The 57671-nt window shown below is 69.4% G+C and carries 47 protein-coding genes and 1 pseudogene (1 of these 48 running past the window's edge); 22 read left to right on the top strand and 26 right to left on the bottom strand.

The window, feature by feature from the left end; genetic code table 11:
* Window positions 1-491 precede the first annotated feature (491 nt).
* Complete coding sequence (locus tag IT306_15095) at window positions 492-3176, top strand: GAF domain-containing protein (protein ID MCC7369752.1); 2685 nt, start codon at window positions 492-494, stop codon at window positions 3174-3176.
* A 134-nt stretch (window positions 3177-3310) separates the two neighbouring features.
* On the opposite strand, the gene IT306_15100 is transcribed toward IT306_15095, so the two are convergent.
* Window positions 3311-3823, bottom strand: a complete 513-nt coding sequence (locus IT306_15100; GenBank protein MCC7369753.1) for an Lrp/AsnC family transcriptional regulator — start codon at window positions 3821-3823, stop codon at window positions 3311-3313.
* Between the two features lie 171 nt (window positions 3824-3994).
* Here IT306_15100 and IT306_15105 point away from each other — a divergent pair, with 171 nt between their 5' ends.
* The gene (locus IT306_15105; protein MCC7369754.1) at window positions 3995-4936 is read left to right on the top strand and encodes an NAD(P)-dependent oxidoreductase; all 942 of its coding nucleotides are present in this window, start codon (window positions 3995-3997) and stop codon (window positions 4934-4936) included.
* A 208-nt stretch (window positions 4937-5144) separates the two neighbouring features.
* Here the strand turns inward: IT306_15105 and IT306_15110 are convergent, their stop codons facing one another.
* The 7 genes from IT306_15110 to IT306_15140 form a co-directional block, all read right to left on the bottom strand.
* A complete protein-coding gene (locus IT306_15110) occupies window positions 5145-6026 on the bottom strand; it encodes a metal ABC transporter permease (protein MCC7369755.1) in 882 nt (293 codons plus the stop codon).
* A 19-nt stretch (window positions 6027-6045) separates the two neighbouring features.
* Complete coding sequence (locus IT306_15115; GenBank protein MCC7369756.1) at window positions 6046-6891, bottom strand: metal ABC transporter ATP-binding protein; 846 nt, start codon at window positions 6889-6891, stop codon at window positions 6046-6048.
* Window positions 6892-6899: 8 nt separating this feature from the next.
* Window positions 6900-7838 carry a zinc ABC transporter substrate-binding protein gene (locus tag IT306_15120; GenBank protein ID MCC7369757.1) on the bottom strand — a complete coding sequence of 313 codons (939 nt, stop codon included), beginning with the start codon at window positions 7836-7838 and terminating at the stop codon, window positions 6900-6902.
* Between the two features lie 143 nt (window positions 7839-7981).
* Entirely contained in the window at window positions 7982-8962 is a 981-nt protein-coding gene (locus tag IT306_15125; protein MCC7369758.1) for a hypothetical protein, read from the bottom strand.
* 6 nt (window positions 8963-8968) lie between these two features.
* Window positions 8969-10081 (bottom strand): glycosyltransferase family 4 protein, encoded by a 1113-nt coding sequence (locus IT306_15130; GenBank protein ID MCC7369759.1) that lies wholly within the window; start codon window positions 10079-10081, stop codon window positions 8969-8971.
* Window positions 10082-10228: 147 nt separating this feature from the next.
* Window positions 10229-11035 (bottom strand): ABC transporter permease, encoded by an 807-nt coding sequence (locus IT306_15135; GenBank protein ID MCC7369760.1) that lies wholly within the window; start codon window positions 11033-11035, stop codon window positions 10229-10231.
* A gap of 50 nt (window positions 11036-11085) precedes the next feature.
* Window positions 11086-12057 carry an ATP-binding cassette domain-containing protein gene (locus tag IT306_15140; protein MCC7369761.1) on the bottom strand — a complete coding sequence of 324 codons (972 nt, stop codon included), beginning with the start codon at window positions 12055-12057 and terminating at the stop codon, window positions 11086-11088.
* Between the two features lie 112 nt (window positions 12058-12169).
* Here IT306_15140 and IT306_15145 point away from each other — a divergent pair, with 112 nt between their 5' ends.
* The 6 genes from IT306_15145 to IT306_15170 all read left to right on the top strand — a co-directional run bounded on the left by IT306_15145 (window position 12170) and on the right by IT306_15170 (window position 21495).
* Window positions 12170-12976 carry a TetR/AcrR family transcriptional regulator C-terminal domain-containing protein gene (locus IT306_15145; GenBank protein MCC7369762.1) on the top strand — a complete coding sequence of 269 codons (807 nt, stop codon included), beginning with the start codon at window positions 12170-12172 and terminating at the stop codon, window positions 12974-12976.
* A 263-nt stretch (window positions 12977-13239) separates the two neighbouring features.
* Window positions 13240-15663 (top strand): penicillin acylase family protein, encoded by a 2424-nt coding sequence (locus tag IT306_15150; protein ID MCC7369763.1) that lies wholly within the window; start codon window positions 13240-13242, stop codon window positions 15661-15663.
* A 217-nt stretch (window positions 15664-15880) separates the two neighbouring features.
* Window positions 15881-16816: a cyclase family protein gene (locus IT306_15155; protein ID MCC7369764.1), complete on the top strand. Its 936-nt coding sequence runs from the start codon at window positions 15881-15883 to the stop codon at window positions 16814-16816.
* Window positions 16817-17424: 608 nt separating this feature from the next.
* Window positions 17425-17841 carry a hypothetical protein gene (locus IT306_15160; protein MCC7369765.1) on the top strand — a complete coding sequence of 139 codons (417 nt, stop codon included), beginning with the start codon at window positions 17425-17427 and terminating at the stop codon, window positions 17839-17841.
* Between the two features lie 118 nt (window positions 17842-17959).
* On the top strand, window positions 17960-18820 hold the full coding sequence (locus tag IT306_15165; GenBank protein ID MCC7369766.1) for a PHP domain-containing protein: 861 nt from the start codon (window positions 17960-17962) through the stop codon (window positions 18818-18820).
* 56 nt (window positions 18821-18876) lie between these two features.
* On the top strand, window positions 18877-21495 hold the full coding sequence (locus IT306_15170; GenBank protein MCC7369767.1) for a response regulator: 2619 nt from the start codon (window positions 18877-18879) through the stop codon (window positions 21493-21495).
* Between the two features lie 249 nt (window positions 21496-21744).
* On the opposite strand, the gene IT306_15175 is transcribed toward IT306_15170, so the two are convergent.
* The 3 genes from IT306_15175 to IT306_15185 are packed head-to-tail and all read right to left on the bottom strand — an operon-like array spanning window position 21745 to window position 25512.
* Window positions 21745-23202, bottom strand: a complete 1458-nt coding sequence (locus IT306_15175; GenBank protein MCC7369768.1) for a sulfatase-like hydrolase/transferase — start codon at window positions 23200-23202, stop codon at window positions 21745-21747.
* A gap of 25 nt (window positions 23203-23227) precedes the next feature.
* The gene (locus IT306_15180) at window positions 23228-24355 is read right to left on the bottom strand and encodes an enoyl-CoA hydratase/isomerase family protein (protein MCC7369769.1); all 1128 of its coding nucleotides are present in this window, start codon (window positions 24353-24355) and stop codon (window positions 23228-23230) included.
* On the bottom strand, window positions 24352-25512 hold the full coding sequence (locus IT306_15185; protein MCC7369770.1) for an acyl-CoA dehydrogenase family protein: 1161 nt from the start codon (window positions 25510-25512) through the stop codon (window positions 24352-24354). The genes IT306_15180 and IT306_15185 overlap by 4 nt, the downstream gene beginning before the upstream one ends.
* Window positions 25513-25888: 376 nt before the next feature.
* On the opposite strand from IT306_15185, the gene IT306_15190 reads away from it, so the two are divergent.
* Window positions 25889-26773, top strand: a complete 885-nt coding sequence (locus IT306_15190) for an amidohydrolase family protein (protein ID MCC7369771.1) — start codon at window positions 25889-25891, stop codon at window positions 26771-26773.
* A gap of 30 nt (window positions 26774-26803) precedes the next feature.
* Here the strand turns inward: IT306_15190 and IT306_15195 are convergent, their stop codons facing one another.
* The 3 genes from IT306_15195 to IT306_15205 all read right to left on the bottom strand — a co-directional run bounded on the left by IT306_15195 (window position 26804) and on the right by IT306_15205 (window position 28663).
* A complete protein-coding gene (locus IT306_15195; protein ID MCC7369772.1) occupies window positions 26804-27103 on the bottom strand; it encodes a putative toxin-antitoxin system toxin component, PIN family in 300 nt (99 codons plus the stop codon).
* Window positions 27104-27229: 126 nt separating this feature from the next.
* The gene (locus IT306_15200) at window positions 27230-27583 is read right to left on the bottom strand and encodes a type II toxin-antitoxin system Phd/YefM family antitoxin (protein ID MCC7369773.1); all 354 of its coding nucleotides are present in this window, start codon (window positions 27581-27583) and stop codon (window positions 27230-27232) included.
* A 90-nt stretch (window positions 27584-27673) separates the two neighbouring features.
* On the bottom strand, window positions 27674-28663 hold the full coding sequence (locus IT306_15205) for an extracellular solute-binding protein (GenBank protein MCC7369774.1): 990 nt from the start codon (window positions 28661-28663) through the stop codon (window positions 27674-27676).
* A 156-nt stretch (window positions 28664-28819) separates the two neighbouring features.
* On the opposite strand from IT306_15205, the gene IT306_15210 reads away from it, so the two are divergent.
* A complete protein-coding gene (locus IT306_15210; protein MCC7369775.1) occupies window positions 28820-29866 on the top strand; it encodes an aldose 1-epimerase family protein in 1047 nt (348 codons plus the stop codon).
* A 33-nt stretch (window positions 29867-29899) separates the two neighbouring features.
* Window positions 29900-30250, top strand: a complete 351-nt coding sequence (locus IT306_15215) for an HNH endonuclease (protein ID MCC7369776.1) — start codon at window positions 29900-29902, stop codon at window positions 30248-30250.
* A gap of 24 nt (window positions 30251-30274) precedes the next feature.
* Here the strand turns inward: IT306_15215 and IT306_15220 are convergent, their stop codons facing one another.
* Complete coding sequence (locus IT306_15220) at window positions 30275-33142, bottom strand: response regulator (protein MCC7369777.1); 2868 nt, start codon at window positions 33140-33142, stop codon at window positions 30275-30277.
* Between the two features lie 199 nt (window positions 33143-33341).
* On the opposite strand from IT306_15220, the gene IT306_15225 reads away from it, so the two are divergent.
* Window positions 33342-34775 carry an amidohydrolase family protein gene (locus IT306_15225; protein MCC7369778.1) on the top strand — a complete coding sequence of 478 codons (1434 nt, stop codon included), beginning with the start codon at window positions 33342-33344 and terminating at the stop codon, window positions 34773-34775.
* Between the two features lie 116 nt (window positions 34776-34891).
* Here IT306_15225 and cydC read toward each other — a convergent pair whose 3' ends face one another.
* Window positions 34892-38584, bottom strand: coding sequence for a thiol reductant ABC exporter subunit CydC (gene cydC, locus IT306_15230; protein ID MCC7369779.1), 3693 nt, complete (start codon window positions 38582-38584; stop codon window positions 34892-34894).
* 252 nt (window positions 38585-38836) lie between these two features.
* Window positions 38837-39946 carry an ABC transporter substrate-binding protein gene (locus IT306_15235; GenBank protein MCC7369780.1) on the bottom strand — a complete coding sequence of 370 codons (1110 nt, stop codon included), beginning with the start codon at window positions 39944-39946 and terminating at the stop codon, window positions 38837-38839.
* Window positions 39947-40424: 478 nt separating this feature from the next.
* Between IT306_15235 and IT306_15240 the strand changes: the two genes are divergently transcribed.
* From IT306_15240 to IT306_15260, 5 genes are all read left to right on the top strand, one after another.
* Window positions 40425-41375: a LacI family DNA-binding transcriptional regulator gene (locus IT306_15240; GenBank protein ID MCC7369781.1), complete on the top strand. Its 951-nt coding sequence runs from the start codon at window positions 40425-40427 to the stop codon at window positions 41373-41375.
* A 125-nt stretch (window positions 41376-41500) separates the two neighbouring features.
* Window positions 41501-42958: a hypothetical protein gene (locus IT306_15245; protein ID MCC7369782.1), complete on the top strand. Its 1458-nt coding sequence runs from the start codon at window positions 41501-41503 to the stop codon at window positions 42956-42958.
* Entirely contained in the window at window positions 42955-43971 is a 1017-nt protein-coding gene (locus IT306_15250) for a MoxR family ATPase (protein ID MCC7369783.1), read from the top strand. The genes IT306_15245 and IT306_15250 overlap by 4 nt, the downstream gene beginning before the upstream one ends.
* A 49-nt stretch (window positions 43972-44020) precedes the next feature.
* The gene (locus IT306_15255; protein ID MCC7369784.1) at window positions 44021-45349 is read left to right on the top strand and encodes a DUF58 domain-containing protein; all 1329 of its coding nucleotides are present in this window, start codon (window positions 44021-44023) and stop codon (window positions 45347-45349) included.
* A gap of 148 nt (window positions 45350-45497) precedes the next feature.
* Window positions 45498-45824: a cupin domain-containing protein gene (locus IT306_15260; GenBank protein MCC7369785.1), complete on the top strand. Its 327-nt coding sequence runs from the start codon at window positions 45498-45500 to the stop codon at window positions 45822-45824.
* A 52-nt stretch (window positions 45825-45876) separates the two neighbouring features.
* Here the strand turns inward: IT306_15260 and IT306_15265 are convergent, their stop codons facing one another.
* From IT306_15265 to IT306_15275, 3 genes are all read right to left on the bottom strand, one after another.
* Window positions 45877-46368, bottom strand: coding sequence for a hypothetical protein (locus IT306_15265; protein MCC7369786.1), 492 nt, complete (start codon window positions 46366-46368; stop codon window positions 45877-45879).
* A 710-nt stretch (window positions 46369-47078) separates the two neighbouring features.
* The gene (locus tag IT306_15270; protein ID MCC7369787.1) at window positions 47079-47303 is read right to left on the bottom strand and encodes a hypothetical protein; all 225 of its coding nucleotides are present in this window, start codon (window positions 47301-47303) and stop codon (window positions 47079-47081) included.
* A gap of 39 nt (window positions 47304-47342) precedes the next feature.
* Window positions 47343-47999, bottom strand: a complete 657-nt coding sequence (locus tag IT306_15275) for a TenA family protein (GenBank protein ID MCC7369788.1) — start codon at window positions 47997-47999, stop codon at window positions 47343-47345.
* A gap of 122 nt (window positions 48000-48121) precedes the next feature.
* Between IT306_15275 and IT306_15280 the strand changes: the two genes are divergently transcribed.
* Window positions 48122-48532, top strand: a complete 411-nt coding sequence (locus IT306_15280; GenBank protein MCC7369789.1) for a hypothetical protein — start codon at window positions 48122-48124, stop codon at window positions 48530-48532.
* A gap of 349 nt (window positions 48533-48881) precedes the next feature.
* On the opposite strand, the gene IT306_15285 is transcribed toward IT306_15280, so the two are convergent.
* From IT306_15285 to IT306_15300, 4 genes and pseudogenes are all read right to left on the bottom strand, one after another.
* On the bottom strand, window positions 48882-50894 hold the full coding sequence (locus tag IT306_15285; protein ID MCC7369790.1) for a VanW family protein: 2013 nt from the start codon (window positions 50892-50894) through the stop codon (window positions 48882-48884).
* A 217-nt stretch (window positions 50895-51111) separates the two neighbouring features.
* The gene (locus tag IT306_15290) at window positions 51112-51603 is read right to left on the bottom strand and encodes a deoxyuridine 5'-triphosphate nucleotidohydrolase (GenBank protein ID MCC7369791.1); all 492 of its coding nucleotides are present in this window, start codon (window positions 51601-51603) and stop codon (window positions 51112-51114) included.
* A 54-nt stretch (window positions 51604-51657) separates the two neighbouring features.
* A pseudogene (folB, locus tag IT306_15295) lies at window positions 51658-52020 on the bottom strand (dihydroneopterin aldolase).
* Between the two features lie 172 nt (window positions 52021-52192).
* Window positions 52193-52651, bottom strand: coding sequence for a cupredoxin domain-containing protein (locus IT306_15300; protein MCC7369792.1), 459 nt, complete (start codon window positions 52649-52651; stop codon window positions 52193-52195).
* Between the two features lie 137 nt (window positions 52652-52788).
* Here IT306_15300 and IT306_15305 point away from each other — a divergent pair, with 137 nt between their 5' ends.
* Complete coding sequence (locus IT306_15305; protein ID MCC7369793.1) at window positions 52789-53634, top strand: hypothetical protein; 846 nt, start codon at window positions 52789-52791, stop codon at window positions 53632-53634.
* On the opposite strand, the gene IT306_15310 is transcribed toward IT306_15305, so the two are convergent.
* Both IT306_15310 and IT306_15315 read right to left on the bottom strand, forming a co-directional pair.
* Window positions 53631-54170 carry a hypothetical protein gene (locus IT306_15310; GenBank protein ID MCC7369794.1) on the bottom strand — a complete coding sequence of 180 codons (540 nt, stop codon included), beginning with the start codon at window positions 54168-54170 and terminating at the stop codon, window positions 53631-53633. The two genes, IT306_15305 and IT306_15310, sit on opposite strands and share 4 nt — an antisense overlap.
* On the bottom strand, window positions 54134-54583 hold the full coding sequence (locus IT306_15315) for a phage holin family protein (GenBank protein ID MCC7369795.1): 450 nt from the start codon (window positions 54581-54583) through the stop codon (window positions 54134-54136). Before IT306_15315 ends, IT306_15310 begins: the two co-directional genes overlap by 37 nt.
* A gap of 184 nt (window positions 54584-54767) precedes the next feature.
* Here IT306_15315 and lepA point away from each other — a divergent pair, with 184 nt between their 5' ends.
* The 3 genes from lepA to queG all read left to right on the top strand — a co-directional run.
* Window positions 54768-56705, top strand: a complete 1938-nt coding sequence (lepA, locus tag IT306_15320; protein ID MCC7369796.1) for an elongation factor 4 — start codon at window positions 54768-54770, stop codon at window positions 56703-56705.
* A gap of 182 nt (window positions 56706-56887) precedes the next feature.
* Window positions 56888-57400 (top strand): thiol peroxidase, encoded by a 513-nt coding sequence (gene tpx / locus IT306_15325; GenBank protein ID MCC7369797.1) that lies wholly within the window; start codon window positions 56888-56890, stop codon window positions 57398-57400.
* A gap of 240 nt (window positions 57401-57640) precedes the next feature.
* Window positions 57641-57671, top strand: the beginning of a protein-coding gene (gene queG / locus IT306_15330) for a tRNA epoxyqueuosine(34) reductase QueG (protein ID MCC7369798.1). 1220 nt of this gene lie beyond the right edge of the window; 31 of the gene's 1251 nt are visible here — the first part of the coding sequence; its start codon is at window positions 57641-57643; its stop codon lies off the right edge, out of view.

The following is a 57671-nucleotide window of genomic DNA, read 5'->3' on the forward strand; positions in this document are numbered from 1 at the left end:
GCGCGACGGCCGTCGGGAACGGCCGGCACTGGTGCGACTGGAGCGTCGCGCAGCGACTGCAGGATGGTAGGCGGGGCTTTCAAGCCCCGACGCGGCGGCACGACGACATCAACATGCAATCGCCCTGGTCCAGGGGGTGCATGATCCTCCCAAAATAGCCAGGGTGCGCTATGCTGGAAGGATCTCACATTGGCGGATATATGATAGGTTTGACGCGGATGCAGCAACGCCACAACGGCGGCGAACGTACAGCGAGCGCGATCGCGGCGTAGCAGGGGCGCCCGGCAGGTCGTACCGGCGCCTCTTGTCTCAGGGACGCGCGCGCTTGGCAGGTCACATCGCGACCCTTTTCCGCAGAGCGGGGCGTTGGGGTCATAGAGAAGACTATGCGCGACACAACTGGACACAATATTACGTCTCCGCGAATATCCACTGATGCGCCCCGACGCGAGCGGCCGGAGCGCAACGGTCGTACGCGCCTCAGCGCACAGATGGCCCTGACGCAGGTCGCCCGGGCCATTGTCGGCCGGAGCAGCGCTGCGGAGGTCGCGCAGATCGTCGTCGACGAGGTCCGCCAGCTCGCCCCGGCCGATTGGAGCGCCGTCGCGTTGTGGGACGCCGAGCCGGAGCGGCTCCAACTGCTGGCCGTGGCCGGCGAGTGCGCCGTGCCGGGCATGGTCCCAGGGGTGACGCTGCCGCTCGGCGACCCCACGATCCGGGCGGTGCTGGAGCGCGGACGCTCGTACCGTGAGGCGGACCTGGCGCCCCGGTCGTCGCTGGGAGGGCCGCCGGTAGACGGGCTGTTGCCGGGAGGGCCGTCGCTGGCTGCTGCCGGCCTGCATGCCCGGCTCGTCGTCCCGGTCCTCGTCGGGGATGCGCCGGTCGGCGTGCTGGTGGCGGCCTCCTGCCAGCGCGGGGTCTACACTGTGGCTCACGAGCGGCTGCTGGAGCACCTTGCCGTCCACCTGGCGGTCGGCGTCGAGCAGGCCCGCCTGCTGGCCGACGCGCGGCGGCAGCAGGCGCGGCTGCTCGGGTTGCAACGGGTTGCCCAGCGGCTGGCGGTCCACACCGGCGACGACGACGTCCTGGATATGGTGCTCGAGGAGGCGGTTCGCTCGGTTGGCGCTGAGCGGGGGACGCTCCTGGGGTGGGATCAGGCGCGCCAGGTGTTGACGCCGCTGTGCTCGACACCGGCCATGCCGCCTGGCTCCCCGACGGATCTGCACGGCTGGCGTGTCGCCGAGCGCGCCATCCGCGAGCAGCAGGTGGTGATCCTGCCGACTGGCGGGCTGCCCGGCTCGGCCGGGCCGACCATCGGTGCGCCGCTCGTCGCCGATGGCCGGTTACTGGGCGCGGTCACGGCCCACGCGCCCGATCCTTGTCACCGGTTTGACGCGGCAGACGCCCAGATCTTCGAGTTGTACGCCGGGCAGGCGGCTGGCATCGTCGCATCGGTCCGGCAGTTCGAGGCCGAGCGTCGTCAGCGGCGCGGCGCGGAAGAGGTCGCGCGGGCGGCGGCGGTGATCGTGGCCGAGGCCGATCGGCAGCGCCGCTTCGACCTGATCGTCGAGCGCGCCGTCACGATTGTGGGCGGGGTTGCCGGGGGGCTCTCCCTGCGCGATCCGACGTCGGGCATGCTGGTGGTGTTGGCAGCGCATGGGTACCCGATGGAGCTGCGTGGCCGGACGGTGCCCCAGGGGCGCGGGGTCAGCCACCGGGTGATTGCCGAGCGTGGCCCGGTCCTGCTCGGCGACTACGCAGCCGATGTGCCAGCGTTGGGCTACTTCGACCATCATGCTTTCGGCCCGACCATCGGCGTGCCGGTCTCGGCGCGGGGGCAGATCCTCGGGACGCTGGTGATCCAGGCGCCGGCCGGTGCGCCGGCCTTCGACGGGGCGGACGTGCTGCTGCTCCAGACGGTGGCCGACCTTGCCGCCGTGGCCGTGGAGCACGCGCGGGCGCTCGCCCGGGAGGAGGAGCGCAGCCGGCAGGTCGACGCCGTGCGAACCGTCACGACCGAGCTGACCCGCGAGCTGGATCTGCCCGCCCTGCTGGACCTGATCCTGACCCGCACCTGCGAGCTGATGCGCTGCGAGGCCGTCTCGGTGCTGCTCTGGGATGAGGCGTCAGAGGCCCTGGTGTCGTCCGCGTCGTGCGGCGTGCGGGTCTGGCCGGAGGCCATCCGTATCAAGCTGGGAGAGGGTGTATCCGGCCTGGCTGCTGCCCGTCGTGAAGGCATCGTTGTCGAGGCGTACCAGGAGTGGTCTGGACGGCTGCATCCGTTTCCCGACACGATCGTGCCGACGTCCGTCATGGCGACGCCGATGCTGGTGCAGGATCGCCTCGTTGGCGTCCTGACGGCGAATCGTCTCGAGGTGGCCGAGCCGTTCAACCAGCATGACCTGGAGCTGCTGGATGTGTTCGGGGCGCAGGCCGCCATCGCGCTCGACCACGCCCACCTCTTCGAGCAGGCGACGGCGGCCGAGGCGCTGCGCGAGCTGGCGCGGCTCAAGTCGGAGCTGCTGAACACGGTCTCACACGAGCTGCGCACCCCGCTCAGCCTGATCTACGGCTACGCCGAGCTGCTGGTCCACCGTGCGGCGCAGCTCTCGACGTCCGAGATCGCACAGATGAGCGGTGAGATCCACCAGAGTGCGCGGATCCTGGCGCGGCTGGTCGATGACCTGCTCGACTTCTCAGACCTTGACCACGGCCGGCTGACGCTGCACCGCGCCGCCGTGCCGCTCACCGACCTGCTCGAGGGGTCGGTGCGGTCGTTCCAGGCGCAGCCGGGCGGCGAGCGTATCGGGACCGAGCTTGCGCCCGGCCTGGTGGTGGACGCCGATCCGGCCCGGCTGCACCAGATCGTTGCCAACCTGCTCTCGAACGCGCTGGCGTACGCGCCAGACGGCCCGATCCTGGTGCGCGTCGCACGGAGCGGCGAGGCGGTCCGCATCGAGGTGGTGGACCGTGGCCCTGGCCTCGGCCCTGAGGAGATCGGGCGGGTCTGGGAGAGCTTCTACCGGGGCGCGCAGGCAGCGGTCGTCGCCCGGCGCGGGAGCGGGCTGGGCCTGAGTGTGGTCAAGCGCCTGGTGGATCTGCACGGGGGCGAGGTCGGCGTGGAGAGCGCGCAGGGCCAGGGCGCGACGTTCTGGTTCACGCTGCCGACGACCTGAGCGGCGACGGTGCTGGGCGCTGCGTCCGCCCCCTGAGCCGAATCGCACGGCGCGCCCTGGCAGACGGCACGCGCGCCCTGCCCGACGGCGCGTGCCCAGCCCGACGGCACGCGCGCCCAGCCCGACGGCGCGGGTCACTCGATGCGCTTGCGCTCGAACGTCGTCGAGAGGATCAGCATCGTGCGGGTGCTGGAGACGCCCTCGACGCAGCCGATCTCGCGCAGCAAGTCTTCCAACGAGCGGGCGTCGGCCACGCGCACCAGCAACACGTAGCTGTCGTCGCCGGTCACGCTGTAGCAGGCTTCCACGGCCGTCAGCCGGTGGAACGCCGACTCCAGCCGCTCCCAGTGGAACCCGGGCAGCTGCCGCACGGCCACCAGCGCGGCGATCCCATAGCCGAGCAGCTCGGGGCTGGTGGCGATGGTGTACTGCTGGATGACGCCCCGATCCTCCAGCTTCTTGACGCGCGCGTACACGGACGGCGCGCTCAGCCCGACAGCCTGGGCAAGCTCGGCGTACGAGCGGCGGCCGTCCTCGGAGAGCAGGGCCAGCAAGCGACGGTCGGTGGGGTCGAGCGCGACCGGGGCCGCCGGTCGGTCGTCGGCGGCCCCCGCCGTTGAGCTGCGCGGCGCTGGTTGACGTGGCACGGCTTCCCGCTTTCCGACTCCTCCAGGTATCGGTATGCAGGATACCCGAGTGGCGGATGTTTGCCTACCGACCGGCGGCTTGCCCTCGTGCCCGGCCCCGTGCGATCCTCCGCCCGCCCGACGCGACAGGCGTCCGGCTGGCGCCCCACCCCACGCTGGAGTGCACCCGTCATGGCAGGTCAGTCTGACCCGTCCTCGGACGCCACCGCCGACACGTCCGCGCCGCTGCCCCGTGTCGCCTTTCTCGGTCTCGGCGCGATGGGCCGCCCGATGGCCGCCAACCTGCTCGAGGCGGGCCATCCGCTGACCGTCTGGAACCGGACGGCGAGCCGGGCCGAGCCGCTCACCGCACGCGGCGCGACGCTGGCCGCCAGCCCCCAGGCTGCCGCCGCTGACGCCGACGTGGTCATCACGATGCTGACGGACGTAGCGGCCGTCGAGTCCGTCGCCTTCGGAAACGTGGGTCTGCTGGCCGGGCTGCGGGCCGGCGTGGCCTACGTCGACATGAGCACCGTCACCCCGGCGCTCAGCCTGCGCCTCGCCGAGGCGGCCCACGGGCGTGGCGCGCGCTTCCTCGAAGCGCCGGTGCTGGGAACCATCGGCCCGGCGGCCGATGGCACGCTGACGATCCTGGCCGGCGGCGACGCCGAGACGCTGGAGGCCCTGCGCCCGATCCTCAGCGTCATGGGCTCCACCATCATCCATGCCGGGCCGTCCGGACAGGGCGCCTGGCTCAAACTGCTCGCCAATGCGCTGATGGGCGTCACAATGCAGGCGTTCTTCGAGCTGCTGGCAGTCGGGCAGCGGGCTGGCTTCGACCGCGCCACCCTGGCCCAGACGTTTGGCGCGCTCCCGATGTCCTCGCCGGTCATGCAGCGCAAGACGCCGCCGATCCTGGCCGGCGACTTTGCCCCGCAGTTCACCCTCGACCTGTTCAACAAGGACTTGCGCCAGCTGCTGGAAGCGGCCGGCGCGCTCGGGGTGGACTCGCCGATGGTCGCGCTGGCGCACGGGCTGTTCTCGCAGGCTCGGATCAGGGATCGTGGCGGGCTCGACTACAGCGTGGCGGCGCTGGCGGCGGAGGAGCGGGCCGGCATCACGCGCCAGGGCTGACGCTCGGGGCCTGAGGCGACCGGTCAGGCATCTTTCACCAGATGCCCAGCCGCGCAACAGGCTTGTGCGGAAACTCCCGTTGTACCCTCCGTCTGGCGCCGCCTATGCTTTCTGGGGCGGCGCTGCGTCGCTCGACAGCCCTGCCTGCGGCGGGGAGTGGCGAGCGACGGTGTTGAGGGAGGGTCTGTGCGCTCTTAGGGCGGAGTGGTCAGTCGAAGAGGCCGGCGATGCTCTGGGCGCGGTTGGTGGCCGCCGTCTGGCGCGCCGACCGGCCGCTCAGCTGCCGCCGAATGCTGACGGCGCTGTAGACCGCCACGAACAGTGCCGCCGCCACCAGCACCACGGTGGCCCCCGAGGCGATGTCCAGGAAGTAGCTCAAGTAGATCCCCAGCAGCCCGCAGAGCGCCCCGACCAGCGTCGAGAGCCAGAGCATCGTGCTGAAGCTGTCGGTCAGCAGGCGCGCCACGATGGCCGGGATCACCAGCGCCGCCGCGATCAGCGTCACGCCCATCACCTGCATCGAGGCGATGATCGTGCCGGCCAGCATCACCGAGAACGCCGTCTCGATCCAGGCCGTCCGGATGCCGTAGATCGGCGCAACCTCCGGGTCAAACGTCGTGAACAGGAGCTGCTTGTACAGGAAGAAGATCAGCAGCAGCGTCACGACGGAGACCAGCGCCACCACCAGCAAATCCTGATTGGTGACGCCCAGGATGTTCCCGAACAGCGCGGCGTCGAAGTTGCGGGTGAAGCGCCGGTACTGGCTGATCAAGGCCACGCCGAACGCGAAGCTGGCGGTCGTGATGATCCCGATGGCCGCGTCCGCGCCGATGTAGTGGCGTCGCGAGAGGGCGTTGATCAGCAGGGCGGCGGCGAACCCCCAGATGCCCGCGCCGACGTAGAAGCTGACGCCCATCACGTAGCTGGCGACGGCCCCGCCAAAGACGGCGTGCGAGAGGCCGTGCCCGATGTAGCTCATCCGGCGCAGCACGACGTACACGCCGATGAGGCCGCACAGCGCCCCGACCAGCGTCGCGGCCAGCAGCCCCCGCACGAAGAACTCGTAGCGGAACGGCTCCAGCAGGATCACCGGCCACACTCCGGCAGGATCACGCGCCGCGCTCCAGCGGCTGCTCGTTGCCGGGGTGCAGGCCGGAGCGCGTCGCCGCCAGCCGGTCGGAGACCAGGATCAGGTCGCCCTGGCGCACCACCACCATCTCGGCGCCGTAGGTGCGGGTCAGGATCTCGGTGGTGAAGATGTCGTCTGGCGTGCCCTGGGCCACGATCCGCTGATTGAGGCAGATGACCCACGGGAGGTGCGCTGCCACCGAGTTGAGATCGTGCGTCGTCAGCAGGACGCCGATCCCCTCGCCGTTCAGCTCGTGGAGCAGGTGCAGCACCTCGTGGCGCGTCTTGATGTCCGCGCCGGAGGTCGGCTCGTCCAGCAGCAGCAATTCAGGGTTCCGGATCAGCGCGCGGGCCAGGAAGACCCGCTGCTGCTGCCCACCGGAGAGGTCGCGGATGTGGCGCTTCGCGCAGTGGGCGATGCCCAGCCGCTCCAGCAGCGCCATCATGCGCTGGCGGTCGGACTTCCTGGCCCAGGGGAAGTAGCCGGACTCGGCGGCCAGCCCCATCAGCACCACCTGCTCGACGGTGACCGGGAAGCTCCAGTCGATCGTCTCCAGTTGCGGCACGTAGCCGATGCGGGGGCGGCGGCCGTCCGTGGCCGGGAACCGGACGGCCCCATGGAAGATGTCGGCCCGGCCGAGGATCGCGCGGAGGACGGTCGTCTTGCCGGACCCGCTCGGCCCGACGATCCCCGCGAACTGGCCCGGTGCGATGCTCAGGGCGATCCGTTCGAGGACCGCGCGGCCATCGTAGCCACAGGCGAGGTCGTCAAGCTCGACGAGCGCACGGTCAGACCGTGCAGCGGCGGGTGCGTGTACGACAGGCATCCTTAGGACTATGGCTGATAGGTGTTCGTCGGGTCCAAATTGTTGAGCGGAGACGGATCACCGCCGAGCGCCTCGGCCATCAGCTGCACGTCGAACTTGAGCATGCCGATGTACGTGTTCTCCGGATCGCCCGGCGCGCCGGGCGGATCGTCGTCGCGCAGCGAGTCGTAGTAGCGGACGCCGGTCTCGCGGCCGATCTGCTCCAGCACCGGGCTGGGGAAAACCTCCGAGCCGAAGATCGACGGTACGCCGGTCTCGCGGATCTGGTCGATCAGCGCCGCCACCTCGCGGGGCGACGGCTCGGCGAAGTCGCTCGGCTGGATCGCGCCGATCACCTGGAACCCGTAGCGCGGCGCAAAGTAGGCGAACGAGTCGTGGTAGGTGAGCAGCTTGCGGTTCTGCTCGGGGATGGTGGCAACGGTCGCCTTGATGGCCGTGTCAAGCTCGGTGATGCGGGCGCGGAACAGCTCGACGTTCTGGCGGTAGTAGTCGGCATTGGCGGCGTCGCGCTCGGAGAGGGCATCGCGCACCAGCTCCGCGAAGCGCAGCGCGTAGAGCGGGTTCATCCAGACGTGCGGGTTCGGATCGCCGTGCTCCTCGGGGAAGCTGAAGTCGAAGACCCACTGCTCGCGGGTGATCGTCTGCGGCCCCAGCTCGACGATCTTCGCGCCGGACTTGAGGTTGGCCTGGGCCAGCTCGATGGTGGTCCCTTCGAGCGCCAGCCCGTTGACGAAGATCAAGTCGGCTGAGGCCAGCTTGCGCGCGTCTGACGGGGCTGGCTCGAACGTGTGCGAGTCCACACCTGGGGCGATGATGCCCTCAAGCTCGATGCGCGAGCCGCCGACGTTCTGCACGATGTTGGTGATCGGGGCAACGGTGGACACGACCTTCAGCTTCGACTGCGCGGCGGCCGGTCCCGGCGCTGGCAGCAGGACGGCTGAGAGCATCAGCAGCAGCGTGGTCAGTACGGCGAGTCGCTTCAAAGTGGCTCCTCCCCCATCGTCGGCCGGCGCGGCTGGTTGCGGCCAGCCCATCGTCCGACTGTAACGTGCATGGAAGCATGTTTGCCAGATGTTGCACATGCCAACACTTACAGCAGCGGGCCGTCACCGCGTGGCGTCTCGGCGCGCCGGGCCAGCACGTCGCGGTGCACCACCCGTGCCGTCAGCGTCCCATCCGCGAGCATCGCCCGCCGACACGCCTCCCAGGCGTCGAGTGTCGCGCGGTCTACGCGGCCGAGGTCGCGCGCCGCGTCAGACACGAATCGCAGCAGCCAGTCCAGCACCAGCCGGGCGTCCGGGCCGTCTGCGGCGGCCACGTTCCAGACGGACGCGCCCTCCCGCACGATCTCCAGGCCGGCCGCCCGCAGGGCTGGCGCGAGCCGCCGGCCGGAGGTCGCGCCGCCGTACGCTGGGGCAGCGGCGCGCGGGCGGTCCATGTGCTGATGGAAACCGTTGAGGATCCGCTGCTCGGCCTCGGCCAGGCCAGGCCGCTGAGCCTCCAAGGATGGCCCGAAGCAGGTTTGGCCGTCGTAGGCGAGTGCGAGGTGGATCAGCCCGCCCGGCCGTGCCAGCGCCGCCGCCCGCGCGGCCAGCCGGTCGAGCGGGAGCAGATCGGCCAGCGCGTGCCCAAGCACGAGGTCTGCCGTGCCGTCGGGCGGACCGCCCAGGCTGTCGAGCGGCTGCAGGAGATCGGCGACGATCCGCGTGGCGCGACACTCGTGCCCTGCCTGCCCTGCCTGCCCTGCCTGCCCTGCCAGGTGGGTGCTGGCCGGTTTGTGCTGGCCGGCCGACCATGCAGCGTTGGGCTCAGCGCCCCTGCCCGGCGGCGTCGCCAGGGCCAGGAGCGCGGCGTCACGGTCCACGGCGTAGGCCTCCAGCGGACGCGGGGCCAGCCATGCCCGTGCCCGCCGGAGGGCGGCGCCAGTCCCGCTGCCCAGGTCGACGACTATGGGCACATACCCCTCGGGCAGCGCGGCGGCCCAGTCGCGGATCGCGCGGATGGCCGCCGCATCCAGGGCGGCCTCGTCGTAGCGACGGCGCGCCGAGAGCCATGCCGGATCGAACCCCATCGCGGGTCAGCCTGCCTGCCGTGTGGCAGACGGCGCAGCGACGGCCTGCAGCAGCCGCTCGAACGCGAGGATACTGTCGCTCCAGGTCGGCAGCGAGGCTGCGCGCTCGCGGGCCAGGGCCGCGCGCCGGTGACGCTCGTCGGGCGAGCGGGCCAGCCGTTCGATGGCGCGGGCCAGCGCCCCGACGTCGCCGGGCTGCACCAGCTCGGCTTCCTGGCCGCCGCGGACCACCTCCGGCACCGCCCCGACCCGCGTCGCCACGATGGGCAGCCCGGCGGCCAGCGCCTCGGCCAGCACCATGCCGTACCCCTCGTGGCTGGAGGGCAGCAGCAGCGCGTCCGCCTCGGAGAAGCGCCGGCGTAGCATGCCGGCTGAGACGCGGCCATGCACCCGCACACGGTCCTTGAGATCGGGCGCGCGGAGGGCGGCCCAGACCCGGGCGGCGTAGGCTGGATCGCGGTCCTGCTCGCCCACCAGATCGAGGGTGACCCCGAGGCCGGTCCGCTGGAGCGCCGCGAGCGCGTCGAGGATGCCCTTGCGCGGCGTCCAATGCCCGACGAGCAGCAGGTTGACTTCACCGTCCGGGTTAGCCCGGCCGCTGAGGCCTTCGTGCGTGTCCCAGCCTGGCCGCACCACTGCCGTCTGTATGCCTCGGCGCGTCAGCGGACGCACCGTGCGGGCCGTCGTCTCGCTGGTGCAGACGACGAGGTCGGCGGTACGGACCACCAGCCCCTCGACCATCCGGGCCAGCGCTCGCCCATGCCACGGGCCAGGCTCCGAACAGCGCAGGTGGTGCACCAGCAGTATCAGCGGCGTCCCGCGCAGGGCTGGTCGGAGGCGTCCCGTCAGGTGCGCCGCTGCCAGGGCCGGGTGTGCCAGCTCGTCCACGACCACGCTGCTCCAGTGCGCGTGCCGCAGGCCGGCGGCCAGCCTTCGCCCGGCCGCGAGGTCGAGCGGCCAGCCGCCGGCGCGGATGTCGAGCACGCCGACCGGCCAGCCCCGCACCCGCAGCCCGTCCACGATCCGCGCGTCGTACAGGTAACCGCCGGTCAGTTGCTGCAGCGGCCCCGGCGTCACCCAGCCGAGCGGGCGGATCCCCTGCCCGCCCTCACCCACCATCGCCCGTCTCCCACATCGGGCGCAGGATACCCTGTCAGGCCCATCCCGTCCTGAATTTCAGGAACCGCGCCGTGGCGGAAGGCTGATGGCACGCAGGCCGCGACGGAGGTACGCAGACCGCGACGGAGGTACGCAGGCCGCGCTGGACTACACGTTCAGCCGCCGGTACCGCCGCACCGCCAGCGGCGCGAAGATCGCCAGGATCAGCAGCGGCCAGCCGAGAGCCAGCGGCAGCGCGTTCGCCGTGGCCCAGGAGACGGCCGCCCCGCCCGGGTTCCCGAACAGCGCGCGGGTGGCCGTGACGGTCGCGGAGATCGGGTTCCACTCGACGATGCCCCCCAGCACGGCCGGCATCGTCTCGGGCGGGGCGTAGACGCTCGACAGAAAGGCCAGCGGCCAGATCAGGATCTGGAACGTCATGATCGCTTCTGGCCGCTTGAGCACCAGCGCAAGGTAGATCCCCAGCCAGAGGAACGCGAAGCGCAGCAGGAGCAAGAGCCCGATAGCGAGCAGGGCGTTGCCGATCCCCTGCTGCCAGCGCCACCCGACCAGCAGCCCGCAGCCGAGCATCAGCGTCAGCCCGACGGTCGAGTTGAGCATGTCGGCGATGCCGCGGCCCAGCACGACGGCCCCCGAGGAGATCGGCAGCGAGCGGAAGCGGTCGGTCACGCCGCGCTGGGCATCCGTCGTGACGTGGGTGAACGTCTCCATCACCCCGAAGAGCATCGTCTGGGCGAAGATCCCCGGCATCAGGTAGGCGAAGTACTCGCCGCCGCCGGGCAGGGACATCGCCCCGCCGAAGACGTACCCCATCATCAGGGCGATGATGACGGGGAAGACCAGCCCCACCAGCAGGTTGAACGGCTGCCGCAGCCAGTGGCGAATGTCGCGCTCGGCGATGGTCCAGCCGTCGAGGAGCGCCCAGCCAGCCCGCGCGGCCCAGGTGCGCGGCATCGAGGGCGCGATGATGCGTGGCGTGCGCGTCTGCCGCGCTTCAAGCGCCGTCATGCGCCCTCCGAGGGTGCCGCGCCGGTGTGGTGGCCAGTCAGGTGCAGGAAGACCTCGTCCAGGGTCGGGCGGCGGAGTGCGAGGTCGTCGATCTCGATGGCGGCGGCGTCAAGCGCCCGGACCACCTCGACCATGCCGGCCATGCGGTCCGCGACCGGTGCGCTGATCTGCCGCGTGTCCTGGTCGATCTCAGGCGCTGCCCCGGCGATCCCCTCCACGATCCTTGCCGCCTCCGGGAGCCGGTCGGCCCGCCGCACGATCACGTCGATGCGGTCACCGCCCAGCTGCGATTTCAGCTCGGCGGGTGTGCCGTGTGCGATGACCCGCCCGGCGTCGATGACGCAGATGGTGTCGGCAAGCTGATCGGCCTCATCCAGGTACTGGGTGGTGAGCAGGACGGTCGTGCCGTCGCGTACCAGGGCGCGGACGGCCTCCCAGACCTCGTTGCGGCTGCGCGGATCGAGGCCGGTCGTCGGCTCGTCCAGGAAGAGGACCGGCGGGGCCAGGATCAGGCTGGCCGCGAGATCGAGTCGCCGCCGCATGCCGCCCGAATACTGGCTGACCGGGCGGTTGCCGGTCTCGGTCAGCCCGAACTCGGCCAGCAGCTCGTCGGCCCGCTGAGCCGCGACCGTCGCGCCGAGGTGGTACAACCGCCCGAACATGACGAGGTTCTCGCGACCGCTCAGGATCTCGTCGACGGCGGCGTTCTGGCCCACCAGCCCGATGCGGTAGCGGACCTCGGCGGCCTGCCGCACCACGTCGAAGCCGGCCACTTCGGCGCGCCCGCCGTCTGGCAGAAGCAGCGTCGAGAGGATGCGGACCGCCGTCGTCTTGCCGGCGCCGTTCGGCCCGAGCAACCCGCAGACCGAGCCTGGTGGCACTTCCAGCGTGAAGCTGTCCAGGGCCGGGGACCTGGCCTGGGGGTACTGCTTGCGGAGCCCGTCAGCAAGGACCGCGAGATCAGCCATGCGGGAAGACCTCCAGGCAGACAAGCAGCCCGACTGTAAGACATAATCGTACAATGTACGGTATTCTTGCTGCAACGGTCTTCTTTCCTGGAGCTTTCGGGCAGAATAGGCCATGGCGTCCACCGAGATCCCCCCTGACGAGTCCCTCCTCAGCGATCCCCAGCGCAGCATGGTGTTGCTCTGGCGGTCGGCGGCTCCCGCGCAGCGGCGCGGTCCGAAGCCCCGCTTCACGGTGGAGGCCATCGTGCAGGCGGCCGTCGCGCTGGCCGATGCGGAGGGGCTGGCGGCCCTCTCGATGCGGCGGGTGGCCGAGCGGCTGGGTGTCGGGGTGATGTCGCTCTACACCTACGTCCCGAGCAAGGCCGAGCTGCTGGACCTGATGATCGACACGGTCCACGCCGAGCTTGCCCGCGTGGACTCCGAGGCCGACGCGCCCCCGGCTTGCTGGCGGGATCGGCTGGCGCGGTCGGCCCGCGAGCACTGGATGCTGTACCAGCGGCATCCGTGGCTGCTCCAGGTGAACAAGGCGCGGCCGGTCCTCGGCCCGAACATCTTTGCCCAGTACGACGAGCAGTTGCAGGCCGTTGACGGCCTGGGCCTGTCCGACCTGGAGATGGACGCGGTGGTGGTGCTGCTGGCGGACTACGTGCATGGGGCGGCGCGCGGCGCGGTGGACGCCGCCCAGTCCGAGCAGCGCACGGGACAGTCTATCGAGGCGTGGTGGTCGTCGTACGGCCCGCTGCTCGAACAGCTTTTCGACCCGGACCGCTACCCGCTGGCGGCGCGGGTCGGGCAGGTGGCGGGCGAGACCCACCAGGCGGCCTACCACGCGGCGTTCGCGTTCACCTTCGGCCTGCAGCGCGTCCTCGACGGCATCGAGGCGCTGGTCCGCTCTCGCCGGCGAGCGGAACTCAGCTAACTTCCTCCATCTACCTGTACTTCCTAATGTGCCCGGTTCAGCATTGGCTAGCCACGGCCAGATTTTCGGGGTCGGCAATCCCTCCATCGAAGGGTGATATCGCATCTTGCGTCCGTCCTGCATCCGTGTTCTGTGCATGCTGCCCAAGCAGCGGCGCTCGTCAGGCTGGAGTGAGGTGGGAAGGCTGACCTGTGTAGAATGCCGGCGCGCTGCCGCCCCCTCCCCATCCTCGCCAGCCGGGCCGGCGCGCACGAGGAGGCACGATGCCGGCGAGCAACAAGCAGCGCGCGAACGGTGGCACAGTCGAGCGAGCAGTGCTGCTCGGCGTGCTGCGGGGGCAGACCACCCGCGAGGCCGCGGCCAGGGCGGCCGGCGTCACGACAGACCACCTGGACGCCGCTCGCGACGCCCTGCTGGCCGCCCAGCTGCCGCCCGCGAGCCTCACCCTCAAGAGCGCCGTCGAGCGGCCCGTCCGTATCGTCCGCGACGGCACCGGCACGCCCCATATCTACGCCGAGACTGCTCGCGACCTCTTCGTTGGGTACGGCTTCGCGCTGGCGCAGGATCGGCTCTGGCAGATCGACTACTACCGTCGCCGGGCGCTGGGGCGGCTGGCCGAGATCCTCGGGCCAAGCGCCGTCGCCTCCGACCGCCGCCACCGCCTGCTCGGCCTCGGGCGGCTGGCCGACGGGGAGATCCCGACCCTCTCCGAGGAGGCCGCCACCGCTCTCGACGGCTTCACGGCCGGCATCAACGCCTGGATGAGCCATCTGACGGCCATCGGCAGCCAGCTTCCCGTCGAGTTCGAGATCCTGGAGTACACGCCCGAGCCGTGGGCCGTGCGTGACTCCATCGCCCTGATGCGCGCCTTCTTCTGGCAGTTGACCGGCCGGCTAGAGAACATCGCCGCCGGCGAGGCCGCCAACCGCTTCCTCGGAGCGGATCTCGGCGCGGACTTCCTCACCACCGAGGCCGCCGACGAGACGATCCTGCCGTCGGGCGCCGGCCGGCTGGTGGGGGCGGGGACCGGCGGCGCGGACACGGCCGGCGGCTCCAACAACTGGGCCGTGTCGGCGTCGCGCTCGGCGTCCGGCAGCGCGATGCTCGCCTCGGACCCGCACCTGCCGTACATGCTGCCGGCCGGGCTGTATCAGGTCCACCTCTCGGGCGCCGGCTACGACGCGACGGGATCGGGCTACCCTGGCACGCCCGGTATCTGGTTCGGCCACAACGACCGCATCGCCTGGGGCATCACCAACCTCGTCGCCAGCCCGCGCGATCTCTACGTCGAGACGCTCAACCCTGACGACTCCACCCAGTACCGTGACGGCGATACCTGGACGGCCCTCGCGTCCCGCACCGAGACCATCTCGGTCAAGGACGCGGCCGAGGAGACTATCACCATCCGCGAGACCGTGCGCGGGCCGCTGGTCGACGAGATCGTGCCGCTCGCGCCCGAGGCCGGCCCGAACGGCGAGCCGACCGCCCTCAGCGTCCGCTGGACCGGCCAGGAGATCGTCGGCGATGTCCAGGCCCTGCTCGATATGAACCGCGCCTCGGACTGGGCGAGCTTTCGCGCGGCCCTGTCTGGCTGGCGGCTCCCGATCTTCAACCTCGTCTACGCCGACGTGGACGGGCACATCGGCTGGCAGGCGACCGGCAGCATCCCGATCCGTGGGACCGGTGACCTCTCGCGCGGCTACCGCCCGGCCAACGACCCGGCCCATGCCTGGACCGGCTACATCCCGTTCGACGATCTGCCGCGCCTGGAAGACCCCGCGCGCGGATGGGTCGGCACGGCCAACAATCGGCCCGTCGCCGTGGACGAGCAGACCGTCCCGCTCTACGGCTGGTGGGCGCCCGGCCACCGCGCCGCGCGGCTGCGCCAACTGCTGGACGATGGCCGCACCCTCTCGGCGGACGACATGCGGGCCATGCACGCCGATACCGGCAACGGCCGGGCCGCCGAGGTCTTGCCGAAGCTGCCCGCGCTGATCGGCGGCGGGGCGGCTGGTGCGCGCCTGCTCGGCCTGCTGGACGGCTGGAGCCGCCAGATGAGCGCTGACAGCGTCGCGGCCACCGTCTTCGAGGCGTTCTTCGAGGGGTGGCAGCGGCGGGTCATCGCGGCGCGGCTCCCGGCCGAGGTGCAGCCGTTCCTCGGCTCGCTGGGGGCAGGCTCCGGCCTCGCGATGCGCCTGTTGAGCCAGGGCACGCCCGCCGACTGGTTCGGCCAGAGCACGAGCATCGCCGCCGTGGCCGAGGAGACGGCCGCCCAGACCCTTGCCGATCTCGAAGCGCGCTTCGGGGCGGACACGGCCGGCTGGCGCTGGGGCGCGGTCCATCAAGTGTCGTTCGTGCACCCGCTGGACGGCCGGCCCGGCACGGACGGTCTGTTCAGCACCGCCCCCCGCGAGGTGGCCGGCACCGGCTACGTCCTCAACGCCAACAGCTTCTCGCACGACGAGCCGTTCGACGTGGTCTCCGGGCCAGAGTACCGCCTCGTCGTGGACCTGGGCGACCTGGACGCCACCACCGCCGTCCTGACGACCGGCCAGTCCGGCCTGCCCGGCTCGCCGCACTACGCCGACATGGTCGATCCGTGGGTGCGGTGCGAACCGTTGCCCCTGCCGTTCAGCCCGGCCGCCGTGGAGGCCGCGAAGGCCGGCGAGACCCGCCTGGAGCCGTAGCGAGGACAACACCCTCTCCCTCTGGGAGCGGGCTGGGGTGAGGGCTGTATCCTGCGAGTCCAGGTGAGGGCCGGCAGCCGTCCGGACTACAGTATGGTCAGCCGCACACGGACGTGCGCGGCCAGTCGTACGCAGACGTACGTCGTACGCAGACGTGCAGGGCGGGCGACGCTCGCCGACAGCGCCGCTGCCACGCCCGACCGATGGAGGGACCGCCATGACCGCACCCACCCGTGAACGCCTCGGCGTCAAGGAGTTTCAGCCGATCTTCGACCGGTGCAGCAACTGGGGCCGCTGGGGCGCGGACGACGAGCGTGGCGCGCTCAACCTGATCACGCCGGAGAAGCGCATCCAGGCGGCCGGCCTCGTGCGGGAGGGGACGACGGTCAGCCTCGCCCATCCGATCAACACCGTGGGCGACGCCGAGAACATCTCCCCGGCCGTCCATCTGATGGTCCGCGCCGGCGACGTGGTGGACGGCGTCACCGTCACCTCGATTGCCGACCATCTGGCGGTCTCGCCGCATGGGCAGGCCCACTCCCACCTGGACGCCCTCTGCCACTTCGCGTGGCAGGGCCAGATCTACAACGGCCGGCCCGTCACCGCCGTCACGTCGATGGGCGCGAAGGCGAACGCCATCACCATCGGCCAGGACGGCATCGTCTCGCGGGGCGTCCTGTTGGACATCCCCCGGCTCAAGGGCGTCGACTTCCTGGAGCCGAACCAGTCGATCTCGGTGGCGGACCTGGAGGCGGCCGAGGCGGCGGCCGGCCTGCGCGTCGAGCCGGGCGACATCCTGCTGGTCCGGACCGGCCGCCACGTCCGCCGCAAGGCCAAGGGGCCGTGGGACAGCCGCGTCACGCTGGCCGGGCTGCATCACGAGGTCGGGCCGTGGCTCAAGGACCGGGACATCGCGCTGCTCGGGTCGGACGGCGTCAGCGACTACCGCGAGCACCCGTTTGACTGCTGTTCCCACCCGATTCACGTCCTGACGCTGGTGGCGATGGGCGCACAACTGCTCGACAACCAGAACCTGGACGATATCGCCGTGGCCTGCGCCGAGCGCTCGCGGTGGGCATTCATGCTGGTCATCGCGCCGCTCAAGCTGGTGGGTGGCACCGCGTCGATGACGAACCCCATCGCGATCTTCTGAGGCGGCGCACGGCGCGTGTCAGGGCTTGGCCCCGTGGGTGGTCCGTTCCCTGGCATCCCTCCTGGTACACTGCGAGCGCGCGTCCTGAGGGTGTGGCGCGGCCCTGACCCCCGGCCCGGCAGACGGCCCCAGCGCCGGCGTGGCCGCGCGGACGAGGCCGCCGCGCTGCTCGGGGCGGTTGAGGGCGAGCTGGATGCGCTCGCAGGCCTCCTCGGCGAGCCGGATCTGCGCCTGACCGTCGCCTCGCAGAGCATCGCGCCATCCGCCTGAGGCTGTTCGCTTCCTAACAGGGCTGCACCCGACTCGCGTGCCGCCCGTTACGCACGTAGACAGAACCCAGGCTGCTGGCCGCCCGTCCCCCATCGCGTGGCGCGTCAGGCCTGGACCGAGCTGTCAGGCGTCCTCTTGCTGACAGGCTGGCCGTCTCCCCAGTGACAGCCAGCCATCGGCGTCGGCGCTACCCTGCTTGTAGGAGCCCGGCGCCATAGCGAAACCTCCATGGTGCATGCCCGCGGCAACCTCACCCCCTAGCCCGCTGCGCGGTGAGGTCTTGCCTGTTGGCACAAGCGGCTGCTGTGCGAGACACTCTTCCCCGGGAGTTGAGATCGATGTCGCGTGTACGCCTGCTGATGGCGGCCTTGTTCGCCCTGCTGCTCAGCGTTCAGACGATGGTCAGCGTGCCAGTCGCGCTCGGCCAGACCGAGACGGCGCAGAATCCCGATCTGTCAGTGTCGCTCGCGGTGCAGGAGCGCGCCGCGCAGGGTGAGACGGTCGCGGCGACCATCTCCATCGTCAACAATTCGGCGCGGCTCCAGACCATCGTCGTCAAGGGCGTCTGGCTCGACCCGACCGGCGACGCTGCCATCACCACGCGAAACGGCCTGCTGCTGCCCGGCCAGACCGTGACCCGGACCATCGACTACGTCGTGAACGAGAAGTGCGTGCCCGGCATCCACGAGCTGACGGTCAGCGTTGAGGGGCGGGGCGGCGCGTCGAGCGCCAAGGCGGCCGTCGAGATCCTCTGAGACGGCGTCTGCCGGGCCGCACGGTCGGTCGGCTCGGCTGCGCCGGGCGCTGACGGCATTGGAGCCGCTGCGCCGCGACCGGATACAGTTCCCGGAGCGCGAGCGTGTCGAGGTTTTGATGCCTGAGTCCACTGGCAAGATCGATCTGCACCTGCACACGAACAAGTCGGATGGCCGCCTGACGCCCACGGAGCTGGTGCGGCTCGTTCACCAGGGCGGCGTCCGGCGGATGGCCCTCACCGACCACGACACCACGGCCGGCGTGGACGAGGCGATGGCCGAGGGCCAGCGGCTCGGCGTCGAGGTCATCCCAGGCGTCGAGCTGGGGACCGACAGCCGCAGCGGCGACATGCACATGCTCGGGCTGTTCCTGGACTACCGAGACGCCGAGTTCCAGGAGACGATGGCCCGCTTCCGCGAGGGGCGCGTCGCCCGCGTCCACAAGATCGTCTCGAACCTGGCCGAGGTCGACGTCAACATCAGCGCAGCGCGGGTGTTCGAGATCGCCGGCGAGGCGTCGGTCGGGCGGCCACACGTGGCGCAGGCCCTGCTCGAAGCCGGCTACGTGAAGGCGATGCCCGAGGCGTTCGAGAAGTGGCTGGCCTATGGCGGCCCCGGCGATGTCCCCCGCGACAAGCTCTCGCCGGAGGACGCCATCGCGATGGTGCACCGCGTGGGCGGGCTGGCCATCGTGGCGCATCCCTACGAGGGCAAGAACATCCTGGAGCAGTTGCCCGGGCTGGCCGAGGCTGGCCTGGACGGCGTCGAGACCTACTACCAGGGGTACGGCCCGGAGAAGGTGCAGGCGCTGCTGGCGATCTGCGAGCGGCTGAACATCCTGCCGACGGGTGGCTCGGACTACCACGGGTTCCCGCTGGCCGGCCATGAAGCGGTCGTGAACTACCCCGGCTCGGTGGAGATCCCGCCATCGGTGCTGGATCGGCTGGCGGAGCGGCAGCGGGCGCAGCTTCGGAAGTAGCCTCTCGTCTGGCAAATGCTGGACTCCTGGCCAGCGCGGCGTAGAATGACTGCAGGATGATCGCGCCAGACGCTGAGCCAGAACCCGGTACGAGCCCGTCCAGCACGCCCCCATCCGACGCCGATGTCAACGGCGAGCCGGCCGGCGTCAACGGCGAGCCGGCCGATGTCAACGGCGAGCCGGCCGGCGTCAACGGCTATCGCGGCTGGCTCGATCACCTGGGTGGCATCTCCGATCCGCTCGGCACCCGCGAGGGCCAGCTCGACCGGCTGCTGACCGTGACCGGCGAGGTCGTCGGCGGCGAGCTTGAGCCGGAGATCGCGCTGCGCCGCCTCTCCGAGGCCGCCGAGCGGTTCATCGCGCACCACGGCGTCGATATCGGCTGGATCGAGGACGGCCAGTCGTACTGCAGCCTTCAGCAGATGGCCGGCCTGCCCGAATCCGAGCGCCCCGGCGAGATGGAGACCATCGACCGCTCGGGGCTGGCCGCCGTGATGCGAGACGGCCAGCCGCTGATCGTGGACGACCTCCAGGCGTCTCCCTGGAAGGAGCGCCTGAGCGCCAGAAAGCTGCGGCAGGCCGTACAGGCCGGCGCGCGCGCGGCGCTGATCGTGCCGATGCGGCTCGGGCGGCGCATCACCGGGATGCTGGAGTTCCACCACCACGAGGCCGGCGTCTACACCCAGGCCGACCTTGTCATGGCGGCGCGCATCGCCGAGCAGATCTCCCCCGTGGTCGAGGCGCTGCACCTCTACAAGCGCGAGGAGCTGGTCCGCCGGCAGCTTGAAACGATCTTCGAGACCAGCCAGGCGATCAGCGCATCGCTCGATCTGGAGCAGACGCTGCCGGTGGTGGGGCGGTCGCTGACGCGGGCGCTGACCCTGCCGACCTGCGCCATCTACCTGTACGACGAGTCGCGCCAGGCGCTGGTCCCCCGGGCCGCCTACAGTGGCGCTGATGACCAGGAGCTGAAGGAGGCCGCACGCGCAGACGCAGCCCTGGAGACCATTGAGCGGGCGTTCTACCAGTACAGCTTTCCGCTCAACGAGCCGCTCGGCGCCCTGATGAACGATCTGCGCCGGCCGCTGGTCATCGACAACCCGGCCCAGTTCCGCGGCATCCCGCCAGACTTCCTGGCCGCTGTGCCGTTCGCAGCGGTGATGCAGGTGCCGCTGGTGGTGCGGGATCGGCTGGTCGGGATGGCGGCGCTGCCCGTCTGGGAGGCCGGCCAGGGCTTCACCGAGCGGCAGTTGAAGCTGGCGATGGGTATCGCGCAGTCGGCGGCGGTGGCCATCGAGCACGCCCAGTTGTACGCTCGCGCCCGCGAGCTGGGCATGGCCGAGGAGCGCAACCGGCTGGCTCGCGAGGTGCACGATACGCTGGCCCAGGGGCTGACGGCGATCACGTTGCAGCTGGAGGCGGCCGAGCGGCTGATGCCGCCCGGTGCCGAGGCCAACCGGCTGGTTGGCGAGGCGCGCTCACTGGCGCGGCGCTCCCTGGCCGAGGCCCGGCGGGCCGTCTGGGGACTGGCGCCCTCGCCGCTCGACGGCCGCTCGCTGGCCGAAGCGCTGGCGGACGAGGTGGCCGGGTTCGGGCGGCGGACGGGGCTGACGGCGACATTCGCGGCGCGCGGCGAGCCGCCCAAGGTGCCCGGCGAGCAGGCGGCGGCGATCCTCCGCGTGGTGCAGGAAGCGTTGCACAACGTCGAGAAGCATGCCCAGGCCAGCAGGGTCCGCGTGGAGCTGGAGTACCTCCAGACGAGTGAGGCTCGGCACCTGCAGTTCCTGGTGGCGGATGACGGCGTCGGGTTCGACCCGACCGAAGCCCACGCCGGCGAGATCCGCGCCGACGGCGGCGGCTTCGGGCTGACCAGTATGCAGGAGCGGATGCGGCTGATCGGCGGGCGGCTGGATGTCGAGAGCGCGCCAGGCTGGGGGGCGCGCATCCGTGGACAGGCGGCCCTCTCCGACGAGCGGCGGCCCGATGCGCCCGGGTACGTCGGCCCGGCGTCCACCGAGGCGGTGCGGGTGCTGCTGGTGGACGATCACCCGCTGGCCCGCGAGGGCATCCGCCGGCTGCTCGACGGCCGCCCCGACGTGGCCGTAATGGGCGAGGCCGAGGATGGCGTCGAGGGCGTCGAGCGGGCGCTGGCGCTGCGGCCAGACGTCGTGTTGATGGACCTGCAAATGCCCAGGCTGTCCGGCGTCGGCGCGATCCAGGCCCTGCGCGAGCAGTGGCCCGAGGCGCGCGTTTTGATCCTGACGACCTTTGCCCAGGACGAGCACCTGTTCGAGGCGTTGCGGGCTGGCGCGCGCGGCTATCTGCTGAAGGACGCCGGCCCCGACGAGCTGGCAGCGGCGATCAAGACCGTCCACCAGGGCGGCTCGCTGGTGCAGCCGGTGATGGCCTCACGCCTGCTGGACCGGTTCGGGGAGCTGGCGACGCGCGAGCGGCTGCCGGAGCTGCTGACCGAGCGCGAGATCGAGGTGCTGCGGCTGGCGGCATCCGGCGCGCGCAACCGCGAGATCGCCGAGCGGCTGACCGTCACCGAGAAGACGATCAAGTACCACCTCGGGCAGGCCTACGCGAAGCTCGGCGTGACCGGACGCACGGAGGCCGTGGCGCGGGCCCGCGAGCTGGGGGTGATCCCGCTGGACGCGCACGCGCTCGCCTGACGCCGCCATCCCTGCGCTCGAACGCCGCCAGGGCGATTGCATGTTCATTGGTGTCCCCGAAGCATCATGGAACGGGCGGTCGGGGACTGAAGTCCCCGCCTACAGTCACGCTGTCGCTGCGCGACGGCCGTTGGGAACGGCCGGCACTGGTGCGACTGGCGCGTCGCGCAGCGACTGCAGGATGGTAGGCGGGGCTTTCAAGCCCCGACGCGGCGGCACGACGACATCAACATGCCATCGCCCTGCTGCCTACGTGTCGCCGATGGCCGGGTTGTTCGGGTTGTCGTAGACTTTCAGCCCGGACGAGTCTGTCACCGCAAACGCGTTCTCGCCGACCATCCGCGCGGCGTGTTTGCGCTCCCACTCGGCTTCGATGCCGGCCCGCCAGCGGTCGGCAGCGGCCCGCATCTCGGCCACCAGGGCCGGCTGCTCGGCGGCGAGGTTGGTGCGTTCGCCCAGGTCGTCTTTCAGGTTGGAGAGGTGGACCGGCTCGCGCTGGGGCAGATCGTCGATCAGCAACCCGTTGAGCACCAGTTTCCAGTCGCCCCGCCGGACGGCCGTCTGCACGCCGATCTCCCAGAACACGTCCTCGTCCTGGTGCGGCGAGCCGGCTTCCTGGGCCACCATCGGCAGCAAGTCCTGGCCGTCGAGCGTGTACCGGGCCGTGTCGCCGCCGGCCGCCCGCAGGAGCGTCGGGAAGATGTCGATCCCGAGCGCCAGCCCGTCTACCACCTGCCCGCCGGGGATCTGGGCCGGCCAGGAGATGATGCCCGGCACCCGGATCCCGCCCTCGAACAGGCTGAACTTGTGGCCGGTCAACTGCCCCGAGGAGCCGCCGTAGTACCAGTCCAGGCTGCCGTCCAACCAGTTTCGGGACTGCCGCGAAGGGCCGTTGTCGCTCATGAACATGACGATGGTATTCTCGCGGACGCCCTGGCGCTCCAGCTCGTCCATGACGAAGCCGATCTGGTCGTCCATCGCGCTGATCATGGCGGCCATGATCTGGCGGTCAGCCTTCAAGTGCGGGAAGCGGTCCTTGTACTTCTGGGGCGCGTGCATCGGGTGGTGGGGCGCGTTGAAGGCGAGGTAGAGGAAGAACGGCTCGTCGCGCTGGGCCGCCGAGCGCACGAACTGGACGGCGCGCTCCCCGAACATCTCGGTGGCGTACTCGCCGTCGCGCCAGACCTCCTCACCGTTCTCCCAGAGATCGTGCACCAGGAAGCCGATACCCTTCTTGCCGTTTCGGACCACCTCGCGGTTGGCAGCGCCCCAGATCAGGTGAGAGTAGAAGTCGAACGCGCCGCCCAGGTGCCCGAACGACTCTGCAAAGCCGCGCTCGGCCGGCCGCGCGCCGTCTGCCGCGCCCAGGTGCCACTTCCCGACGAGGCCCGTGTGGTAGCCCTGGTCGCGCAACGCCTCGGCCAGCGTCGGCACGTCCGGCGCGAGGCCGGGCGTGTCGCGGTGGGCCATCAGGATGTTGCGGACGCCAGCGTAGCCGGGGTAACGCCCGGTCAGCAGGCTGGCGCGGGACGGCGAGCAGACCGGCGAGTTGACGCAGAACTCGGCGAGGCGCGCACCGGAACGGGCAAGCTCGTCGAGGCGGGGCGTACGGAAGTCCGTCGCACCCATGCAGGAGAGGTCACCGTACCCCTGGTCGTCGCTGACGATCAGGATGACGTTCGGTCGAGAGTCGGTCGGTCGGTTCACGCGCACTCCCAGCAGTGAATGTCGGTCAGAGGAGGTCGACGAGCGGGTGCGGGCCGGCGAATCGGGGGGCCAGGTGATCGGCGATCCAGGCCAGGGTGACCTCGTCCAGCGTTGCCGGCTGCCACCGAGGCTGCCGGTCCTTGTCGATCAGCAGCGCGCGCACGCCCTCCGCGAAATCGTGGTGGGCGCTGCACCCGACGGCTGCCTGATACTCCAGACGGAAGACCTCGGCCAGCGAGCGGTGGCGCGCCCACCGTTGCAGCTCGAACGCGAGTGCCGCCGAGGTCGGTGAGCCTTTCATGAACGCCTGACTCGCACGGGACAGCCAGGGATCGGCATCGTCTGCGAGGGCGGCAAGGCGCGGGGCGAGATCCTGCAGCCGGTCGTGCCCGATGACCGTGTCGATACGGTCAAGGTGGGCCAGGAGCGTCGAGGCCGGCACGTCCTGCGTCGCGAAGCAGGCCAGCAACCCGCTCAGGCGCGCGCCGTCGGCGTCCGGCTGACCCGCCCAGCGCTCTCCGCCCAGGGCGTCGAGCACGCTGGACAGGCGCTCGTGCGGCAGGACGAAGTCCGCGAGGCCAGCGAATCTCGCGTCCGGCGCGTTCAACGGCGCGCCGGTCAGCGCCAGGAACAGCCCGATCCTGCCCGGCATGCGCGAGAGGAACCACGTCCCGGCCACGTCGGGGAACAGGCCGATGCCGATCTCCGGCATCGCGAGGCGGGTCGTCGGCGTCACCACGCGGTGGGAGGCCCCCGCCAGCAGCCCGATGCCGCCGCCCATCACGAAGCCGTTGCCCCAGCACAGGAGCGGCTTCGGGAAGGTGTGGATGCGGTAGTCCAGCCGATACTCGCGCTCGAAGAAGTCCAGGCAGATCGGCGGGACCACGCCGGGCGCGCCTGCGCGGATCGCGTGGCTGAGCGCCACGACGTCGCCGCCGGCGCAGAACGCACGGTCACCCACGGCGTCGAGCACGACGCCCGCAATGTCCGGATCCTCGGCCCAGGCGACGAGTCGCGGATCGAGCAGGTCGATCATCGGCAGCGTCAGCGCGTTGAGGACGGCCGGGTTGTTGAGGGTCGCCCGGCCGAAACGGTGGCCCGAGGCCGTGCTGATGGTGTCGAACAGGATGCCCGGCTCCGCTGACGCACTCATCGGACCGTCTCCGTCGCGTGCTCCTGGAGCATCCGGCGCGCCACGATCACCCGCATGATCTCATTGGTCCCTTCGAGGATCTGATGCACGCGAGTATCACGGACGTACCGCTCCAGCGGATAGTCGCGCAGGTAGCCGTAGCCACCGTGAAGCTGAAGGGCCTGATTGCAAACCGCGAAGCCGACGTCCGTGGCAAAGCGCTTGGCCATCGCGCAGTAGACGGTGGCGTCCGGGTGCCCGTGATCCAGCCGTGAGGCGGCGAGGTAGACCATCTGGCGGGCCGCGATCAGCTCAGTCGCCATGTCGGCCAGCCGGAACTGCAATGCCTGGAACTCGGCCAGCGGCCTGCCAAACTGCTGGCGCTCGTGGAGGTAGCGTTGCGCCAGCGTCAGCGCCCCCTGGGCCGCGCCCACCGAGCAGGCCGCGATGTTGATGCGCCCGCCATCCAGGCCGCGCATCGCGATCTTGAAGCCCGCGCCTTCCGCGCCAAGCCGATTGGCGGCCGGCACGCGGACCTCGTCGAAGAACACGGCGCGGGTCGGCTGGCTGTTCCAGCCCATCTTGTGCTCGTTCTTGCCGTAGCGGATGCCCACACTGCGGGCGTCTACCAGCAGCGCCGAGATCCCAGAGGGTCCGGGGCCGCCGGTGCGCGCCATCACCACCAGCACGTCGGTGGCGCCGGCCCCCGAGATGAACGCCTTGCTGCCGCTCAGGACGTACCAGTCACCGTCACGGACGGCACGGGCCTGCAATGAAGCCGCATCCGACCCAGAGCCCGGCTCGGTGAGGCAATACGAGCCGAGCAGTTGGCCGCTCGCCAGTTGCGGTCCCCAGTACTCGGCTGCATCCGGCTGCCCAAACGCCGTGACCATCCAGGTGACCATGTTGTGGATGGTGATGAAGGCGGTGGTGGACGTGCAGGCAGCGGCCAGCTCCTCGAAGACCAGGGCGGCATCGAGGCGAGGCAGCCCCAGGCCGCCATACTGCTCGCCGGTGTAGAGGCCGCAGAAGCCGAGGTCGCCGGCCCGCGCGATGGTCTGGCGGGGGAACACGGCCTCGGCGTCCCACTGCGCGGCGTACGGCAGGAGTTCGCGGGCGGCGAACTCGCGCGCCGCACGCTGGAACGCGCGCTGCTCGTCCGACAGCTCGAAGTCCATGGCGGGCCTCCCGCCGGGTGACGGTAGCCGACGCTGGCCGCTGGAAGCCACACGATGCGAGCTGACTGGTCCAGCAGCGCACCCGTCTGACGCCAGCGGAGAACGGCAAACGACCCGGAAAGCTTGCGCCCTCCGGGTCGTCGGTCACTGAGCGAACGGGGCGCTGACCGTCACCCCACCTGCGTCCGCATCGGCGATTCGCTTGCGCGTCGGTCTGCCGTTGCGTCTGACTGCCTCTCGCGAGTCAGTCATCTCTGACACCCGAAGCATAGCACCGCCTACATGGCGGTGGAGTACCCCGGCGTCACAGGGCAGTCACAGCCCGTTTCTCGCGCGGCGGCTGCTACCATGCCTTTGCACGGTGAGGTACACACGCATGGCCGCGTCTGTCATTCAAGCTGGCCGACTCATCCGGTCGCACCATGCCCGCCTCGCCGTCGTGCTGACGGTGGCGGTGCTGCTGCTGCCGCTCTGGCCGGCCCCGGCCAGCGCCAGCCCGGCCGCGCAGGACGCCGACTTCCCGATCTTCGACACCCACCTCCACTACAGCCAGGACGCCTGGGGCTTGTTCTCACCGCAGGACATCATCGCGCTGATGGATCAGGCTGGCGTGTACCGCGCCCTGATGTCGAGCACGCCCGACGACGGCACTCTGCACCTGGTCCAGTTCGCGCCGGGGCGGATCGTGCCGGTCCTGCGGCCGTACCGCACTCGCGCCGACATGACGACCTGGACGGGCGACGGCAGCGCGATCGCCTATGTCGAGGAACGGCTCGCGAAGGGCGGCTACCGGGGCATCGGCGAGTTCCACATAGAGGCCGGCGACACGCCGAACCGGGCGCCGCGCCGCTTCGCCGATCTCGCCGCCGAGTACGACATCGTCCTGCACGCCCACACCGACGCAGCGGGGGTTGTCGCGCTGGCAGGCGTGCGTTCGGACGCGAAGATCCTCTGGGCGCACGCCGGCATGAGCGCCTCGCCGGCCACCATTGACGACGTGCTGACCCGCTGCGCCAACGTCTGGGTTGAGACGGCCCTCCGCACGGACATCGCCAGTGGCGGCCAGATCGATCCGGCCTGGGCGGCCCTCTTCACGAAGTACCCGGACCGCTTCATGATCGGCACGGACACCTGGATCCCCTCGCGCTGGCCGCAGCTCCCGAGGCTGATGGCCGACGTGCGGGCGTGGCTACGCCAGTTGCCTCGGGAGCTCGCCGAGCGGATCGCATCTGGCAATGCCGAGGCCCTCTTCGGCCGATAGGGTCATTCCCATGCCCTCGCACTCGACGGGCTACAGGCCGGGCAGCATCGCCAGGTAGTCACGCGGGCTCACAATGACCGTCCCGCGAAACTCGCCAAGACGCAGCAGGTCGTGATCCCCGGTCACGAGGAAGTCCGCACGAGCGCTGGCTGCCGTGGCCAGCACGAGGTCGTCTTCTGGGTGGGTGGCGACGCCGACCACCGTCTCGGTGATCTCGACAAAGGTTGCTTCAGCCTTGAGCATCTGGAGGAGCGCCAGCAGACGGGCTGGCGAGACCCGTGCTCGGAAGTACGGCTTCGCCAGCGTCCGCTCAACCTCCGCGAAGAAGATGGTCTGACAGGATCAGTTCGTATCGCCCGCGCTGCCACTCACGGATCAATCGTCCAGGCGTGCTTGATTGGATGAGGAGTCCCACGGCACCAGATGCCAGCGTGTTGGTATCAAGGGCCGTACGCCTCATAGGCGCGTGGCGGCCGGCTCACGCGTCGCCTGTTCCTGCGCACGACGCTCACGATTCTCAGCACGGACTTCGGCGATGGCCTTCGCAACCTCGCGCTCGATCTCTTCTGCTGGGATATCCTTGAAGGGTTCTGCCAGGGCTTCAATTGCCTTGAAGCGTTCGTCGCGGCGCGCCTTCATGTGCAGGAACAGCTCGTACTCGCGGTACGGGATGATGGCCGCCACCGGGATGCCGCTCTTCTCGACGACGACGCGGGCCTCTTTGCGGAAGACGCGGCTGAGCAGCCCACTCCAGTTGCGCCGCGCCTCGGTGACGTTGATGGTCTCGGTAGGTGGATCTTGTGACGGCATAGGTCAGACTCCCACTCCTGTACAGATCTGTACGTCTCTGTACAGCCTACCACACGGCGGCAGCCTTTCTCCGTCTGACCGGCACCACCGCTACGGTGCGTACCGTCCTCGGACCAGCCCCCGCAGCGACTCCGGCACGGCGGCTTCGTCGCCGCCCACCAGCGTCTCGGACGGTGCGAAGCCGCGCTTTGCCAGCGCCTGCTGCCCGGCCTCGGTCACCAGATAGCGCACAAACGCCGCCGCCCCCTCAGGATTGCGGGCGTTCGTCGGGATCGTCACGCCGTAGACGAGCGGCGTCCCCCGGAAGGTCTGCCCCTGGGGATTGGTGTAGGCCGCCGTCGAGTAGAACCGCGCGAGGGCCGGGTCGCTCTGATCTACTTCCTTCGGCAGCTCCAGGTACGGCACATCGTTCTCGACGGCGTTCGTCAGATAGGTGATGTAGGCGTCGATGGAGCCATCCTTCAGGCCGGCGTAGGCGCCCGTCGCGATCTGCTCCTCGTTGTCGTCGCCCGCCAGGACGGCGTTCTTGAGGCCAGGGATGCCGTAGTACGACTCGGCCAGCGCCAGCGTGAAGACCCCGCGATAGCCGCCTGGATCGATGCGCGGATCAGAGCGCTTGAGCACCAGCCCGGGCTGCTGGAGCGCCTCGTACCAGGGCTTCTGGCCGGCGCGCACGGCCTCGAAGTCGGCGGCAAAGCGACCCTGCGGGCTGTACGCTACCACCATCTTCTGCCGGCACATGATGAAGTACCAGCGGACAAGGTCGCCGTTCGGCGGCCCCATCAGGACCTGATCGTTGACCTCGGCGTCGGCGCTCATGAAGACGTCGGTCTGGATCTGGCCGGATTTGATCTGGTTCGCCAGCCCGACCGACGGCCCGCCGGTGTTCTTGAACGGGAAGCCGGTGGCTGCTGTGAAGCCCGGGCCGATGTCGTTGTTCATCACGCCGTTGAGCGAGCCGGCGTGGTGTGCGACAACTTCTGGCTGGGCCTGCGCCTGTGCCTGCATGGGGAGCGCCCCTCCGCCGACGGCCAGCAGGCCGCACAGCGCCAGAACGATGACTCGGATGGCTGACCGCATAGGACTGCATCCTCCGAGGATTGTGCGTCTCGTCGCCGAGCGTAGACCAGCGCCATCTCGATGTCCAGATGCTCTCTGACAAATAGGTTGTCCAACCGATCGTGGTCGGCGCGCTATCCTCTCACCATCAGCAGCATTGCTGGCGGGAGGGGACGAATGGTGCAGCTCTACGGGAGAGCCTGGACCCGCGCCGAGCTGTCGCGGTACGTGGCGGACATGGGCCAGTTGGCCGGGATTCGGCCGGTGGCGTACACGGACGGCCCCGAGGCTGGCGTGCGCGCGCTGGAGTTTCGGACGGGCGCCGGCCTGAGCTTCACGGTCCTGGCAGACCGCGCGATGGACGTGGGGCTGGCCGAGATCGACGGCGTGCCGCTCTCGTTCATGACGGGTGTCGGCTACGCCCATCCCGCCTACTACTCGGCGCACGAGTCCGACTGGCTGCGGACGTTCCCGGGCGGCCTCTTTGTGACGGGCGGCCTGGACACCTACGGCCAGCCGGCCGAGGATGGCGGCGAGCGCTTCGGGCTGCACGGCCGGGCGAGCGCCCTGGCAGCGCGTGGCCTCGCCTGGGACACCGACTGGGATGGCGACGAGTACGTGCTGCGGGCGCGCGGGAAGATGCGCCAGATCTCGTTCCACGGCGAGCACTTGCAGCTCACGCGCGAGATCACGGCCCGGCTGGGCGAGAACCGCTTCACGCTGCACGACATGGTCGAGAACCTCGGCACCCGCCCCGAAGCCCACATGATCCTCTACCACTTCAACGTCGGCTTCCCGCTGCTGGACGAGGGCGCGCGCCTGGAGGTGGACGTCGCGCGGACGGACGGCATCGACGCCGAGTCGCAGAAGATCGTGGACGTCGCCCGAGAGGTGCAGGGGCCGGCCTACGGCTACCAGGAGCGGGTGGTCGTCCACGACGTGAACCCGGGCGCTGACGGCTGGGCCTCGGCGCGCATGCTGAACCCCGGCTTCGGGGGTGGGCGCGGCCTCTCGCTGACGATCCGCTACCGCAAGGAGCAACTGCCGTTCCTCTGGCAGTGGCGGAACTTCAAGGAGCGCGCCTACGTGATGGGTATCGAGCCGGGCAACGCGGACATGCGCGGCCGGGCCTACAACCGCGACCGGGGCACGCTGCCGATCCTGGAGGTTGGCGAGCGCCGTGAGTACAACCTGGAAGTCTCGGCAGCGCTCGGAGACGCCTGAGCCGCCTCGCCCGGCCCCGGTGAGCACCTGTCGATGACCCGCCAGACGAAGGCGACGCTCCTCAAGGTCCAGGTGGCCGAGAGTGACTGTCGCTTCGTCTTCGAGCGGGGGCGGTGGGTAGGGCCGTGCCTCTTCTGCGGCGGCCGGCTGGCGCTCGACCCTTTGACCGGTGAGGGCGCGACGCTGGAGCACATCCGTCCGCGTACGGACGGCGGCACGAACGATCTGGCGAACCTGGGGCTGGCGCACAGCCGCTGCAACCATGAGAAGGGCCGCCGCACCGACCCGAAGAAGAAGCGGCAGGCCGACCCGGAGCGCTACGAACGGATCGTGCAGATGCTGCTGGCCCGCCGCGCCGCCGGCCTGCGTCCCGTTTCTGGGTGAGGTCCAGGCTGCTCCAGCCTCGCGCTAGACGGCGACCGGCGGCAGCCAGCGGTCCAGCGTGCGGCTCAGGTCGTCGCCCCGACAGGGCTTGGTCAGGAAATCGTCCATGCCCGAGGCGTGACAGTGCTGACGGTCCTCTGCCGTGACGCTGGCGGTGAGCGCGATGATCGGGACATGCCGTGGCGGGCGGCCGGGCTGGGCTGCTTCCCAGGCGCGGAACGCTGCCGCCGCCGCGAAGCCATCCATCTCGGGCATGTAGCAGTCCATGAGGACCAGGTCGAAGCGTGAACGGGTCAGAGCCTCGACGGCCTCCTGCCCGTTCTCCACGCAGTGGACCGTGCAGCCGAGCCGCTCGAGGAGCCGGGACGTCACCTTGCGATTCATGAGGCCATCGTCCGCGAGGAGGATCTGGCGGCCGGCGTACTGCTGCCGTAGGCCACCGACCGGCGAGGCGACGTCCGGAGCATCGACTGGCGTCGTCGCGCGGGGCAAGCAGACCGTCACGGAGAACGTGCTGCCCTGGCCGCTCGTGCTCTCGACGGCGATCGTGCCGCCCATCAGCTCCGCCAACTGGCGCGAGATCGAGAGGCCCAGGCCGGTGCCCCCAAACCGACGCGTGGTCGAGGAGTCCGCCTGGCTGAACGGCTTGAACAGGAGCGGCAGCGTCTCCTCCGAGATCCCGATGCCGGTGTCCGCGACGACAAGGCGCAGACGGCAGCCATTGGCATCCTCGCCGTCCACGGTGATGCGGACGGTGATCGAGCCCTCCTGCGTGAACTTGAGCGCGTTGCCCACGAGGTTGAGCAGGATCTGCCGAAGACGGACCGGATCGCCCAGCACCGCGGGCGGCACGTCCGGCGCGATGACGCTCGACAGGGTGACGTTGGCCTCATCTGCGCGTTTCTGGAGCAGCGTCAGCACGTCGCCGACCAGCAGCCGGAGGTCGCAGGGCGTCGATTCGAGCCGCAACTGCCCGGCCTCGATCTTGGAGAAGTCCAGGATGTCGTCGATGACGTGGAGCAGCGCGTCGCCGCTGACCTGGATCATGCGGACGTGCTCGCGCTGCTCGGACGTCAGGTCCGTGCCAAGGAGGAGCTCGGTCATGCCGACGACGCCGTTCATCGGGGTGCGGATCTCGTGCGACATCGTGGCGACGAACCGAGACTTGGCTGCGTTGGCCAGCTCCGCGGCCACGGCCATCGCGTTCGCGTGCTGCACGGAGACTTCGAGCGCCGCGTTTGCCTCGTGCAGGGATCGGTAGAGGGCGGCGCTCTGGAGCGCCGTCGCGGCCTGGGTCGTGAACAGGTCGAGCAGGCGTTCGTCGTAGGCGTCCAGGTTGAACGGCTCGCGGCCGTTGATCGAGAGCACGCCGACCATCTCGCCCTCGTAGCTGACGGGCACGTTGAGTGAGGAGCGCAGCCCCCGCTTGCGCCAGCCGTCGAGGTCCAGCGAGCGGCCATCGGCAAAGACGTCGTCGATGACCAGTCGCTGGCGATGCTCGGCCACCCAGCCAGCCGCGCCCTCGCCATACGGCGCTTGCAGCTGAGGGGCTGGTATTCCGTCCCCGCTCTCCGAGTTTGCCCGCAGGTTCAACGTGCGTGTGCGGTCGTTTGTCGTCCAGAAGGAGACGAACGGGGCATCCAGGAGGGCGGCGGAGGCGCTGATGACCTCGGCGATCACCGCGTCAACGCCGTCTGATGAGCGCACGCGTTGATCGAGGCTGATGAGCATCTCCAGGTGGGAGACCTGCCGCTTGAGCGCCGCCTCGGCCAACTGCTGATCCTCCGCATGCTGCCGCAAGCGGGCCTGCATGCGGTCGAATGCAGCAGCCAGCCGCCTGACCTCGGCGATGGGGGTGGCTGGTATCTGATCGGCCAACAGGGCATCGTCGTCGGTCGCGACGCGTTCGGCGGTGGCCGTCAGCCGGACGAGCGGCTGAGCAACCCGTCGCGCGATCACCACGCCGAGCGCCGTTGCCAGCAGCCCGGTCAGGACGGCCGCCCCGAGGAGGATGCCGAGACGCCACAGGCGTGTCGCGTCAAGATCGGCATGTGGCAGATGGACGCTGACCAGCCAACCCGTCGATTCGATCTGGACCGGCTCGGACGAGATGCACTCGGCGCCGCTCGCGTCCCAGGAGCAGCGCGTGCGGTTGCCGGTGGCCTCTGTTGGAAGGATATCGCGCGTGAGGATGCGACGAACGTCGGGGTGTGCGATGTAGTGCCCGTCACTGCTCTGCACGGTGACGTAGCCTGTCCCGTTGACACGAATCGCCGCGAGATCGGCCTCGAATCGCTGGAGCAGCACGGTGGCCTGGAGCACACCGATGGTCCGACCGTCTGTGCTGACAACGGGCACGCCCAGCGGCACGACGGGGAGGGCGTCCGCGGTGACGACATTGTTGGAGAGGCGTGGCGCGCCAACACTGGCGCGTTGCTGGGTGAGCGCGGTCACCACATGCGGCTGCGTCGAGAAGTCGGAGCCGAGCGGGGACTTGTCGATGACGCTGTTGGCGACGACGCGGCCAGCAGTATCGATGACGGCGACCCGCCCGAAGGCCGGATTCACCGGACCGATGCGCTCAAGATGGGAGTTCAGCGCGTCAAAGCGCCGGCCGTCCAGCTCGTCGATGAGGGATGGATCGGCGGCGACCATCCGCAGCGCGTTGGTCTGCTCCTCAACCTGTGCAGACACGAGCGTGGCTGTGGCGTGTGCAGCGCCGTTGACCAGCGTGACAAGGTGCTGGCGTTCAAGGCCATGCTCGTAGGCCGCGAACATGGCGCTCAGCGTGAGGGTGTACAGGGCGATGATGCCCAGCAGCAGCAGCGAGAGCGCAGTGCGAATCGATGGTTGACCCGCGAGTGGCCAGCCGAACGAGAAGAACGCGCGCATCAGGAGGTCCGCCTGCTCTCCAGGAGATGATCGCGGCCGCCAGCCCCGCCTCTGTGAGAACGGCCGGCTGTGGGACGCAGGGACGGGACTCCGGTCAATGCGTGGTTGGTCAGAGGGCTCGCGCTGCTTCCCCGCTCCGGCTATCCTGAGTCCGACCAACCTCCTGGCCGAGGTTGGGGAAGTCGCCGGAGGTGCAGCCATGCTCGATCTGGTGGTTCGGAGTGACAGGGTCGTCACACCGCACGGCGTCGGGGGGTACGACGTGGCGATCCAGGGCGACCGCATCGTCGCGGTGGCGGCGCCCGGCTCGCTGACCGACGACGTCGGGCGGACCATCGACGCCACCGGCAAGATCGTGGTCCCCGGCGGCGTCGATCCGCACATCCACGCGAAGTGGCCGGTCCCCTTCCCGGGCACGTCCGGCGCCCTGAGCGCCGGCCCCGAGCAAGTCAGCCGGGCCGCCCTCTTCGGCGGCACCACCACGCTGATCGACTTCGCGGCCTGGGAGCCGGGCGAGACGCTTCAGCAGACCGTCGAGCGGCGAGACCGCGACTGGGCCGGCCAGTGCTGCACCGACTACGCCTTTCACCCGCTGCTGACGGGAGCGCCGCCGCCCGAGGTGCTGGCGCAGATCGGGGAGACGGTCCAGGCTGGCTTCCCCAGCTTCAAGCTGTTCACGACCGACATCACCCCCAGCCGGCGCGGACGGCGGGTGCTGTTCGGGCACATCTGGGAAGTGCTCCAGGCGCTGGCGAAGGCCGGTGGGCTGGCCGCGATCCACTCCGAAGACGACGACATCGTCATGTACCTGTACGAGAAGCTGACGCGGGAGGGGCGGACGGGCTTCGAGCACCTTGCGGAGGTCCACAACACCCTCTCGGAAGACCTCTCGTTCAGGCGCATCATCCGGCTGGCCGAGCTGGTCGGCTCTGCGCTCTACATGGTCCACGTCAGCGCGGCGAGCGGCGTGCAGGCCGTCGCGGAGGCCCGCAGCCGGGGCGTCCCGATCTACGGCGAGACGCTCCACCAGTACGCCAACTACACCAGCGCGGACTATCGCCGTCCGAACGGCCAGATGTACCACACCTACCCGTCGCTCAAAGGCGAGGAGGACAACCGCGCCCTCTGGGCCGGCATGGCGAACGGCACGATCTCGACGGTCGCCACGGACGAAGTCTGCACCACGCTCGCCGTCAAGATCCAGGGCACCAGGATCGACGATACGACGGGCGGCAACACGGGTGTCGAGCCGCGCATGAGCATCGTGTACACCGAGGGCGTCGTGCGGCGCGGCTTCTCGCTGGAGCGGTTCGTCAACCTGACGTCGGCGAACGCCGCCAGGATCCTCGGGCTGTACCCGCAGAAGGGGGCCATCGCGCCGGGCAGCGACGCCGACCTCGCCATCATCGACCCGACCGTGTCCCGCGCCATCGACCAGGCCGACCTGCACGAGTCGGACTACAGCCCTTGGGAAGGCTGGCAGATCGACGGCTGGCCGACCACGACGATCCAGCACGGCGTCGTGGTGGTCGAGAACGGGACGCTGACAGCCACGCCCGCCGGTGGCCGCCTGCTCAAACGGAAGATCGCCGAGGCGGTGCTGCGCGGCCCGGTGGGGAACGTCCCCTGCTGAGCTGAACGAAGTCAGCAGGTTCTGACAATCCCCCCGGATCGGCCGGCCCCATCCCCGATGGTGAAACAGCCTGATCAAGCTGAACAAGCGCTTCGGCCACGCGGTCGGCCTGGGGATCAGGGTATCGATCCACCAGCACCGACACCGGCCGCGTGGGCGCCGCTAGCGCTTCCAGGGTCGCCCAGACTGCGCCCGTTCGTGGCCCCCGTCGCCGGGCCAGCCGCAGTCATGCCGCCGAGCTGCGAGGAGACCAGGCGTGCGTACACCCCGCCACGGGCCAGGAGCTCGTCGTGCGTGCCTTGCTCGGCTATCCGCCCAGCGTCCAGCACGACGATCTTGTCGGCGTTCCTGATGGTCGAGAGCCGGTGCGCGATCACCAGCGTCGTTCGCCCGCACATCAGCCGGTCGAGTGCGCCGCGCACCTGGAGCTCACTGGCGGCATCCAGGTGCGAGGTCGCCTCGTCCAGCACCAGGATCGGCGCGTCCTTGAGCAGCGCCCGAGCTATGGCGATCCGCTGCCGTTGGCCGCCTGACAGGTGCGCGCCGCGCTCGCCGACGCGGGTCTCGTAGCCATCCGGCAGCTGCGCCACGAAGCCATCCGCGTTGGCGAGGGCGGTCGTCCGGTCCAGGTCGGCATCCGAGGCGTCAGGACGGGCCAGCTTCAAATTATGGCCCAGGCTGCTGTTGAACAGGTAGGTGTCCTGCGCCACCAGCCCCACCTGCTGCCGCAGCGCGTCGAGTCGGAGCTCGCGCACGTCCAGGCCGCCCACCGTGATTCGACCCGCCGTGGCGTCCCAGAAGCGCAGGATCAGGTGTGCGGCGGTGGTCTTGCCGGAGCCGGACCGGCCGACCAGCGCAACCGTCTGGCCGGCCTCGATGGAGAACGTCACATCCTGGAGGGCCGGCGTCTCGCCGGTCCCGTAGGAGAATGTCACACCCTCGAAGGTGACGGAAGGCGCGGTCCGGACGGCCGCTGGCAACTGCCGGACCGGGCCATCATGGAGGAGGACCGGCTCGTCGTGGACGGCGAACACGCGCCGAGAGGCCGCCAGGGTCTCCGCAAGCTGCTTCGCCACCTTCGCGATGTCCGTGACCGGCCCGAACGAGGAGAGCGCCAGCAACGTTGCCAGCGGCACCAGCGTCGGCGCAAGCTGGCCGCTCTGCGCGAGGTAGCCGCCTACCACCATGACGGCCAGGCCACCGAGCGCCGTCACGATCTCGATGACGCCGCTCTGAATCGCCTGCAGGTGCAAGAAATGCAACTGGGCTTCGCTGAGCGAGCGGCCGTTGGTGGTGATCTCGGCCAATCGGCCGGGGCCGTACCCGAACGCCGCGACCGTCCTGAGCCCCTGGACGCCGTCCACGATGTGGGCGTTGACGAGGCCGAGTCGTTGGCGGGCCAGCGTCGCCGCGCCCACGGACGCCTTCTGCCCGATCACCGGGCTCAGGCCGACCGCCACCAGAAACGGCAGCAGGGCGAGCGCCAGCGGCCAGCCCATCACGCCAAGCGCCGCCAGCACGCCGGCGGGCACCAGCACCGCCACGAACGCCGGCGCGATGGTGTGCGCGAAGAAGTACTCGACGGCCTCCACGTCCGACGTGACGGTGCTGACCAGGTCGCCGGTCCGCCGGCGCAGCACGTAGCCCGGGGCCAGCGGATCGAGCGCCCGGTACATGTCGATGCGCATCTCGGCCAGCAGCCGATACGCGAGATCGTGGGCCAGCCACGACTCGGACCACCGAAGGAAGCCGGTCAGCACCACCACGACTCCGAGCGACCACAGCCAAGACGTCAAGTCTGCACCGGCCGCCGCCACGCGGACCAGGAGTGCGCTGACAACTGTCAGCCCGACGACTGCCGCCGCGTGTGCCAACCCCAGCAGGAACACGGCGATCTGGGTACCCGTCCACGGCTTCACGAGCGCCAGCAGTCGCGCCCAGAGGCCGAGCAGTGGGATCGAGCGGGCGGGCGCGGCGGGCCGGGCCGGGGCCGACACGTGCCCATTGGTGCCAGCGACGGAAGCGGCGACGGGGGGCCGCTCAGCGTCCAGATCGTCAGCATTGATGACGACATCGGACGTGGACTCGGCGCGCTGAGCGGCCATGAGGGAGGCGTAGACGCCGCCGGCCGCCAGCAGCTCGGTGTGGCGGCCTAGCTCGGCCACCTTGCCGTCCTGGAGTACCAGGATCTGGTCCGCGTTGGTGACGCTCGACAGCCGATGGGCGATCACCAGCGTCGTGCGACCGCGCTGGAGCCGTTCGAGCGCCTGTTGGATGGCCGCCTCGTTCTCGGCGTCCACGCTGGAGAGCGCCTCGTCCAGGACCAGGATCGGGGCGTCCTTGAGGATCGCACGGGCGATGGCGAGCCGTTGGCGCTGCCCACCGGAGAGCCGGGCGCCGCGCTCCCCGACGACCGTATCGTACCCTTTCGGAAGCTCGCTGATGAAGCCGTGGGCGTTGGCGGATCGCGCAGCCTCCTCGATCTCGGCCTGCGTCGCATTCGGCTTCGCGATCCGCAGGTTCTCGGCTACTGTGCCGTAGAAGAGGTACGTATCCTGGGTCACCACCGCCACGGTCTCGCGTAGCTGGGCCAGCGGAATCTCGCGGAGGTCGCGGCCTCCCACGAGGATTCGGCCGCTGCTCGGATCGTAGAAGCGCAGCATCAGCCAGACCAGCGTGGACTTGCCAGCCCCGCTCGGCCCGACCACCCCGAGCATCTTGCCCGCGTCGAGCGTGAACGAGAGGCCTGCGAGCGCCTCCGAACGGCGGGTGTCGTACGTGAAGCGGACGTTCTCGAACGTCACGGTGAGGGCGAGGCGAGCGACGCCAGACGCCGATGGGGCCGGATCGACCACCTCGGGCTTCGTGTCCAGCACCGCGAAGATGGCGACCGACGCGGACATGGCGACCATCCCGCGATGGTAGAGCGCCGCCAGCTCGCGCAGCGGCCGGAAGACCTCGACCCCGAGCATCAGCACGATCAGCAGCACGTGCAAATCGAGCGTGCCCTGCTGGACCCGCAGCGCTCCCCACCCGAGCGCCACCGCCGCGCCCGCCGAGATGCCGAGCACGGTGAGGCCGCCAGTCATGCTGTTGGCGGCCAGCACATGCATGGTGCTGCGGTAGAGGTGGCGAGAGCGGGCCGCCAGGAGATCTCCGTGCGCGTGGCTCTGACCGAACGCTTTGAGCGTCGGCAGGCCCTGGACGCTGTCCACGAAGTCGCTGCCGAACGCCGCATAGGAGATTCGGCGGCGCATCGAGCTGGCGCTGTTCAGCTTGTGGAACAGCGACGGGACGAGCAGGGTGAAGATCGCGAATCCCAGAAAGACCAGGGCGGTCGGTACGTCCAGCCAGACCATGAACAGGAAGACAATGACCGGGGTCAGCGCCGCCACCAGCAACTGCGGCAGATATTGACCGAAGAACGTCTCCAGCATCTCGACGCTGTCCACCAGGCTGAGGGCGACGCCTCCCGACCGCTGCTGATCGATGCAGCCTGGCCCGAGCGACAGCACGTGGCGGTACAGCTTCTCGCGGAGACGGACCTTCATCTCCGCGCTCGTCCGGTTGGCGACGTCTTCCTTCCACAGCTGGACCAGCCCACGCCCGACGATCAGCAACGCGATCACGCCAACCATCGGCAGCACCTCGACCATGGGCCGGCCGCGCATGATCTCGGCCAGCACCACGCCCGACAGCGCCAGCCTCCCCAGGTTGAGCGGCATCCCGAGCAAGCCGATCAGCGCGGCGGCCAGTATCCGCCCTCGAAGGCCCCGGGTCAGCGCATAGAGCCGCCAATCGAAGTACATGGATGGACCTCCCGGGCTCGTAGAGCAGCACCCGCCGCAGAGCGTGCCGACAGCCCGACCACCTCGACCACGACCGAGCGAGGCAGGGATCGCGCAGGAAGTTATATCGATGTTACCTATCGACCCGCAAGCACGAGCTTCGTCGGTTTGTGTGGCAGCACGGCGGTCGGGCCGGCAGCGTCCGCTGCTGGGCGCTCGTCGTCGGCGGCAGGCGAGCGCCCAGTAGCGGGCAGGATACGAGACGACCCGCGATCAGTTCGTCAACGTCGCGAAGAACACGCCGCTGAGCGGGAACGGCATGAAGCGCTCGTGGTACTCCCGCAGCGTTTGCTCCGGGTCGATGTCCGCGAGCTGCTCCGGGTACTGCCACTTCGCCATCGCCTCGAGCGCCGCGAAGTGGAACGGGTTGTTGAAGAAGCCGAGCCACATGCCGTGGAAGCGCTGACCCTTCACCGCACGCAGACCAGCCCAACCGGGCGCGGTCGTGAGCTTCCGTAGCTGCTCCTGCACGGTAGCCGGATCGGCATCGTAGCCCATGCTCAAGTACGCCCCGAGATTCGGCGTCTTGCTCCAATCTGAGCCGGTAGCGATGATGACCTCGGGGTCGATAGAGAGCACGCCCTCCGGGCTCAGACTGCCGGTCGCGCCCGGGATGCGGCCGATGGCGGCGTTGTTGCCACCGGCCCGCTCGATCAGGTCGCCCAGGTTCGAGCGGCCGAACGTCGAGCAGCAGTCGCCGTAGCCGGCCGAGCGGATCAGGAAGGTGGTTGGACGGTCGCCCTTGAGCATCTCGACACGGCCGAACACCCGCTGGACGTGCCTGAGGTAGAAATCAGCGATCTCCTGGGCGCGGGCCTCCTTCCCGAAGAGCCGCCCCAGCAGCAGGATGCTCGGGACCGTGTTCTCAAGCTGGCGCTCGCGCCAGTCGATGAAGACGCTCGGGATGCCGGCCCGCTGCAGGGTGTCGATGAGGCCGGAGTCGCGCGTTGCCGCAAGCTGGTGGATTCCGAACACGACCAGATCCGCGCGCAACGCGATGGCCTGCTCGGCGCTGAACGCGCCGTTTTGGGCGAGGCCGAACGTCGGCAGTTCGGTCAGCTTCGGCGAGGCCTGCTGATAGCGAACCCAGGCGTCGTACTCGTTTGCATCGAGCTGATTCTCCCAGCCGACGAGGCGCTGGCCCGGATCCTCGCTGTCGAGCGAGGCGATGAGGTGGAGCTGGCGGCCATCCGCCAGGATCACCCGTTGGACCGGCGCCGTCACCGTGCGGCCGGCGACGTCCGTCACGACCAGCGCGCCCTCGGCTACGGCCGGTGGCGTCAGCACGTGGAGAAGCGCCAGCGAGACGATGAGCAGCGTCACGAGGGGCAACCGAAGCCGGCGATATGCTGACTGGTACGCTGGCCGGCGCTGACCGATCACACGCCCACCGGCTGAGCGATCCGGGCTAGTGGAAGCGATCACCATAGGTTCCTCTTCTCTGTCGATCTCGGGTGGAAGGCGCGGATTCACCCCAACGGTGTGGGAACCGTCACGGCATCTGGCCACCCGGCAGCGTCCGAACGGGTCGGTAGGTACGGGCGAGATAATATCGATGTTACCTCACTATTAGCAAGGACTAATCTCATCGGTTCGTGTACCGTCACACGAGCCGGCGGCGGGACTGCGTCCGGTGGGAACGGCTGGGCTACGTCGCCCCACGCGTACAATCCGGGGTGAGCCGAGCTTGCGCCGGTGCGGCGGATGTCGGCGTTGCAGGGATGGGGCGGTGAACAACGAACCAGGGACTGTGAAATCGGGGCGTCGCCCGACGATCTACGATCTCGCCGCCCGAGCTGGGGTGTCACCACTCACCGCCTCGCGCGTCCTGAACGGCAAGACGGCAGGCAAGGTTTCGGCGCGTACCCGCGACCACGTCCTGGCGACTGCTAAGGCGATCGGCTACCGGCGGAACCTCGCCGCGGCCGGGCTCCGACTGGGCCGGATGCACGTCATTGGCTACTTCACGACCAGCAGCACGCCGACGCCCTGGCAGGGGCATCAACTGGTCGGAGCGCAACAGGCCGCGCGCGAAGCCGGCTACAACCTGATGTTGCTCGGGACGGCGCCAGGTACGGACTGGCGCGAGACGGTCTCTGAGGCGATCGGTTCCGGACAGGTCGACATCCTGATTCTCCAGATCGACCCGCCGCCAACCGTGGACGACCTCCGTCCGTTCGAGGGACGGGTTGTGCTGCTCAACGATGCTGTGCCCGGTGTGCCGTCGGTGATGGAGGCCATCCGCGACGGCGTGCGCGAGATGATGCGGCACCTGATCTCGCTCGGCCACCGGCGGATCGCGTACCTCGCGGCGCCGGCCCACAGCGGCGGCCGGGTCCGCGCCTACCAGGGAGCACTCCACGAGGCCGGGCTCGAACCTGAGCCGCGCTACCTGGCCCAGGCCGACTGGGCGCTGACGGCCAGCGCAGCGGCGACCCAGCGGCTGCTCGGACTCGATGCGCCGCCCACGGCCATCGTCTGCGCCGACGATATCCTGGCGGCCGGCGTTTACCAGGCGGCCCGTGACACCGGCCTGGCGATCCCGCACGATCTCTCAGTCGCCTCGTGCTACGCGCTGAGCGTCGCCGAGATCCTGGTTCCAAGGCTGACGGCGCTCACGTCGTCGGCCGCGTTGGCCGGGACGACGGCGGTACAACTGGGACTGGCACTGGCCAACGGAGGTCCGGCACCGGCCAGCAAGAGTCTGCCGATGCCACTGGTGGTCCGAGAATCGACCGCGTCGCCGCGCTGACCTCGAGGGCGACAGGCAGCGGATCCCCGCGTCGGTGGGCCACCGATCCGCACATCGGCGACGGCCACAGGAGCGCTCCCCCTGACGGTTTCTGCTAGGCTCTCCCAGCATTGCGGGGGAGGATCATGCCGACGAACGTGACGGGCCGGCAGCTTGGCGTGGTGATGACGCCGGCCGAAGTGCAGGACGAGGGGCTGGACCGCGTCCTCGACACCATCGTGCGGGCGGGAGCCACAGCCATCTCGCCTACGCTCGGGGTGTACGCGCCCGCCCCGACCGGCGAAGGCTCCCGCGAGCCGCCCATCGACGTCAGCGGCGGCGTGCGCCTGCTCGACCGACCGCTCTGGGGCAAGCGCGAGCTGTGGATGCGCGGCTACACGCCGCACCAGCCCGACGCCGCCCGCTGGTCCGCGCTGCCGTACAACGCGCCGCCGCTCGCGCCACCCGAGCTGCGGGTGGACGTCGTGCGGCAGATCGTCGAGGGGGCCAGGGCGCGGAGCCTCGCCGTCGAGATTCAGATCAGCCCGTACACCCTGCCAGGAGCGCCCGGCGGCCAGTCTGTGGGCAGTGGCGACAGCATCGGCACCATCACCGACCGCCCCGTGCGGATCGACGGCACGATTGCCGAGCGCGTGGTGGCCGGCCACGGCTGCCTCAACAACCCGAACGTCCGCGCGCTCGGGCGGGCGCGCATGCTCGACGCGCTGGCCCACTACGCCGACGTGGACGGCATCTTCGTCGATTGGCCCGAGTACACCTGCTACTTCCTGGAGGATGTGTTCGTCTGCTTCTGCGACCATTGCCAGGAAGCAGCGGCCCGCCGAGGGTTCGATTGGGGCCTGATCCGGCGGGACGCGCGGGCGCTCTGGGACCGGCTGCACGCGCTCCGGCCAGCAAACCTCGCGCGGGCCACTGACGCCGCCGACCTGACGTTCCTGGTGGCCGATGGGCTGGTCGCGTATCCAGGCTTCGGGGAGTTGCTGCGGTTCAAGGCGTCGTCCGTCCGCGAGGCCATCGCCGATCTGCGGCAGACCATGAACGCGGCCGGCGCCTCTGGCGTGGCGCTCGGACTGAACGGGTTCGCGCCGCCGTGGTCCCGCCTGACCGGCATGGACTACCGCACCGTCCACGGCCCGGACGTGGCCCAGGCGACGCGCTGCAAGCTGTTCACCTTCCACTGGCCGATGATCGTTCGCTGGTGGTCGGAGTCCCTGCTCGCCTGGAACCCCGGGCTGGACGAGCGCGCCGTGCCGCGGGCCGTCCAGGCGGCGCTCGACCTGCCAACGCCGCCCGACGAGCATCGGCAGACCCTGGCCGAGTACGACATGCCCCGACCGGATGAGCCGCACCCGATCACCCCCGAAGCGCTGACCCGGAAGGTCAACCAGGCTATCGGGCTGGCAGCGGCCGGCGGCCACGGCGCCGACTGCCTGGCCTACGTCCACAGCTACCGCCCGCCCGAGGAGTTCCGCCGGGTGCTGCAGGCCGTCCTCGCCAGCGAAGCGCGCGGCTGCTGGGTGCAGCGGTACGGCTACCTCAGCGACGAGAAGCTGGCGATCATGCGGGAGGTCTGGCCGGCATGACCGTCGATCCTTCGGGCCATCCAGGCCAGCCCGCCAACCCCCCGAGCCAGCCACCCGATCCGCTGGCCCGGCTGGCCCAGGCGTACGCCGTCGCCCGGGCCGAGACCGCCCGGGCCATCGTCGGGCAGGAGGCCACGTTCGAGCTGCTGTTCGCCGCCCTGCTGGCCGGCGGGCACGTGCTGCTGGAGGGCGTGCCGGGCACCGCCAAGACGCTCCTGGCTCAGACGCTGGCTGCCCTGGTCGCCGGCACGTTTCGGCGGGTCCAGTTCACGCCAGACCTGATGCCATCGGATGTCGTCGGCACGACGGTCTTCGATCCGCGCGCCGTCGAGTTCCATTTCCGGAGCGGGCCGGTCTTCTGCCATGTCCTGCTGGCCGACGAGATCAACCGCGCGCCGGCCAAGACTCAGGCCGCCCTGCTGGAGGCGATGGAGGAGCGGCGCGTCACGGTGGACGGCGTCGGACACCCGCTCCCCGAGCCGTTCATGGTGATTGCCACCCAGAACCCGGTCGAGTATGAGGGCACCTACCCGCTCCCCGAGGCGCAGCTTGACCGCTTCATGTTCAAGCTGCGCGTCGATCACGGCTCGGCGGAGGTCGAGCAGGAGGTGGTGCGCCGGCACCTCGCCGGCTTCGAGCGCAACCACCTGGAGGCGGCCGGCCTGCGGGCGGTCCTCGGACCGGCCGACCTGCTGGCCTGCCGCGCCGACCTGGGCCGCGTGGCGGTCGAGCCGGACGTGCTGGCCTACATCGTCGAGATCGGCCGGGCCACGCGCCGCAACAACGATCTGCAACTCGGCAGCAGCGTGCGCGGTCCCCTGGCGCTGGCGCTCGGGGCGCGGGCGCTGGCCGCCTTGCGCGGCCGGCCGTACGTCACCCCGGACGACGTGAAGGAGCTGGTCGGGCCGACGCTTCGACACCGGATCATCCTCAAGCCGGATGCGGAGATCGAGGGGCTGACGGCAGACGATGTGCTGAACCGGACCCTGGCGGGCGTGCCAGTCCCGCGGTGAGCGGCGACTACCCCCGCGTGGGCACGGCCGGCCACGAGCGGATCCGGACATGACGTTGCTCCGCTCGCTGATCCCGCGCTGGCGGCTGCTCTGGCTGGCGCTGGCCGCCCTGGCGCCGCTGGCCTTTGGCGATCTGCTGCCGGGCCTCCAGTGGCTTTCCCTGCCGCTGCTCGTCGGCGTACTGGGGCTGGTGGCCGTCGATGTCCGCATGACGGCCAGCCCCGACCGCCTGACGGTCCGCCGGCAGGTGGCGGACCGGCTCTCGTTGGGGGCTGAGAACGCCGTCACACTGATGCTGGAGAATCGCGGGCCGCGCCCGCTCGCCTTCCGCCTGCGCGACGAGCACCCGTTCGAGTTCCGCGCCAACCAGACCTTCCACGAGGGCACGGTTCCCGTTGGCGACTCGCTGGCCGTGCGCTACATCCTGGTCCCGCCCCGCCGTGGCGACTATCGCTTCGGGCGGGTGGTCGTGCGCTACCGGAGCGCCCTCGGATTGGTGGACCGCCAGCACGCCTACCCGCTGGATCGCGATGTGCGCGTCTACCCGAACCTGCTCGATCTCCGCCGCTACGACCTGCTGGTGCGGCGTGGCCTGGAGATGGAGGCCGGCACCCGGGTGGCGCGCCGCTTCGGGGCTGGCACCGAGCTGGAGCGCCTGCGCGAGTACGTCCCCGACGACGAGCTTCGGCGCATCAACTGGAAGGCGACGGCCCGGCGGGGCATCGCCATCAGCAACGAGTACGAGACCGAGCGCAGCCAGAACGTGGTGGTGCTGCTGGATGCCGGCCGGCTGATGGGCGCGGTGGCGGACGGACTGACCAAGCTCGACCACGCCCTGAACGCCGGCCTGCTGCTGACCTACGCGGCCGGTCGGCGCGGCGACCGCGTCTCCCTGCTGGCCTACGCCGACACGGTCAAGGCGTTTCTCCCGCCCCAGAAGGGCCGGCGGGCGTTCCTCTCGATTCTGGAGACGCTCTACCGGCTGGAACCCGAGCTGACCGAGAGCGACCACGCCCGCGCGTTCACCTACCTGCACAGTCGCGGGCTGCGCCGCTCGCTGCTGGTGCTGTTCACGGACCTCTCGGACCCGGAGCCGTCGCGGGCGCTGGTGGCGCACCTGGCGCGAGCGGCCCGCCAGCATCTCGTGGCCGTGGTGACGGTGGCCGACCCGTCGCTGACCGGCCCGGCCGCCCGCGAGCCGCGCGACGCCCAACAGCTCTACGAGCAGGTCGTGGCGCAGCGCCTGCTCGACGAGCGGCGGCATGTCCTGGCGAGCCTGAGCGGCCAGGGCGTCATCACGCTGGACCTGCCGGCCGACCGGCTGTCAGCCCAGGTGGTCGCCACCTACCTGGAGCTGAAGGCGCGCGGCCGCCTGTAGGGACCGTGCCAGCAGCGCGCACGATATTCCAGCGGCCTGCCTACACCTTGGCGCGCTGCTGCACCACGAAGTCGCCACCCTCCAGGACGGTCACAGGGTCGGAACCATCTGGCGGGTAGTCGAGGATGACTCAGATCGGATTCCTACCATGACATCTGGTTCATTTCGGACACGAGCAGACGCCGAGATCGTTAGCCGCACAGACGGTGTGAGCATCCGTCGCTTGATTGATGAGGGTGGCGTCTCACTGGCCGAATACACCGTACCACGCGGGTTCTCTACCGGCCCTTCGGACCACGAGATGAACGACAAGGTTGGCTACATCGTGAGCGGCGTCGTGGAGATTCGAACTGCCAGTAGCAAGGTGACACTTGGTGCCGGCAGTGCCTACCACCTTCCACGCGGCGCGGCCCACGAGTTCACCGTCGTAGAGGATGCCGTGATCGTGCAGGTGCGAACGCCCTCTGAGGCATGAGACTCTGCCTCCACGCAATGCACAAGCACCTCTGACGTGGCGCACAAACGGGTCAGGCGACCTGGACGAACCGCAGGTGCCGCGCGAGCGGCTCGGAGTAAAAAGCATCCACGTCCACGTTCGGCACCAGCGCCCGCATCTCCACCATGAAGCTGCGGAGATCGTCGACCTGCCGGGCACGCCGCTCGCGCTCGGAGAGGTCTGGGAACGTCTCCTTGTAGGCGCGGCAATCGTGATGCGAGATGCCGATGATCCGCTGGAAGCCATGCGAGTTGTCGAGCAGCGCGATCATGTCGCGGATGACCGGCGCGTAGGGCGTCACCGACAGGACGGCTTGCGGCCCCCCGGGGACGATCAGCGGATCGTAGCGGCGCAGGCCGTAGCGGGCCGCGATGAACTCGCCGCGCGCCTCGCGGAAGCGCGGATCGGGACAGGCCACCACCAGCACATGCTCGTTGTCCTGGTGCCAGAGCGCCCGGCTGACGTAGACCTGCTCCTCGGCCAGCCGCGTCCGCGGGCCGCCGCCACTCCTGATGTCCAGCATTCCGTGTCACCCCACCCGTGTCATGGTGTGGGCGCCCAGCAGCCTCGACGGACGGCCCTCGCCCTGTAGTGTCGGGGAGCGACGCTCGTTGTCGCCAATTTCGTCAGGCAGGGGCCAGGGTGATTGCATGTTGATGTCGTCGTGCCGCCTCGTCGGGGCTTGAAAGCCCCGACCGCCCGTTCCATGATGCTTCGGGGACACCAATGAACATGCCATCGCCCTGATGCTGCTACCAGTGCAATCGCATGTTGATGTCGTCGTGCCGCCGCGTCGGGGCTTGAAAGCCCCGCCTACGATCCTGCAGTCGCTGCGCGACGCTGTAGTCTCATCAGTCCCTGTCCGTGCCCTGCGTCCGTCGCGCAGCGACGGCGTGACTGTAGGCGGGGACTTCAACCCCCGACCGCCCGTTCCATGATGCTTCGGGGACACCAATGAACATGCCATCGCCCTGATGCTGCTACCAGTGCAATCGTATGTTGAGCGCGTCGTGCCGCCGCGTCGGGGCTTGAAAGCCCCGCCTACCATCCTGCAGTCGCTGCGCGACGCGCCAGTCGCACCAGTGCCTGCCGTTCCCTGCGTCCGTCGCGCAGCGACTGAATGACGGTAGGCGGGGACTTCAGTCCCCGACCACCCGTTCCATGGTGCTTCAGGGACACCAACGAACATGCAATCGCCCTGGCCACAGGCAGCCTGTTGGCAACGGGTAGCGTTCAGGCCGCGAACGCGGCGCGCACGACCACCAGCAAGATGATGCCGTACCAGACCGAGGCCGTCGCCGCCAGCGTCAGGAAGACGACGGCCGGCCACTCTCGGTCTACAAGGTAGTTGAGCGCGGCCGTCAACGCACCAGCGGCGAGCATGGCCGTCAACAGGACGACCAGTCCTTCGCAGAGCCCTTGCAGCGGCATCGACTGATAATACGAGACGAGGGACATGGCAGCGAGTTGACCGTCCGAGTCGGAGTGTGGGTCAGGTCAGATCGGCCAGGTCTCGCGACGATACGCCATGTCCCAGAACATCCACTCGTAGCGCATGCTCTGGTGGAACACCCGCCGCATCGCCGCGCGGGTGCGCGGTCCGCCCTCGGCAACCTCGTCGTCCACCAGCTCGCGCCAGGAGCGGCAGCTGTCGGCCAGCAGGCCCTCGGAGTAGAACCGCGCCCACTCGCCGTACACCGGGTGATCGACACCAACCACGACATCCCCGAGGGCGTGATAGGTCCACGGGCAGGGCAGCAGCGCCGCCGCGATCTCCCCGAGGTTTCCGCGCGCTGCCGTCGCCAGCATATGATTTTGATAGGCCAGGTTAGTGGGCGAGATCGGCGCGGCGGCAGCCTGCTCGTGGGTGACACCGGCCATCGCGAACAGCCGCTCGTGGAGCGGTCGCTCGATGGGGGTCATCACGCGACGGGCGATGCGCGCCAGGAGCTCGGCGCTCGGGGCCTTGGCCAGCGCCGTGGCGACCGCCCGGCCGAAGCCCTCCAGGTAGTGATAGTCCTGGGTGACGTAGTACTGAAACGTCTCCAATGGTAGGACACCGGCCTGCAGCTCCGCGAGAAACGGATGGGTCTGGATCGCCTGCCAGACCGGCGCCGCCTCGCGCCACAACTCGTCGGTGAATCGCTCGCTCACGCCCTCTCCCGGCGCGCCGCTCGCCAGCATCGCGGCAAACGGAGCGCTTTCCTCGTCTCGCAGGCTCATTGTACAATCGGCCCCGCTTCCGGACCGGAGCCAGAAGCCGACTTGGATGGTCCGTGTTTCAGGTGGATCTGCGCTGCGAACAGTTCATGAAGCTCTGGCGCGTGACCGGCGACCGAGTGGATGCCACGGCAGCAGTCGTGCGGCGTGGAGACGTCTTCACCGCGACCGTCCACTACAAGTACGCCGATGGTCGCTCGCGCACCTGGACCTGGCGTCCGCGCCAGGGCACGACGCTGACCGGCCGCGAGCTGGTCCGGTGCATGAACGGCATCGACCGCGGGTTCCGCGCGATCCCTGGCGTCCACATCCGCATCGACTTCCCGCAGAACGCCAGCCACGAGGATCAGGTGCTCATCCTGATGGAGTATGGACTGCACCGGCTGTTTCTCGACGCCGCCAGCACCGTGCCTGACGCCAACGGCGTCTGCGAGGGTGCAGGTGGACCGGAGCACGCCAGCGACTAACCGCCGGTCAGTCGTGATCGACCGAGTCGGGTCACTGCCGGCGCTTCCCCCGTCATCCCGAGCGACGTGAGGCTGCTCCCTTCGCCGTCATCCCGAGCAGAGTGAGCGTGCGAACGCAGTCGAGGGATCTTCCTCACGCCAAGAAGGAGAAGATCCCTCTCCACTCCGCTCGTCCCTCGCCACGGTCGGGATGACGGACGGGCGCTCGTCCCTCGCCGCGGTCGGGATGACGACGCGCACCCGGGATGACGACGCGCACCGAGCGACCGTGCGATTCACGCCTGCCGAGCGACGAACACCAACCCGAGCGGCGCGCCGACGACCGCGGCCCGGAGTGCTCGGGAAACGGCTACCGTCCGCCGGTCGGCTTGGCCGTCGCGCCGCCGGGGAACAGTGGACTGATCACCGGCTTGGACGCCGGCGCTGGCGCGGCGGGCGCAGCCGGTTTGACCGCCGGAGCCGGCTGCGTCGCCGGTTTCGGGGCGGGCGTCGGCTGCGCGGTAGTTGAGGCCGGCTTCGGCGCGGCGTTGCCGGACGAGGCCGCCGGCGCGGACTGCGACGAGCCCGTCGTGGGCCGATTCTGGATCACCTGCGATGGGCCGGCCGGCTTTCCACCCGTCCCGACCAGCACGACGTTGCGCGAGGATCGGTAGACGCTGGACAGACGCAGGATACGCGGCTCCTCGCCGGCGCGGGTCACCGTCCGGGTGTTGACTACCTTGAACCCGTCCATCGCGCCCTCGACGGCGAGCCGTTGCCCGGCCGGCAGCGTCGGCTCCTCCTCGACGACCTGATCCTGGCTCGCCTTCTGGACGTCGGTGCGCTCGCCCGGCTGCACCTTGACGTTCCAGTCTGGCTTGGTGCCGTACAGCCCGAAGACCACGCGGCCACCTTCGACCCAGGACTGGATCAGCAGGTAATTGTCGGAGTTGTTGATGAAGCGGAAGTCGAGGTCGGCTTCCTCGTCCACCGTGGCGTCAAGACCTTCAACGCCGCGCGAGTTGTAGCCCGTGATCCAGTACAGGTGATAGTTGCGCTCTTCAAGCTGGTACCCGCTCCAGAACACGGCGTGGAACAGCGTCGTGGCAACCTGACAGATGCCGCCAGCCACCGACGGGACAGTCTTGACGTTCGCGCCGGCGTTCGCGATGCCCCAGCCGAGCTTGTAGCCAGCGTCGAGGCTGGTGGAGCCGACTTCCTTGTTGAACGAGAACAGTTTGCCGGGCGGCACCACCACGCCGTTCAGACGCTGGGTGGCAAGGCCGATGTTGTGCTGCTTCGGGGGCGACGACCCGGCAAACGAGGTCCGCGCGACCTCAATCGCACCGTCGATCTTCAGCTTGTCGGCGTCGGCGACCGAGACCTCGGGCCGGGTGACCGACACCGGCAGGGTCAGCTTGCGATCGGCCGACAGAGCCTGCGCCATCACCATGTCCACGGTCTTCTCGACGTCGAGCGAGCGGCCGTCCTTGCTCTCGCGCAGCACCGACAGCACGCCACCCTGCCACGAGAAGCGGGCATTGAGGGGATCCTGCTGCACTTCTTTCGCGATCCCCTGCGCCCAGGTCTTCACGGCTGCGCGGTCGAGCTTGACCCCTTCGGTGCCGACGATGGTCGACATGGAGGCTAGCTGCTTCGGAGAAAGCTCCCAGCGCAGCTCTTCGAACGCGATGGCGAGCGGCGCGGAGACGAGCTGCTCGGCCTGGGCCTTGACGCTGGCCAGTTGCTCCGAGCCAACCTTCGGCTGCTCTTCCACAATCGCCAGCTCGACGGACGAGACATCCGGCCGGGACAGTGCGTCTTCGAGACGCTGCTGCGTCTGCTGCGCCTGCAACTGCCGCCCAGCCTGCCCCTCGACAAACGAGACCGAACCTTCGGGGCTCAGGGCGATTCGGGCATCGCTGGTGGGGCGGTTGACTGCGCCGGCCAGAGCCTGCATGAACGCGCCCATGGTCGCCTGATCGAAGCCCGGATTCTGCACTTCGTAGGCCGAGCCGTTGAACAGCAGGCGCACCTGCACGACGGCGCGCGTCACAATGTTGCCGTCGCGCCCGAGCTTGAACGCCTCGTCGACGACCGGTTCGACATCAGGACGCAGCCCCAGATGGTGCCCGGCGACCGTCCAGTTCAAGTCCTTGTAGGCGATGACGATGGAGCGGTTGCTCGACGCTGTCACCGGCTCAAGCAGGGCTGCTCGCGCCTCGTCCCGATTCATCCCACCGACGGACACGCCGAGCGCCCGCACTCCCGGGTAGATGCGGTTGGCGTACGCCACCTGGAAGCTGCCCAGGCCCACGATCAGCAGCGCCGCCATGACGGCGCTGAAGACGCCAAGCGCCAACCCGGCGTTCGCGAGTGACATCTGCGTCAGCGGACCGATATTCAGTCCGCTCCAGGCTCCCGTGGCATCCTGTCGCAAACGAAGGAGACTCGACTTCCTTAGGGAGTTGTCATGGGAGAGCCCAGGCGAAGGAATCATACGTAACCGCTCTCCGGTCGAGCAACGAGATGAAGCTTACACAATCGTTGCGGGTGGCTGGCGGATTCGGATTCATTGCCTTCATGAACGTGCAGCACCGTCATGTCGGGATGTTCTCTCCCTGGTAGACGCCGGCGTACGCGTGAGTCTGACTCTCGAGCCGCACAAACACCAGTTGGAGCACCCGCGCGCCGCGCGCCAACCGGATTCCCGACCTGTTGTAGACCATCATCAGCGATTCAGACCGGCCCTGGTAGCCAGCATCCCAGACGGCGGTGTGCAGTGCCGCCCCGCATCGCAGCAGCGACGACCGCGGGCGGCCGAACGCCATCAGATCGAGCGGGAGCGCCACGGTCTCGCCCAGGCGGATGATGTAGGCGCCCGGCTGAAGCTGATACCAGCCGTCGGCGTCCGGCTCGACGGGCAGGCGTTCGGGCACGTGGCGGTCGGCGTTGGTCGGCCCGAGCGCGCCGCCGCTCTCGATCCGCCAGACGCTCTCGAGCGTCAGATCGACGCCGTTCGGCTGAATCTGATGGTCCGGGTCGGTGAGCGGCGAGACCAGCGGCGGGTCGGCGTCGAGCAACGCGCGGATTGCGCCCGCCGAGAGCGCGCCGCCCCGCTCAACCTCGGGGCCATGCGCCGCCCGGCTTCGCGTGCGAGAAACCTGCACAGCCACCTCGGCGGTCGGGACTGCCGAGATCGGGGCAGACGGCTTCCCGACGCGCACCGTCAGGCGCTGGATCAATGGGTGCGTGTCCAGGAGCACTGTCGCGATGCGCTCGGCCAGCGCCTCGATCAGGCGACAGGGCAACCCTTCGACCAGGAGGCGGACCGTCTCGGCAACCTCGGCGTAGTTCACCGTCTGGGCGAGATCGTCGGTGCGACCGGCCGGCCCGAGGTCCAGGCCGAGGCTCAAGTCGATCACGAACCGTTGGCCGAGTCGTTGCTCCTCGGGCAACGCGCCGTGGTAGCCGTAGAAGGTCAGCCCGCGCAGTTCGATCAGATCCACGTACCGATGCTCCGACCCAGACATGGCAACTCGGAGCAAGGATACCCGTGCCGACCGACCGACAGACGCCTCAATGCTGTCAATATGCTGACATGCTGCAGCGCCGAGCGACTGCTCGGCGCTCCGTGGAACGCAGCGTGCTGGGCGGGCCGTCTGCCCGCCGGAACACCGACTATTCGGGCAGAACGGTGAGCTTCGCGACCATCCACGGGTGGATCCGGCAGTAGTAGGCGTAGTTGCCTGGATCGACCGTGGCCGTGTCGAGGACCCAGCTATTCCCAGGCGTGACGAGGGTCTCGCGCGACGGCGACGAGTCGAACTTGGCGCCGGCGACCAGCCCGTTCTCGAAGGGAGTCGTTCCCAGCGAGATGCTGGTCACGCTGTGCGGGCGCTTGTTGGTCGGCGGATTGTAGAAGGTAACCTGCTCGCCCTTCTTGACGATCAGCTCACTCGGGCCGTAGCCCCAGTGATTCTGTCCCGGGTCGATGCCCTGGTTCGGGGTGGGCGCGTCGTTGTCCAGCATGGTGACCGATGGCGTGTACGCAGTCGCAACACTGGTGCTGGCAGCCCAGGCAACGCCGACTGCAACCACGAGCGCGGGAACGAAGGCCAGGCGACGAACGAAGCGCATCAGCGCCCCTCCACATAGTGACGCGGCGTCCGTTGGGAACGAAGCCACGGTGTTATCCCTGACCGAGCGGCGAGGCCGGCCCAAGCGCCCCCGATCATGGGGTTCTACGCACGGGCGCGACATTCGGATCTCCGAGCATGCCGAAGCGAGCAGCCGGGCGCAGGGGAGTCAGCCCGGAGATGCGCCTTGCCGGGCGAGCGCGGAGCGTTCCACACTCTGACGATATGGCCGGCGGGTATTACGACGAGCGCATGGAGACGCTGCCGCCCGACGTGATGCGGACGGTCCAGGATCACCGGCTGCGCTGGCAGTTCCGGCGCTGCTGGTCTGGCTCGGCATGGTATCGGGAGCGCTTCGAAGCGGCTGGCCTGACGCCCGAGACGTTCGGCGGCCTCGCCGACCTCTCACGTCTGCCGCCGCTTTCGCGAGACCAGCACCAGTACGACCTTGCCCAGCGAGTCGCGTCTGACACGCGGCGAGACGGCTTTCTCCATCGAAACACGCCGAACGACTCGACGCTGGATCTACAGCGGGGCTGGCGCGCCGATGCAGCGAAATGGACCTACATTGATTCGCCTCGCCAGATCCCATCGCCGCAACGGTGGGACACCGCCGACACCCGACACGTCGCTGAACTACGAGCCTCGCAAGATACGAAGATGCGGTTGTACGACCGCAATATCCCCGGATTCGGCCATACCGTCGCCTACGAGTGCGTGCACCGTCTGGGGCGGCACCTGGTCGACGATCACTTTCTGGCCGAGATCCTGGACCCGAAGACCGGGGCAGCGCTGCCAGACGGCGCTCTGGGCGAGCTGGTAGTGACGGATCTCGTACGCGAGGCGTACCCGCTCGTCCGCTACCGCACCGGACTCACGCGGGCAATCACCCGTGACGGCTGCCCGTGTGGGCGCACCACCAGCAAGGTCTGGACCGCCGCGCGGCTGCGGGCGGCCCGGGCGGCTGAGGCTTCGTCGCCCTAAATGTTCTTCGTCGGCGGCGCTTCGCCCATCGCGGCACGCCAGATCGTCGCGCTGGCGCGGCGTGCAACCAGTCCGCCGGCGGCCATCATCATCGCTACGAGGCCGGCCCAGATCATCCGCTTGAACATGCCCTGGTCACTCCCTTTCAGCGAAAGCAGCTTGGTGTCCGAGCCGTTCTTCTGTGCATCCCCTGTGCCAACCCGCACTTCGATCGGCAGCGACGGCACGGCGGCCAGTACTTGCTGAGCGCCCTCCGTCAGCGACTGCGCTGCCGACGCGACGCCCTGCTGCAGCCGTTCGGCGGTGGTGGGCTGGCGGCGCGCCTGGGCCACCGACCGCGCCATCGCGACGCCGGCCAGGCTCAGGCCGGCCATGCCGACCCCCAGGATGGCTGCCGGGTTCTCGCGCGCGTACTCGACGTAGGTCTTCGGGCTGAGGGCGCGAGTGACGCGCCGCTTCAGCTCGCTGACCGCCGAGGAGACGTCCTTGCGGATCTCCTCTATTTCCCGTTGCGTGTCAGCAGCTGTTGCGCCCACTCGATATCCTCCTGCACCGTCTTGCGGGTCCGCTCAACCGGCGAGATCTTGAACTCTTCGATACCGCGCATGACCAGTTTGTAGGTTATGAAAAAGACCACGCCCAGCAGGATGAACGCCACGATCCATCCGAGCCACGGGCCGATGATCGGGATGAACATGCCGCCCAGCTCGTTGAGGCCGAGCACCAGGATCATGACCACCACGTTGAGGAGGATCAGCGCCCCGACGATCCCGATGGCCGCGCCAATAATGAGCGTCTTGGCCGCGCCGACGGCGACAAGCAACTCCTCCTTCAGCTCTTGCTTGACGAGCTGAACGTGCCGGTCGACAAGTCCGTTGACGCCGTTCACGATGCGCCGGAACAGCTGCGTGGTGGATTGACGGTCGGTTGGCGGGAGCTGTTGCGCCACCCTGCTGACCCTCCAGATCGGGCTGTGCCCGTGGGCGCCCTCGGCAAGAAGGGTGCCGCATGCGCTGCACCATGCTACCGAGTGAGCCGCCACATTCTATCAAGGCGGGATCCTTCTCGATGCACCGTCCCATTCAAGGCCCACTCCCACGTTTCAGAGGGCGGCGCGCCCCTCTGATATACTCATGATTCAGGCGCCCGCCGTCAGAGCCGCCTCAGCGGCGAGCACGGCGGGCGATTGTGTGTCATCTGTTGTCATCCACCATCACGGCGCTTTGGCGACCGCTGCCGCGTCCGCGTGGGCGCAGCCGTCAGGACTGACAGTGTCCCAGCAGACCATTCGAAACTTCTGCATCGTGGCCCACATCGACCACGGCAAATCGACCCTGGCGGATCGGCTGCTGGAGGTCACCGGGACGCTGTCGCTGCGCGAGATGTCCGAGCAGGTGCTTGACGCGATGGACCTCGAGCGCGAGCGCGGCATCACCATCAAGGCGAAAGCCGTCCGGATGCAGTACCGCGCGCGCGACGGCCAGACCTATCAGCTGAACCTGATCGACACGCCGGGGCATGTGGACTTCGCCTACGAGGTCTCCCGCAGCCTGGCAGCCTGCGAGGGCGCGATCCTGGTCGTGGACGCGGCCCAGGGCGTCGAGGCGCAGACGCTGGCGAACGTCTATCTCGCCGTCGATCACGGGCTGGAGATCGTGCCGGTCATCAACAAGATCGACCTGCCGAACGCCGATCCGCCCCGCGTGATGAAGGAAGTGGAGGATGTCATCGGGCTGCCGGCCGCCGACTGCATCCTGGCCTCGGCCAAGCAGGGCACGGGCGTCGAGGACATCCTCGAAGCCATCGTTCAGCGGATGCCGTCGCCGAAGGGCAGCGCGGACAGCCCGCTGCGGGCGCTCGTGTTCGATTCGCACTACGACGCCTACAAGGGTGTGATCGCCTACGTGCGCGTCGTCGACGGCGCGGTGGCCGCGAGCGACCGCATCCAGATGATGGCGAACGATACACGCGCTGAGGTGCTCGAAGTCGGGACGTTCTCGCCGCGCATGACGCTGAACGACCGGCTGGCCGCGGGCGAGGTCGGCTACATCGCCACGGGCCTGAAGGATGTGCGCGAGCTCCAGGTCGGTGACACGATCACCCTGGCGAGCGCGCCCGCGAAGGAGCCGCTGCCGGGCTACCAGCCGGCCAAGTCGATGGTCTTCGCGGGCCTCTACCCGACCGCCAACGACGACTACGTGCTGCTGCGCGAGGCGCTTGAGAAGCTGCGCCTCAACGACGCCTCGCTCCTCTACGAGCCTGAGAGCTCGGCCGCGCTCGGGTTTGGATTCCGCTGCGGCTTCCTCGGGATGCTCCACATGGAGATCATCCGCGAGCGGCTGGAGCGCGAGTACAACCTCGATCTGCTGATCACCGCCCCGAGTGTGGAGTACCACGTCTACACCACGGACGGCGAGATGCTCTCGGTGGACAACCCGGCGCTGCTGCCCCCGCCGAACCACATCCAGCGGGTCGAAGAGCCGTGGGTGACCCTCAGCATCATCGTGCCGAGCCGCTACATCGGGACGTTGATGGAGCTGGTGCAGACGCGGCGCGGCGTCTACAAGAAGATGGACTACCTGGACGAGCAGCGGGTTCTGCTGGCGTACGAGATGCCGCTGGCCGAGCTGATCGTCGATTTCCACGACCAGTTGAAGTCGCGGACTCAGGGGTACGCTTCGCTGGACTACGCCTTTGCCGACTACCGACCCTCTGATCTCGTGAAGCTCGACATCATGGTGAACCAGCAGCCGGTGGACGCCCTCTCGATGATCGTCCACGCGGACAAGGCGTACCAGAACGGCCGGGCGCTGGTGGAGAAGCTGCGAACGCTGATCCCCCGCCAGCTGTTCGACGTGCCGTTGCAGGCCGCCATCGGCAGCAAGATCATCGCGCGGGAGACGATCCGTGCGATGCGGAAGAACGTGCTGGCGAAGTGCTACGGCGGCGACATCACCCGCAAGCGGAAGCTGCTGGAGAAGCAGGCCGAAGGCAAGCGGCGGATGAAGCGGCTCGGCAGCGTCGAGATCCCGCAGGAAGCGTTCATGGCCGTGCTGAGCTTGCGAGACTAGAGGTCAGTGGTTCAGTGACGAGGGTGCTGCACACAGCCGCTCCCTGGCCTTCTGACCACCGATCACTGAAGACTGACCACTGACGGCTGACAACTCGTTTGACAGCGCTCGCGCAAACCTCCACACTTCTTGGTGGCGTCGCCCCGTGTGACGACGCCCAGAGAGCGAGTGGGAGGACAATCATGGCCGTCGAGCGCCCAGGCGCCGCCAGCCTGCGTGGCAACGCATTCACCGTCATCGGGGCCGAGCTCAAGCCGGGCGATGCCGCGCCCGATTTCAACGTCGTCGGCGCGGGCATGTCGAGCGTGACCCTCAAGGACACGGCCGGCAAGGTCCGCATCATCTCGACCGTGCCCTCGCTGGACACGCCGGTCTGCAGCACCGAGACCCGGAAGTGGGAATCCTCGCGTGGCGATCTTGGCGACATCGCGATGATCACCATCAGCATGGATCTGCCGCCGGCCCAGGCCCGCTGGACCGCCGAGAACAGCGTCGAGCACACCGTGGCCTCGTCCCACAAGAACGAGCAGTTCGCGACCGACTACGGCGTGCTGATCAAGGAGCTGCGGTTCCTGCAGCGGGCGGTCTTCGTCGTCGGCAAGGACGACAAGGTCAAGTACGTCGAGTACGTGCAGGAGCTGCCCAGCGAGCCGGACTACGACAAGGCCATCGCGGCTGCGAAGGCCGCCAGCTAGCAGCATCGCCTGCACCCGCGCCTTCCCCTGTCATCCCGACCGACGCGAGGCACGAGCCGAGTGGAGGGATCTTCCTTCCATGTCCCGGGCAAGATCCCTCGACTCCACTCACAAGCTCGTTCCGCTCGGGATGACCGTGGGGCGGCTCGTTCCGCCCGGGATGTCGTGGAGACAGTCGCGAGCCCTGCCAATTCCGAGCCACTCGGGCGAGTGTGACGGCGACAGGGCGTGATGTGCACCATGCATGACACGCCCGAGCAGCGCATCAAAG

The organism is Chloroflexota bacterium, from assembly GCA_020850535.1.
Taxonomy (GTDB): domain Bacteria; phylum Chloroflexota; class UBA6077; order UBA6077; family JACCZL01; genus JADZEM01.

Coding starts and splice junctions, on each gene's coding strand:
- IT306_15160 (MCC7369765.1), top strand. CDS start 17,425: ATGTCGCGTGTACGCCTGCTGATGGCGGCCTTGTTCGCCCTGCTGCTC.
- IT306_15145 (MCC7369762.1), top strand. CDS start 12,170: ATGGCGTCCACCGAGATCCCCCCTGACGAGTCCCTCCTCAGCGATCCC.
- IT306_15210 (MCC7369775.1), top strand. CDS start 28,820: ATGGTGCAGCTCTACGGGAGAGCCTGGACCCGCGCCGAGCTGTCGCGG.
- IT306_15270 (MCC7369787.1), bottom strand. CDS start 47,303: ATGTCCCTCGTCTCGTATTATCAGTCGATGCCGCTGCAAGGGCTCTGC.
- tpx (MCC7369797.1), top strand. CDS start 56,888: ATGGCCGTCGAGCGCCCAGGCGCCGCCAGCCTGCGTGGCAACGCATTC.
- IT306_15135 (MCC7369760.1), bottom strand. CDS start 11,035: ATGCCGCGCACCTGGGCCGCGCGGGCTGGCTGGGCGCTCCTCGACGGC.
- IT306_15305 (MCC7369793.1), top strand. CDS start 52,789: ATGCCGAAGCGAGCAGCCGGGCGCAGGGGAGTCAGCCCGGAGATGCGC.
- IT306_15130 (MCC7369759.1), bottom strand. CDS start 10,081: ATGGTGGGTGAGGGCGGGCAGGGGATCCGCCCGCTCGGCTGGGTGACG.
- IT306_15140 (MCC7369761.1), bottom strand. CDS start 12,057: ATGGCTGATCTCGCGGTCCTTGCTGACGGGCTCCGCAAGCAGTACCCC.
- IT306_15215 (MCC7369776.1), top strand. CDS start 29,900: ATGACCCGCCAGACGAAGGCGACGCTCCTCAAGGTCCAGGTGGCCGAG.
- IT306_15285 (MCC7369790.1), bottom strand. CDS start 50,894: ATGTCACTCGCGAACGCCGGGTTGGCGCTTGGCGTCTTCAGCGCCGTC.
- IT306_15265 (MCC7369786.1), bottom strand. CDS start 46,368: ATGCTGGACATCAGGAGTGGCGGCGGCCCGCGGACGCGGCTGGCCGAG.
- IT306_15120 (MCC7369757.1), bottom strand. CDS start 7,838: ATGCTCTCAGCCGTCCTGCTGCCAGCGCCGGGACCGGCCGCCGCGCAG.
- IT306_15185 (MCC7369770.1), bottom strand. CDS start 25,512: ATGGACTTCGAGCTGTCGGACGAGCAGCGCGCGTTCCAGCGTGCGGCG.
- IT306_15190 (MCC7369771.1), top strand. CDS start 25,889: ATGGCCGCGTCTGTCATTCAAGCTGGCCGACTCATCCGGTCGCACCAT.
- IT306_15200 (MCC7369773.1), bottom strand. CDS start 27,583: ATGCCGTCACAAGATCCACCTACCGAGACCATCAACGTCACCGAGGCG.
- IT306_15205 (MCC7369774.1), bottom strand. CDS start 28,663: ATGCGGTCAGCCATCCGAGTCATCGTTCTGGCGCTGTGCGGCCTGCTG.
- IT306_15300 (MCC7369792.1), bottom strand. CDS start 52,651: ATGCGCTTCGTTCGTCGCCTGGCCTTCGTTCCCGCGCTCGTGGTTGCA.
- IT306_15260 (MCC7369785.1), top strand. CDS start 45,498: ATGACATCTGGTTCATTTCGGACACGAGCAGACGCCGAGATCGTTAGC.
- IT306_15125 (MCC7369758.1), bottom strand. CDS start 8,962: ATGGGGTTCGATCCGGCATGGCTCTCGGCGCGCCGTCGCTACGACGAG.
- IT306_15165 (MCC7369766.1), top strand. CDS start 17,960: ATGCCTGAGTCCACTGGCAAGATCGATCTGCACCTGCACACGAACAAG.
- IT306_15170 (MCC7369767.1), top strand. CDS start 18,877: ATGATCGCGCCAGACGCTGAGCCAGAACCCGGTACGAGCCCGTCCAGC.
- IT306_15155 (MCC7369764.1), top strand. CDS start 15,881: ATGACCGCACCCACCCGTGAACGCCTCGGCGTCAAGGAGTTTCAGCCG.
- IT306_15250 (MCC7369783.1), top strand. CDS start 42,955: ATGACCGTCGATCCTTCGGGCCATCCAGGCCAGCCCGCCAACCCCCCG.
- IT306_15255 (MCC7369784.1), top strand. CDS start 44,021: ATGACGTTGCTCCGCTCGCTGATCCCGCGCTGGCGGCTGCTCTGGCTG.
- IT306_15225 (MCC7369778.1), top strand. CDS start 33,342: ATGCTCGATCTGGTGGTTCGGAGTGACAGGGTCGTCACACCGCACGGC.
- IT306_15245 (MCC7369782.1), top strand. CDS start 41,501: ATGCCGACGAACGTGACGGGCCGGCAGCTTGGCGTGGTGATGACGCCG.
- IT306_15150 (MCC7369763.1), top strand. CDS start 13,240: ATGCCGGCGAGCAACAAGCAGCGCGCGAACGGTGGCACAGTCGAGCGA.
- IT306_15115 (MCC7369756.1), bottom strand. CDS start 6,891: ATGCCTGTCGTACACGCACCCGCCGCTGCACGGTCTGACCGTGCGCTC.
- cydC (MCC7369779.1), bottom strand. CDS start 38,584: ATGTACTTCGATTGGCGGCTCTATGCGCTGACCCGGGGCCTTCGAGGG.
- IT306_15220 (MCC7369777.1), bottom strand. CDS start 33,142: ATGCGCGCGTTCTTCTCGTTCGGCTGGCCACTCGCGGGTCAACCATCG.
- IT306_15105 (MCC7369754.1), top strand. CDS start 3,995: ATGGCAGGTCAGTCTGACCCGTCCTCGGACGCCACCGCCGACACGTCC.
- IT306_15095 (MCC7369752.1), top strand. CDS start 492: ATGGCCCTGACGCAGGTCGCCCGGGCCATTGTCGGCCGGAGCAGCGCT.
- lepA (MCC7369796.1), top strand. CDS start 54,768: ATGATTCAGGCGCCCGCCGTCAGAGCCGCCTCAGCGGCGAGCACGGCG.
- IT306_15180 (MCC7369769.1), bottom strand. CDS start 24,355: ATGAGTGCGTCAGCGGAGCCGGGCATCCTGTTCGACACCATCAGCACG.